Here is a 57,671-nt window from a genome sequence, read left to right on the forward strand (position 1 = left end):
CTCGTCCATCGAAGAGTACTTCGACATCGCCCTGAGACCCACATCATCGTCACCGCGAACACCGCGGAAAGGAGTGCCTGCTCTGCGTCGAGACGGGCGCCGTGACCACGATGTTGCGAGAAGGCCGGTAAGGACGAGGCGTTCCGCTGCCGCTGTTACCCAGCATCCGAAGATCTGTGACGACGAAGGGATGGAACGGTGCCTCTCGAGGGCGAGTACGAGCCGAGCCCGGTGAAGTATGTGCGTGATCAGGTGGAGTTGTATGAGAGTTCAGGCGGGACGGAGGGGACCATCTCGCCCGACGCCGGGTTGCCGGTCATCATCCTGACGACACGGGGCGCGAAAAGTGGGAAAATCCGCAAGACGCCACTGATGCGGGTGGCGCACGAGGGGACGTACGTGGCGGTTGCCTCGCAGGGTGGCGCGCCGAAGCATCCGGTGTGGTATTTCAATGTCGAGGCCGACCCACACGTTGAACTGCAGGACGGCCCGGTCCGGCGGGACATGCGGGCGCGTGAGGTCACCGGAGCGGAGAAGGCCGAGTGGTGGGAGCGCGCGGTCGCCGTGTACCCGTCGTACGCGGAGTATCAGAGCAAGACCGACCGGGAGATCCCCGTGTTCGTGCTGGAGCCGGTTGAGGGCAGCAAACCAGTCTCCGCACGGTGATTTCCGGAACAGTCGTCGTGACGGAGCCTTCCAGAGAAGTCCTCGCTTAGTTTTACGGCCGTCGACCCCGACCCGGCGCTGCGCGAGTTCCTGCAGAGCACTTATGAGGCCGCGGCGGAACTTGGCCACTGGAACCACCAGCGTCTCAACCATGACAAAGCACAAACCAGGCCGGATTGGGCAGCGCGCCAGGTTCGCGAATCCACCCAGCCCACGATCCACGAACTCCACGAACTGGTCGATCTCGAACTTTGCCGAGGTCGCGCATCCGCGGCGACAAGGCCTACTCCTCACGCGCGATCCGCGGTGCACGGCCGCAGCCGCTCGGAGGGTTCACCGTTTGTGGTGCTGCCCCGACCCTGTCCGGTCGCGAGCCCGACGGGCATCACCCCGCGGGGTTGACGTCGGCCGAGGGCCGGACCGCGCGCAGGAATCCCCGGAGCAGGCGTGACCGCTCAGAAGACGGTGCGCCAGTCGTCGCGGATGCTGATGACGGTCCAGCCGTCCCGGTCGGCCTGTTCGAGGGCCTGTTCGGCGCCGGTGGTGTACGCGAACTCGCGGTCGGGGTCGTCGTGGATAACCAGGAGGCGCAGGGTCGGTTTGTCGGGGTGGTGGGTGAAGCGGAGCATCGGGATGTCGCCGTTGGCGTTGCCCGCCGCCAGCAACGGTCGGCGTCCGGTGCGGCTCCAGATGCGGATGGGCTTCTCCGGGCCGTCGTCGAGGTAGTCCAGGACGGGTTGGTGGCGGATGTTGCCGCCGTGCTCGTCGTCCTCGTAGGACAGTGTCGCGGTGCTGCCGATGACCTGCTCGCGCGGCACGCCGTAGACCGCGTGGCTGATGGGCCGCATGAAGTCGCGGCCGCCGCCGGAGGCGATGTAGGTGCTGAAGCCGTTGTCCCGCAGGTGTGCCAGGAGCTCGACCATCGGCGCGTAGGCGCACCGCGCATACGACCTGCCCAACGTGGGGTGCTGGGTGTTGGTCAGGAACTCGTTCGCCTGGACTTCGAAGTCCTCGACGCCAATGTCGGCGTACGCCTCGAGCACTCCGGCGGCCAGAGCGGGGAGCTGAGTGTCGTCACCGGCGTAGTGTGCGGCGACCACTGCGCCGAACCAAGCCAAGTCGTTCTCGTATGCGGCTTTCCAGGGCTGGCGCAAGCGCAGCTCCGGTGTCTCCTTGGCCATGGTCACGAGGCGGCGGAGGATGAAGTCGAGTTGGATCGGGATCGGTTTCTCACACCACAGCGTGCCATCGTTGTCGAATGTCGCCACCCGTTCGTCGGCCGGCACCTCTGCTGCGTGCTCGACGAACTTGGTGATCGCCTTCTTCGCGGCGCCGTCGCGCCAGGTGGTCAGCACGAGACAACCCTCCTTCCGATGGTCAGGGCCGAACCACGCAGCGGAGACCGACGTGGCAGGCGGCGGTGTCGATCGGTTGCGCCATGCGGGCGGCAGGCCGGTAGCGACGGCAGTAGTTCGGCGCGCACAGGTACGAGCCGCCCTTGATCACCCTGCGCGGGACGCGTTCACCGCGTTCGATGCTGCGGTCTCGCGGGCTCGGGCTACAACACGAGCCTGCCGGATCGTCGTGCGCGGAGTACCAGTCCGCGGTCCACTCCCACACGTTGCCGATCATGTCGTAGAGGCCGTATCCGTTCGGCGGGTAGCGCCCGACCGGAGCGGTGCCAAGGTAACCGTCCGCGCCGGTATTCGCGTACGGAAAGGTTCCCTGCCAGGTGTTGGCCATCCACACACCGTCGGGACTGAGCTCGTCGCCCCACGCGTAGGCGGCGCGGTCGATCCCGCCCCGCGCGGCGAGCTCCCACTCCGCCTCCGTGGGGATGTCCTTGCACGCCCAACGCGCGTAGGCCTCGGCGTCCTCCCAAGCCAAGTGCACCACGGGATGATCGGGTCGCTTGCGGACCGAACTGCCCGGGCCGGACGGATGGCGCCAGTCCGCGCCGGGCACGTAACGCCACCAGTTGTAGGCGTTGCGCAGGTCGACCTCGTGCTGCGGTGCGACGAACACCGACGACGCCGGCACGAGGAGATCCGGCAAGGCGTCTGGGTAATCCGCCGGATCGGGTGCCCGCTCGGCGAGCGTGACGTGGCCCGTCGCCCGAACGAAGCGCTCGAAGTCGCGGTTGCGCACCGCGGTGGGGTCGATCCAGAACCCGCCGACCGTCACGTTGTGGACCGGGGCCTCCTCCGGATAGTGGTCGTCGGAGCCCATCGCGAAGGTGCGCCCGGCGATCCAAACCATGTCCACGGTCGGGTCGGGCTTCGCGGCCACGGCCTGCCTAAGTCCCTGACCCGTGTGCGCGGTGGCCATCGGGTGCCCCCTGCCTGCTGTGCGCGACGTCGCCACACGTTCCCAGCGGGCCGGGCCGCGCTTCATCACCCCTGCCGGGTGACCCGTGCAGATTGATCCATCAAGCGCTCTCGCTCGTCGCGGGTGCCGCCCGGTGTGCGGTGTTCACCTGGTGCAGGTGAGGCCGGGCGCCGTCGCGCGATGTCGGATGGTGCGCGCGAGGCCGCCTTCAGCTGCGCGATCTGAGGAGTGACATGAGCAACTCGTTTCAGGGCAAGATCAAGACCGACATCCGCGACTCGGTTCCCGACTGGGAGCCGTTCGAGCCGCCGCGGGCCGCCGACGGCGCGCCGAACGTGGTCTACATGGTTCTCGACGACGTCGGGTACTCCGCGATGAGCTGTTACGGCGGCGTCATCGAGACCCCGAACATCGATCGCATCGCTGCCGACGGCGTGCGGTTCACGCAGTGGCACACCACCGCACTGTGCTCACCGACCCGGTCCTGCCTGCTCACCGGCCGCAACCACACCCGCAACGCGATGGCGTGCATCACGGAGGCGGCGATCGGTTTCCCGAACGCCAACGGCACGATCCCGCCGGAGAACGGCATGATCTCGGAAATCCTGGAGGAGCACGGCTGGAACACCTACATCGTCGGCAAATGGCACCTGTGCCCGACCGACGAGATGAACCTCGCCGCGACGCGGCGCAACTGGCCCACCGGCCGCGGGTTCCAGCGGTTCTACGGGTTCCTCGGCGCCGAGACGAACCAGTGGTATCCCGACCTCGTGTACGACAACCACCCGGTGGACCAGCCGAAGACTCCCGACGAGGGGTACCACTTCACCGACGACATCACCGACAAGGCGATCGAGTTCATCAAGGACGCCAAGGCGATCGCGCCGGACAAGCCGTTCTTTCTCTACTACGCGCCGGGAGCGTGCCACGCGCCGCACCACGCGCCGCGAGAGTGGATCGAACGATTCGAAGGCCGCTTCGACAGGGGATACGACGCACTGCGCGAAACCGTGCTGGCGCGGCAGAAGGAGCTCGGCATCGTGCCGGCTGACACCGAGCTCCCCCCGATCAACCCGATCGGCACCCCCGAGACCCGCCAGGGCCCGGACGGGCAGCCCTTCCCCCCGCTGGACTACACGAAGCCGTGGGACTCGCTGTCCGACCAGGAAAAGCGGCTCTTCGCGCGGATGGCCGAGGTATACGCGGGCTTCCTCGCCCACGCCGACCACCACATCGGCCGGCTTCTCGACCACCTGGAGGAGACCGGGCAACGGGACAACACGCTCGTCATCCTGGTCTCCGACAACGGCGCCAGCGGCGAGGGCGGCCCCAACGGGTCGGTGAACGAGAACAAACTGTTCAACGGCATCCCCGACGACCTCGACGAGAACCTCGCGATGCTCGACGAGCTGGGCGGTCCGAAGACCTACAACCACTACGCGAACGGCTGGGCAATGGCCTTCAACACGCCGTTCAAGATGTGGAAGCGCTACGAGTTCAACGGCGGCACAGCCGACCCGTGCATCATCTCCTGGCCGTCGGTACTCGGGCACGGCGGCGAGATCCGCCACCAGTACCACCACGCGATCGACCTCGTGCCCACGGTGCTCGACTGCGTGGACCTGCGGGTGCCGGAGGCGATCAAGGGACACACGCAGAGCCCGCTCGACGGGGTGAGCATGCGCTACACCTTCGCCGACCCGTCGGCGCCATCGGCCAGATCCACCCAGTTCTACTCGATGCTCGGCTCGCGCGGGATCTGGCACGACGGCTGGAAGGCCGTGACGACGCACCCGACGATCAGCGGCTGGAGCAACTTCGCCGACGACGTGTGGCAGCTCTACCACACCGACGTCGACCGCGCCGAGGTGCACGACCTCGCGGCCGAACACCCCGACAAGCTCAAGGAGTTGATCCGGCTCTGGTTCGCGGAGGCCGACGCCAACGGTGCGTTCCCGCTCGACGACCGCTCGCCCCTGGAAATCCTCAACACGCCGCGGCCGCAGCTGTCCGCGGCCCGCAGCCGCTACGTCTATTACGCGGATGTCGCCGACGTACCCGAACAACAGGCGGTCAACATCCGCAACCGGTCGTACTCGATCGGATCCCTTGTGGACATTCCTGGCAAAGGCGCCGAGGGCGTGCTGTTCGCGCACGGCGCGCGGTTCGGCGGGCACGCGCTCTACGTCAAGGACAACCGCCTGCACTACGTCTACAACTTCGTCGGCATGCTGGAGCAGAAGATCGACGGGACCGAGGACCTGCCGACGGGTGAGAGCCTGATCCTCGCGGCATCGTTCGACAAGGACGGTGAGGAGCCGCCAGGCATCGCCACCGGAATACTGTCGCTCTACCACGGCGACCACAAGGTCGGCGAGGGCCGCATCAAGACACAACCCGGCTCGTTCGAACTCGCCGGCGAGGGCCTGTGCGTCGGCCGCGACAGCGGGGCCGCCGTCACCGACGACTACCGGGGACAACGCCCCCACCGGTTCACCGGCGGCACCATCAAACGGGTCGTGATCGACGTCAGCGGCGACCCGTACGTCGACCAGGAGCGCGAGGCCGAGGCGATGCTCATGCGTGAGTAGCCGGACACCGGTCCGCCGACGGCACCCCATGCGCCGCCGGCGGACCGGCCGGGTCAGGACTTGTGACGGTGGGCCGAGGCGTGGTCGAAGCTCGACGCCCCGCGCGGCCGAGCAAGTGCGCATCCGCTGGCCGACGATCATGGCTTGCTCGGCCGGGGAGTCCGGCTCATCCAGGACAACGAGCCCGACCTGACCATGGTCGCCGAAGCCGGAAACGGCGCGGAAGCAATCGCTGCGGCACGCGCCAAGAAACCGGACCTAGCCAGCCGACGACGACGAGCCTGATCCTCAACCGTTGAACGCGGCTGCCGCCCGGTCGGACGACCGCCTCAACAGGTAGTTCCGCGCACCCGACACCCCTCTTGGGGTCACCTGCGGTCACCGATGAACCCATCTGGTCGCAACGCACGAGGACACGAGGAGGTGCCAGACGGCGATGTTGTCCGAAGCTGTTCCTGCCGCGTTCGGTGCGGCGATCTACCCGCCGGCCGTGCTGTTCATGGCGTTCCTGCTGGTCAACCCACAACCCAGAAAGCGGGCGCTGATTTTCCTGGCCGGCGCTGTGTTCATCACCCTCGGCTTCGGCTTCCTCTCGGTGCTGGTGTTGCAGAGCAGCGGAGCCGAGAGCACCAAGCACCGCACCGTGCCGGCTTGGATCGACCTCGCCATCGGCATTGTGTTGGTGGCCTTCGCCCTGGTGGTCTACTTCCGGCCGCCACGCGGACCCAAGGCCGCCAAAAAGCACCGCGAGCTCGGTGTGATCGGGTTACTGAGCGTCGGTCTGCTGATGTACACGCCGACAGCGCTCTACTTGGCCTCGCTGCACGCCATCGCCAAAGCGCACGCCAGCCTGTTGGTGACGGTGCTGAGCATCATCCTCGTCGCCGTGATCTACATGCTGTTGATCGAGATACCGATCATCGCCCACGCCATCTGGCCGGAGACGACGATCCGCTGGGTCACCGCCGTGAACGCATGGCTGGCAAGACACGGCCGCACCATCATCGTCGTCGTGGCGGCCGGCTTCGGCATCTACCTCACCGGCTCGGGCATCGCCCACCTCGTGTAATCGACAGGCGGTCCCATCTCCGCGGCGCCGTGCGCGATCGGACGATGCCCGCAGCACGCGACGAGCCGGCGGCGACCCCGGACGGACAGCAGGGTGTCACGGCGTTACACGGACCGGTCTTCCTGCTCGGCGGATGTGCTGGTCACACTTCTCATCCTGCCGCCGAAAGACCCGTCCTCGCTCAAGCCCTCCCGACCGTCACCAACGTCATGACCCGAGACAGCTAGGTGTTCTGTCCTGGGAGGTCGGGAACGCGGGTGGCGGGTGGTTGGCCGCCGAGTGCGGTGTGGCCGCGGTGGTGATCGTAGGTGTGGAGCCAGGCGGAACCGTTCGCCGTGATGCATCTCGTTTGTCAGTGAGGCGAAGAACAACTCAGATGCGGCGTTGTCCCAACAAATCACGGTCCACTCGACACTGCTGCGGACGCGATTTTCCCTGCAGAACCGGGAAAGCGTCGCGGAGGTGTGTCGCGGCACGTCGCCCCTGCCCGAGGTATCTTCAACCGGCGTTGGCCGCCAGCTCCGCGGTCGCCCGCACCATCGCCGACAGGAGGCGGCCCGGAAAGTCGTCGCCGTAGCGGGAGGTGTCCGCAGTGACGTGCACGCTGAGGCCTTCGCCCGCCGCCTCGTTGAGGGCTTCCACCCGGATCGGCAGGCTGGTGTGGTCGCGCATGTCCTCTTCCGGGGTGATCAGCCCGGCGGTAAGCAGCTCGTCCCGTGGGTGGAAGTGGACGTAGTTGAACATCACCTCGAACGGGTCGGCGCCCAGCAGCTTGCGCAGGGCCGAATGCGGAAACCGCCGGTGAGCCAGCAGCTCGTTCTCCGCGGCGAGGCACCTCCTCGCCGCCGCCCGCCAATCGCCGTCCGGCACGCCTACGCGGACGGGCAACTGGTTGAGGAACAACCCGAGCGTCACGTCCGCGCCCGCCTGTTCGGGGCGGCCGTTGAGCAGCAGGCCGACCACGGGATCATCGGTCTCCCGGACCGCACCGACCGCTGCGCAGTTCGCCGCGAGCAGCAGGCTCTTCAACGGGAGGCCCCAGCGCGCGGACAGCTCGGCGAGCCGGTCGCTGTCGTGTCGCGGGATCGTCGCACTGACCTTGCGGTGCACGAGCGGCTCGCCGCTCGGAGCCGGGCCCGGCGGCAAGGTGTCCCGGAGCCCTTCGGCGAACCGGACGGACTCGGGGTCGGTGGCCGCTTCTCGCTCCAGCCGGACGAACTCCCGGTACGGGACCGGCGCGGGCAGGTCCGGCGGCTCTCCGCCGACCAGGCCGGCGTAAGTCCGCACGAGCTCGTTGAAGAACACCGCTTCACTCCACCCGTCGAGGATCGCGTGGTGGAACGAGTAGGCCAGGACGAAGGACTCGCCGTCCACGGCCGCCGCATGCGCCCGCAGCAGCGGTGCGCGCTCGACGTCGAACGGGGCGGCGAGTTCGTCCATCACGGCCTCGTGGGCGGCGGCCCGCTCGCTGCTGCCGAGCCCGGTCCAGTCGGCGAAGGCGACCGGGATCGGCGCCGCGGCCTCGACCACCTGCATGGGCTCGCTGAACGTCGCCAGGTCGAACCGCGTGCGCAGCACCGGATGCCGGGCGGACAGCCGGGCCAGCGCGGCGGCGAGCGCCCCGTGGTCCAGTGGCCGGGTCACGGTCCGGGCCACCACGTCCAGGTAGGCCGTGCCCTGGCTGACGAGCCCCTCGAAAATGAGGCCGAGCTGCAGCCGGGCCGCCGGATAGACATCTTCGACGCCGTCGGGGACCCGGGCCTGGTCGAGCGCCGAAAGGAGGTCGGGGCCGGAAGCGACGCCGGGGCCGCGGGTCCCCAGCACCGAGCACGCGCCCCGCGGCGTCGGATTCCGGAACATATCGATCAGGGACAGGCTCAGCCCGGCCCGCTCGGCCTCGCCGATGACCTTGAGCGCGAGGAGGGAATCGCCGCCGAGGGAAAAGAAGTCGTCGTCCGGCCCCACCTTCTCGACCCGCAGGATCTGCTCCCAGATCCCGGCGAGCACCGCCTCCGCTTCGATCCTGTCCACCGTCACCATGCCCCCAGTTCTGCCGCGGCCACGGTGTGCTGTTCCCCCGCGGGGAACTCGAACCGGTACCGCAGCGTGGATTCCACCTTCGCCACAATCGGAGCGAGATCGGCGACGTCCGCCGTCTCCCCCATCACGATGTCCAATTCCACGGTCTGCACCCCGCCCGGGAACTGCGTGCCGGGCCGGGCATACGGCCGGTACAGCGTCACTCCGGCCAGGTCCCGCACGTATTCGGCGCCCTCGATCCCGACCAGCGTGCCCGCCCGGCGGGGAGCGGGGTGGAACACCTGGAAGTACGCCCGGCCGGTGTAGAGATCAGGTACCACGACCCGCTCTCCCAGGGCGATCCGGCCGCCGGCTTCGACGAGGTTGATGCCCCGCGCCCGAACGGCCAGCTCGTTGATCCCGCCGCCGAGGCGGCCGTTCACCTCGATCAGCCGAGGCCCGGCCGGCGTCAGCTTGACCTCGGTGTGGGAGAGGCCGGTGCGCAGACCGACCGCCGAGACCGCCGCCGCAGCCAGCTCACGGACCTCGGCTGTCTCGACGGGGCCGAGCGGCGACGGCCAGAACCGGCCGGTTTCGCGGAACGGCGGCACCATCGGGAACTTGCCGGTCACCGCCAGGTCCGCGATCACGCCGTCCTGGACGACGCTTTCGATCGACACGTAGTCGCCGAACGCCCCGCAGTCACGCCCGGGCAGATATTCCTCGAGGACGAGCGTGCCGCCGTCGACGAGTCCGGGCGCAGGTTCGGCGAGCAGCCGCCGGACCAGCTCCAAACCGGTCTCCGCGTCCTCGACGTAGTACGTGTTCCGGCTGCCCCCGCCGTGCGCGGGTTTGAGGACGGCGGGCAGCCCGGTCTCGGCAACGGCGTCCGGCCAGTCGGCCGCCGTCTCGATCCGGCGGCAGCGCACCACGTCGACCCCGGCCGCCCGCAGCGCCGCCCGCTGGTGCCACTTGTCGGTGAGGCACCGCAGGGTTCGTTCGTCGTGGAAAGGCAGCCCCAGGAGCCCGGCCAGCTCGCCGGCCAGACCGAGCCCTCGCTCGGCGTAGGTCACCAGCCCGTCGGGGCGGTGCCGGCCTACCTCGGCGGCCGCGTCCGACACCGACTCCGCCACGACGACCGGGCCGAACCGCGCGAGCAGCGGCGCCATCGCCAGGGTGTGCCGGTTCGGCGGCACGACGAAGACACAGCCGGCCCAGCCGGCCAGTCCCACGGCGATGTCGCCGGGATGGGCCGCGCCGTCGTCGTACACCACCACCAGCGTCTTGGTCACGGGAGCACCTCCGTGCCGGCAGGAGCGACGGCCGGGGCCAGCCGCTCACGGATCGCCCCGCCGAACGTCTCGAGCCGGCCGCGGTAGTAGAAGTGCCCGCCCGCAACGACGCGGAAAGCGAACGACCCGGTGGTCCAGCCGCCCCAGGCGTCGAGGTGGGCCTGCCGGACCCAGGGGTCGTCGGCGCCGCCCAGCGCCAGGAGGCCGCTGCGGACTGGCCGCCTGCCCGCCGGCACGTAGCGGGCGAGCAGCAGGTAGTCCGCCCGCAGCACCGGGATCATCAGATCGGCGACGTCGGCCAGGCCCGGCCCGGACACGTCGACGTGCCCGCCCGAGGCCACCTCGGTGAGCCAGTCGTCCCGGCTCATCGCGAGCACGGCGTCGGTGTCCAGCCGCTGATCGTCCGGGGGCCGGGCCGCGGACGCGACCAGCAGCTCGACGTCCGCGCCCAGGTCTTCGAGGGCGATCGCGAGCTCGTAGCCGAGCACCCCGCCCAGGCTGTGGCCGACCAGTACCAGGGGACTCGGGCAGTGGGCGCGGACGGCGGCGGCGCAGTCGGCCGCGAGCGTCCGCAGTTCGGTCGCGTTCGGTTCGAGCTGACGCGGCCCGCGGCCGGGGTACTGGATCGCGACCGCGGCTTCTCCCGGGTGCACCAGCTGCCCGGCCCATTCGGCGACCGCGTAGGCGCTGCCGCCCCCGAAGGGAGCCAGCACGAAGGTACGCCGGGCGGTCGCCGGCGCCGTCTCGCCGAGTTGCCAGAGCTGCGGGCACAACCGGTGCCGGTTCATCGCCGGTCCGGCCGGGACTCGGGGCGGATGCCGGCGGGCCGGATGTCGGTCCACTCCCGGTCGATCAGGTCGAGGCAGTCCTGCCTGGTGCCCGTGAAGCCGGCCGGCCGCCATCCCGGTGGCACCGGCACCTGCTCGGGCAACAAGGAATACCGGTCTTCGGGATCGACCACGACGACGTAGTCCATCGGTCCTCCGTTCAGAGTTCGACGACGGTGACGGCGGCCTCGGCCGCGGGCACCGTCGTGCCGTCGAGCGCGGACGCCAGCTCGGCGGCCGTGGCGTGCTGATAGAGCTGGGTGATGACGAGCTCCGGGTAGGTCCGGCGCAGCCGCGCGAAGACAGTCAGCGCCTTGAAGGAGTCACCGCCGATCTCCAGGAACCGGTCGGCTCGGCCGATCCCCGCCCGGCCGAGCACGTCGGACCACACGTCCAGCACGAAGCGTTCGGTCTCGGTCCGCGGCGGCTCGCCGGTCTCCGGCGGCACGGCGGCACGTCCCACCGCGGCCCGCAGCGCGGCGAAATCGGTCTTGCCGTTGAGGTTCACCGGGATGGTGGGGACGAAGTGGAGGCGGCTGGGCACCAGCGCGGACGGCAGGATCTCGCGCAGCGCGCGGACGAGCCCCGCGGGTTCGCCGGTCCCGGTGACGTAGGCGACCAGTTCCTTCGGCCCGCCGGCCTCCGGGCTCTCCCCCGTCACCACGGCCTGACGGATGCCGGGCCGGTCCAGCAGCACGGCCTCAACCTCACCCGGCTCGACGCGGTTGCCGCGCACCTTGAGCTGCCGGTCCGCGCGGCCGAGGTAGTCGAGCGTTCCGCCGGGCGTTTCGACGACGACGTCGTCGGTGCGGTAGAACGTCCCGTCCTCGCCGAACCCGGCGAACTTCGCCGCGGTCAGCTCCGGTTCGCCGAGGTAGCCGTCGGCGAGGCACACGCCGCCGAGGTGGAGCACGCCGGTGCCCCCCGAGGCGACCGGGCGGCCGTCCGGCCCGAGGACCCGCGCCCGCACGCCCGCCAGCGGCGTGCCGATCGGGACCCGGGGCCGGTCGGCGTCCTCCGGTACGACGCGGTGCATGGTGGCCAGGATCGTCGCCTCCGACGGGCCGTACCCGTTGTGCACCTCCAGCTCCGGGCGGGCGGCGAAGATCGCGCGGGCCAGGCGGGGCGGGAACGCCTCCCCCGCGACTACGAGTAGCTTCCGCGGCAGGAGCGCGGCGAGCTTTCCTTCCGCCGCCAGGGCTTCCAGCTGGGATGGCGTGTACGTGAGGCAGGCGGCGGGGTGCGCCCGCAGGTCGGCGGCGAGCGCGACCGGATCGAGCGTCATTTCGCGGCGGTAGACGTCCAGGCGCGCCCCCGAAAGGAGAGCGCCGTAGACCGAGACCTTGCCCAGGTCGGCCGCGAACGTCGTGGCGAGCCCGAAGCTGTCCAGACCCGTGGCCGCGATCCGCTCGAAGAAGGCCGCGGTGTAGTTCAGGAGCGCGCGGTGCGCGACGACGACGGCCTTCGGTGTTCCGGTGGAGCCGGAGGTGCAGACCAGGTAGGCGACATCGCCGGAGGAGAGCCCCGGCTCGATGCGGTACGGGGCGGTCGCGGTCTCGTCGAAGACGGCGACGGGCGGCGCGCCGACGGCAAGCCGCCCGGCGTTGCGCTCGTCGGTGAAGACCGCGCGCGCCTTCGTCGTGGCCAGCAGCGCCGCGACGCGGGCGTCCGGGTCGGTCGCCTCGATGTGCACATAGGCGGCGCCGACGGCCCACGCCGCCAGGACGGCGATCATCGCCCGCGGGGACCGGTCGTGCAGGGTGGCGACGACGTCACCGCGGCCGATGCCCCGGGCCTGCAGCCAGCCGGCGGCGGCCCCGGCTGCACCAGCCAGGTCCGCGTAGCCTAAGACCGCGCCGGCCTGCCGCAGCGCCGGGCGGTTCCCGGCCGCTGCGGCGGCCGTGGCGAACGCGTGGGCCGCGGTCGGGGCTCGGCGTACTGAGTCCGGCAAGCCGGCCATCCTCACTCCTCCGTTCGGGACGCCCGCGCTCATCGGCGGGACTCAGGACGGCGGGCGGCGGCGGTCAGTTCCGCCAGCGCGCCCACGGTTTCGGTGGTCAGGTAGGTCTTGAGGTCGAGCCGGACGCCGAAGGTGTCCTCGACCGCGGTGAACAGGCGCAGCGCGGTGTGGCTGCTCCAACCCGCCAAGTCGGTGAAGGGACGTTCCGGCGTCACGTCGGCGACCGGCGCGTCGGTGACGGCGGCGATCAGCCGGGCCAGCTCGGGTCCGATGTCGACGGAGGTCTCAGGCATGAGCGGTCGTCCGTTCTTCGTGCCGAAGGGTGATCCACGAGGGAACGAGGTCGCGTTCCGGGTTCAGCGGCAGGATCTGCCGGGCCACGCCGGGAGCCCACGCGAAACCGGCGTCGCTGAGGAACTTCTTGGCCGGGCCGTTGCGCCCGCTGGACCGGAATTCGGCTTCGAGCCGGACGGCGCCGGCGTCCGCGGCGAGGCCGGCCACGGTCTGCAGGACCGCGAACTCGATCCCGCGCGCGAAGACCCGGCAGCTCATCACCATGTTCTCGATCAGCCAGCTCTCCTGCTGCCGCGCGATCCACACGGCGCCGACAACCCCTTCGTCGCCGAACCGGTCCTCGACCTCGAAGGCGAGCACGAGGCAGTCCGGCGCCGCGGCCATTTCCCGGGTCCGCTGCTCGGAATGCGGCTCGCCGGTCAGCGTGAACTGGTTGGTCCGGGCGCCGAGCTGGACGACGCGCGGGAGCTGGTACTCGTCGGCCGCGCGCACCCGCACCGTCATCGCCAGCCCGGCCAGGTAGTCCTCTGTGGACGGACGGCTCTCTTGCCATTGCTGCCGTTGTTCCCGTGCCTGGTAGAGCTCGGTCCGCCGTCGGTCGGTGTCTGTGGTCGCCGACAGGTCGAAGTGCCCGCCCGACACCAGGGCCCCGACGTGGTCGGCGGGGTCGCCGTCCACCCGGACGACGGTCACCTGCGGGAGCGCCTCGCGGATCAGCTCGCATTCGAACGGCGAGTCGTCCACGAAGACGAAGCTGTCGAGGCCCAGGTTCAGCTCGGCCGCGATTTCGGCGAGGCTGCCGTCCTTGGCGTCCCAGTTCGCCTTGACGGCCACGAAGTCGCCGCGGCGCAGGAGCAGCCCCGGGTGTTCGGCGAACACTCGCTCCACCAGGTCCGGGTCGTTCTTGGTGGCCACGGCGACCAGGACGCCCTGCCGCCGCAACGACCGCACTGCCCGCTGCATCGCGACGAACGCGTTGCCCGGGTACAGCGAGCCGACCTCGATGTTCTCCGGGCCGTCGTCGCCGAGCACCCCGCCCCACAGGGTGTTGTCGAGGTCCACCACCAGGCATTTGCGAGACGTCCCGGCGACCACGCGGGCGTATCCCGCGGCTTCGCGGGCGTAACGCCACTCGAGCGCCGCGGACCAGGCCATCCCGGCGAACCGGTGCAGGCGTTCGTCCCGTAGCGGGATCGGCGTGCTCGCGAGCAGCGTCTCCAAGTCGAGCACGCCGACGCGGCCGCCCGGCTCGGCGAGGTCCAGCAGGCCGAGGTTCAGTTCCCGCCAGATCCGGCCTAGCCGCGCGCGGTCCTCGTGCGCGATCAGCGTCTTCGGCCGCTCTGCGGACAGCGGAACGGTATGGAGCACGATCCGGCCCTTGCCGTGCCGGGCGAACGCCGCGACGGCGTCGCCGAACGCGGCCAGCCGGTCCCCGCTTTCCGCCCGAGTGCCGTCGAGGTCTTCCGGGCTCACCCGGTCCGGGAGGAAGAACCGGTCGTCGGTCAGGCACAGGGTCAGATCGGGAGCGAACCGCGCCAACTCCGAATCGCCGGTCTGCAGTTGCGAGAGCAGCTGCCCGGGCGGAGTCAGCCGGATCCGGGCGTCGATCCCGGCGGCGAGCAAGGCGACGCGCAGCAGCGAGACGACGTTGTCCGCCGTGAAAGACGCGACGATCGCGACGCGGAGCTCGCGGGCCGCACGTCCGGGCGGCAGCACCAGTGCCGGGTCCACGCCGGCCAGCACCCGCCCCGCCTCGCGGACCGGGGTGACGTCGTCGGTCCGGACCAGCAGGTCCAGCAGCGACGGATCGGGGGCGGCGCCCGGCTCGGCCAGGCGGCGCACTCGGGCGAACAGGTCGTCCACAGCCATCCTTTCGCAGTCAGATCCGCAGCAGCGTGCACGCCCAGTGCATGCCGCTGCTCATGCTCACCAGGGCGACCACGTCACCAGGCACGAGTTCCCCGCCGGAGAGCAGCCGCTCCAGGCTGATCAGCTGGTCCGCGGGGCCGCAGTGGCCGTGCGCCATGGCCTGCTCGACGTTGGTCCGGTCGAGCGGGATACCCAGTTCCTTGGCCAGCGCTTCGAACGCGCCGAGGTTGTCGTGCAGGTAGAGCGTGCGTTCGAGGGCACCGACCGGGACCCCGGCGCGTTCGCAGGCCCGGCCGACCACCTCGCGGGTCCGCGCGGTGAGCTGGTCGGCGAAGGCCAGCGCGGCTCGGCCGTCGCCGTCGAAGAACGTGTCCATGCGGTCGACCAGCGGGGCGATCCGCGGCGGCGCGCCGGAGAACGGCCGGGCCCCGCCGCCGGTCTCCATCCGCATGAACCCGGCGTTGCGACCGTCGCTGATCGTCTCGGTCACCAGCCACCGGCAGTCCGGGTGGTCCCGGCGCAGCACTGCCGCGGCGGCGCCGTCGGAGCCGAGCGAGGTGCCGGTCTCGACGCGGTCCCAGTAAGCCTCGACGATCCGGTTCGCGGCGACGACCAGCGCCGTGCGGTGGCCGGGGTGCGTGGCGAACCGGCCGGCCACGGTGTCGAAGGCGGTGACCCCGCCGCCGCACGCCTGCGCGAGCAGCAGGGCCTCCGCCCGGTCCGCGCCCAGCCGGTGCTGCAGCGCCGCCGCGGGGTCCCAGTACAGGTATTCGGCGATGTCGGTCATCGCCAGCACGACGAGGTCGAGCTCCGCCGCCGTCACCCCGGCCCGCCGGAGCGCGGCTTCGCCCGCCCGCACGGCCAGGTCGGTGAGACCCACGCCGTCGTCGGCACGGTGGAAACGCCGGTAGCCCCACGTCCGCAGTTTCGCCGGGTCGGCGCCGGCGAGCGTGCCGGGTTCGCACGGGGCGCCCAGCGCCTGGCCGAGCGCGACGATCCCCAGTTCCATGTGCGGTCCCTATCCGGTCGGAGGTCCCGGGCCCCGGCAGCGCGCCGGAGCCCGGTGTCCTGACGAGGTTCAGCTCATCGGCCGTTGACGTCGGCCGTGCTCACCGCGAACCGGCCGATCGCCCAGGCCATCGCGCGGCCGTTCTGGTCGAAGATGGTCTTGTTGACGTTGGCCAGGGTGTCGCACTCCTGGTGATAGCAGGGGTCGAGCATCTGACCCTCGGTGCCGCCGAACAGCTTCACCTGCTCCGCGGTCTTGATCGCGTCGGATCCGGCGTTCACGCCGCCGGCTGCGATACCCGCGTTGACGAACGCGCTGTGGTCGGAGCGGCCGTCGAGCACCAGGTCGGTCGTGGGCAGCTTTCGGTCCGCGAAGAACCCGTTGACCAGCTGCGAAATCTGCGCGGAACCGGCGGGCGCGGGCCCCGTCTCGGTCTGTCCGTTGTAGACCTGCCTGAGGTAGTTCGGTGACCCGATCATCTCGAGGTTCAGGTACAGCGCGGTCTGCTCGCGCTGCTCGGCGGTCAGCTGGTCGACGTAGAACTGGGAACCGGCGAGCCCCTTCTCTTCGGCCGCCCACCAGGCGAACCTGACCCGGTTGCGCACCTCACCCGCGTGCGGGGCCAGCCGCAGGGCGGTCTCGAGGAGCATCGCCGCCGCGGCACCGTTGTCGTTGATCCCCGGGGCGGTGTCGACGCTGTCGAGGTGGGCGCCCATCACGATCGTGTTGTCCGCGCGGCCGGTAGGCGTGTCCGCGATGAGGTTGTACGTGGTCGTGGTGATCGCGCCGCCCCGCAGGTCCAGATTCAGTGTCACCGCGCCGGTGGCGAGGTCGGCCTGGAGCTGCTCGGCTTCACCACGGGGCAGCGTCGCGGTCGGGATCCGGGCGTCCTCGGGCGGCACCATGCGATAGCGCAGGTTGAGGTCCGGGTTGGGCGACCCGGCGTTCATCAGCATCGCCGAGGCCCCCACCTCCGCGAGCACGAGCTGCTTCTGCGTGATGAAGCAGTCGCCGACGTTCACCAGGACGACCTTGCCCTTGACCTCGGTGCCGGCGTAGTCGTCGGCTGTGCAGCCGGTGTCCTTCCCGGACGGCACGGCGAGTGGCGCGGTCAGCCCGGTGTCCGGTGTGGACACCGAGAACCTGGCGATCTGCGGGTGCAGGGTCAGGGCCTGCGGCGCGGTTTCCGCCACCGTCTCGGCGTCGATCCGGTAGTCGGGGAAGGTGAACGGCTGGCGCTTCACGACGTAGCCGGCCTGCTGCAGCTTCTTGGTCAGGTAGTTCGCCGCGGCCTCATACCCCGGCGACCCTGAGACCCGGTGCCCGCCGTTGGCCGCGGTGAGGTCGGCCAGCGCGGCCAGGTGCGTCCACGCCTTCGCGCCGGTCACCTCGGCGGCCATGCGGTCGGCGAGTGAACGTCCACCGGCGCCCGCGGAGCCCGCGGCGGCCAGGGATGCCAGCACGGTCGCGGCCGCCAGCACGGCCAGGGTTTTGCGCCGCGCCGTGCTGCGGCTCCTTGTCTTCTTCACGCGTTCTCGACTCCTTCGTCGTTTTCTCCGGCTGTCGGAATGCGGCCGAGGGCCGCACGGAAGGCGTCGGCGAGCCGGCGGACCGAGTCCTCGGCCAGCAGGTCGCCGCTGTGGCGCCAGGTCACGCGGAGCCGGTCACCGGCCACGCTCGCGTAGATCTCCAGCCCGCACGCCCGGGGCATGTCGTATGGGCGGTCGCGGCCGACGAGATCGGTCCGCACATCACCGAGCGGTCCCGCCGGGTCGTCGCGGCCGGTGGTGAGGAACGCCGGCGCGCCCCAGAACGAGAAGAGCACGGCGGGCGCCGGGATCGCGCCCAGCCGGTCGCGGACCGCGGCGTCGGGGTGCAGGCGCCGGGCGGCTTCGAAGTCGAACCCGCCCCGGGGCACCGAACGCAGCTCCGCGGCGACCGCCTTCGTGTGGGCCTCCGCCGTGCGCCGTCCGGGAAGGCTCAGCGCGAAGGGGTGACTCGAGGTGAAGCACCCGACGGTCCGGCCGAGGTCGAGCTCGCCCGAGAGGTCCTCCCGGCCGTGCCCGACCAGCTGGATCGCGACCTCGCCCCCGCGGACGCCCAGCCACTGCTGCAGCGCCGCGCCGAGCACCGCCAGCAGCTGCTCGTACCTCGTGCACCCCGGCGCGGCGCCCGGCAACGGGTACTCGGCCGTCAGCTCGCGGGTGGTGGCTTCGCCGCCGAAATCCCCGGCGGGCAGCAGCCGGTGCTGCGTGCTCCACGACCGGTCCAGCCAGTAACCGGCGTCCAGCCGGTTCGGCTCGGCGCGGACCGCGGCCGCCAGCCGCCGGGTCCAGGTCGCGAAGTCCGGGCCGGGCGGCGGCAGCGCGGTGCCGTCGAGCAGCGCGGCCAGTTCCTCGGTGACGATGTTCCAGGAGTACAGGTCCACGACGGCGTGGTGGACGACCAGCACCAGGTCGTCCGGACCGCCGCCGCGCCGGAACACGCCGGCCCGGCAGACCGGCCCTTCGGCCAGGTTCAGGGTTTCGTGCAGGCCGGTCGCCGCGTCGTGCACCGCCGCCGCCCACCCGGCTTCCGGGACGTCGCGCAGGTCGAACTCCGTCACCGGCGGGGGTTCCTGGGCCACGACCTGCATCCAGGAGCCGCCCGCGGGACGCAACCGCGTGCGTAGCGCGGAATGGCGGCGGGCGAGTTCGTGAAAGGCGCCGTTCAGTGCGGCCGTTGCAACGGGCCGCCGGAGGGTGTAGCGGACGCCGTGATTCCAGTGGTCCGGGCGCGGGACGCCGCGGGTGAGGAACTCGAGCTGGGCAGGCGCGGCGTGGGTATCGGTGTCGGTGTCGGTGTCGTCCACAACGGCCGGATGTCCGGGTGCGCGCGTGGCGGCGGCTTCCTCGATGGCCCGTGCGATGGCTTCGATGGTCCTCAGCTTGAGGATGTGCTTGGGCCGCAGGGCAAGCCCCACCGCCGAGGCGGCGGACGCCAATGTGATCGCGACCATCGAGTCCCCGCCTGCTTCGAGGAAGTCGTCAAGGACGCCGATCCGTCCCGCGCCGAACCGCTGCTCCCACAGCGTGGCTAGCTGTTGTTCGGCAGGGGTGCGGGGCGCGACGTACCGCGGGCGTCCCGCATCCGGCCGGCCAGACCGCTCGGCCGCCCCGGCCGGTGACCGGCCGATGGCCCCGACCGGGAAGCCTGCCTCCTCGGTCACCACCCGCCCGAGCAGCCCGAGGTAGGCGTCGAGCCATTCCCGTGCGGTTCGGGGCAGGAAACAGCCGGTGTCGTACTGCAAACGGCCGCGCAGTTCGGTGCCGTATTCGAGCAGGGCAAGCCCCATGGGGAACGCCTGGCCGCCCTGGCCGAGGTCGAGCAGCTCGACCGCCGGGCCGTCGATGCCCAGCCGCGTCAGCGGTTCCACGCCGGCCGAGAACCCGAAGATCGTGGCGGCCAGGGGGTCGGCCGAGCCGGGGCGGGCGATCCGCCGCAGCCGGTCGGTGGGCAGGCCCTGGTGCTCGACGGCCTTCAGCGACGCCGTCCGGACCGCGTCGACCAAGGCCGCGAACGGCTCGCCGGGCTGCACCCGCACCCGCACGACCAGCGTGGTCGCGTAGTTGCCGACCACCGGTTCGTCCACGGGACGACGGCCGGCAGACGGCACCGCGACGCAGACGTCCTCTTCGCCGGTGAGCCGCCACAGCAGGGCCGCCCAGGCGGCGAGCAGCACCATGTTCGGCGTCCACCGAAGCCTGCCGGACAGCTCGCGCAGTCCGGCGGCCAAGTCCCGGTCGATGGGAAAGGTGAGCTCGTCGTGCCCGTCGCCGGAGGCGGATTCGTCGGCGGGCAGCGGAACGTAGCGGCTGCCGTCGAGGTACTCCGTCCAGAACCGGATGAGCCCCGCCCCGGCCGGTCCATCCACAGTGGACTTCTGATCGGCCACGTGGTCGAAGTAGTGCCGGGCCGGGCCGTCCGCGAGCGGGATCCCGGCGCCGAGGTCGGCGAACAGCAGCCGCCATGACCAGCCGTCGACGAAGAGGTGGTGGAACGTGAGCAGCAGCACGGTCCTGGTCCGGTCCGCGAGCCGGGCCCGCACCAGCTGGTACCGGCCCGCCGCGGCGTAGGGCGACAACGGCGCGGCGACGAGGGCCCGCAGCTCACCCAGCAAGGCTTGTCGGGCTGAGGGCTCGGGCTCGGCGAACGCGGTCAGGTCGAGGTCGACGACCTCCGGGCGGATCGTCTCGGGCGCCGCGACAACCTGCCGGGGAGTGCCGTCCGGGTCGTCCTCGAGGTGGGTCCGCAGCATCGGGTGGCGGGCCGCGAGCGCGGTGAGCAGGAAGCTGAGGACGGGCAGACCGGGATCGCCGTCCAGCAGGAGCGCCGCCGGCAGGTGGTAGGTGGGCGCCTCGGGCTCCAGCCGGCAGCCGGCCCAGATCGCGAGCTGCTCGCCCGACAACGGGCTTCGCTCGGGGGTGGAGGGCCGCGCCGGGGCGGGTGCGACATCCCCCGCCTCTTCGGCGACCGCCTCGGCGACCGAGGCGAGATCACTGTGGTCGAACAGGTCCAGGACCTCGACGTCGGTGCCGAACCGCTCGTTGATCCGGGCGACCAGCTGCGTGCCGTTGAGGGAATTCCCGCCGACGGCGAAGAAGTCGTCGTCGAGGGCCAGACCGGGTTCCTTCAGCACTTCCCGGGCGAACGCGAGCACGACCTCGGCCACAGAACCCGCGGCCTCCGGCCCGGGCCGCTCTTCTGCGGGCAGGGGCGTCACGGACGGCGCGAGCACAGGCCAGCAGTGCTCTTCCGCGAGCGGAGCCATCGGCAGCCGGAACCGCCGGCGCGGACGGCGCCCGCGCAGCGCGCGCCAGTCGAGGTCGTGACCGGCCAGGTACAGCGCGCGCAGCGCCTCGAGAAGCCCGGCGGCCACCGGCGGGACGGGCAGCACCCCGGTCAGCGCACTTCCGGGCGACAGGTCGATCACGCACGGCTCCCCGGGCCCGGCGAGCGCCCGTTCGAGCGCCGCCCGGTCCGGGGGCGCCGGCACGGCCACGTCCGCCGTCAGCGCGTCGGCGAGGTCTAGCTCGCCCCGGCGCACCCGGGCGGCGACCGCGCCGAGCCCGTGCGCCAGCACCACGGCGGGTCGCACGCCCGCGTCGGCCAGCACGCGGTGCGCGCCGAGCAACCAGACCAGCCCGCGCTGGGCCGCGCTCCACTCGGACTGCGGGACGTCGGCCGCGGCTTGGGCGACGACCTCGGCGAACCCGGCGAACGCCGCCGCCGCGTCCCGTACGAGGCCGGGCGGGACGTCCACGGGGCTGCCCGTGGCCAGCACGACCGGCCGCGGTGACTCGGTGTGGTGCACCGGCCAAGGCGCCGCGAGCTGGTCCACGAGGTCCTTGGCGTCCGACGTCACCCAGGCCTGGCGGTACGCGAAGTGTTCCCGCCCGGCGCCGAGGACCTCGGCGGCCGCGGCGGGGTCGAAGCCTGCCACGTCCTGTGCGATCAAGGCCCGGAGGGCGCCCGCCACCTGCCGCAGCCCGTCCGAGGTGCGGGCGGAGAGCACGATCAAGTGCCCGGCGGCGCCCTCGGCCTGCCGGGTCTCCGGCGCGGGCCCCTCCTCGACGATCATGTGCGCGTTCGTGCCGCTGAGACCGAAGCTGCTGATTCCCGCACACCGGGGCGCATCGCCCGCCGGCCACGGTTCGCGCCGCGCGGCGATCCGGATCGGCGGATCGGGCACCGGCAGGAGCGGGTTCGGCGCCTCGAAGTGCGCGGTCGGGAAGATCTCGCCCGCGCGGAACTGGGCGAGGACCCGGACCAGGCCCGCGAAGCCCGCCATGCAGCCGAGGTGCCCGAACGTGCCCTTCACCGAGGACACGACCGGGGAGGTCCCGGCGAACGCGGCAGCGAGGCCCTCGATCTCGATCGGGTCGCCGATTTTGGTCCCGGTCCCGTGCGCCTCGACGTAGCCGATCTCCGACGGCGTCCGTGCCGCGTCGCGCAGCGCGGCGGTGATGACCGCGGCCTGCGCCGCGGGGCTCGGCACCGTCAGCCCGGTGCTGCGGCGCGCGTCCTGGTTCACCGCGCTCCCCCGGAGCACGGCGTGCACCGTGTCGCCGTCGGCGCGGGCCGCGGCGAGCGGTTTCAGGACCACGAACCCGCCGCCCTCGCCGTAGGTCGTCCCGTCGGCTGCGCGGTCGAACGGACGGCAGTGGTCCGTCGCGGACAGGACGCCCAGCCCGTCGGCACCGCCACTGCGGCGCGGCGGGTCACCCAGGACCAGTTCGTAGCCGCCGACGAGCGCGACGTCGCTTTCCCGCCGGGCGAGCTTGCAGCGGGCCTCGTGCAGCGCGACGAGGAACGACGAACACGACGTGTCGACCACCAGCGCCGGACCGCGCAGGTCGAGGTGGTAGGCGATGCGGCCCGCCGCGTAGGCGTGCAGGCTGCCGGTGGCGGCCGCCCCGGCGGCCCCCACCTCTGGCGGAAGCAGGTCCGCGAGGCTGGCATGCGGCCCGCCGTAGCCGCCGACGAGCACGGCGGTGTTCGTGCCGGCGAGCTCGCCCGGCGCGTAGCCGGCATCGCCGAGCGCGGCCACGGCCAGCTGGAGCATCCGCCGCTGACGTGGGTCGATGAGCTCCGCCTCGGCCCGCGAGACGCCGAAGTAGCGATGGTCGAACCCTGTGACGCCGTCGATCCAGCCGCCTTCCCGGTCGGCCTCCGACGTGGTGATGCCGGTGCGCTCGACGCGCTCCGCCGGCATCGGCCCCATCGTGTCGCGGCCTTCGGCGAGCACCGCGGTCAAGGAGTCCCAGCCGGCGCACCGCGGGAACTCGAAGGCGACGCCGATCACCGCCACCGCTGCACTGTCTGTCATTCCGTCCCCCCATCGTTGATCGCTCGGCGATTTCGGCGCGGGCCCGACGCGCTGATGGACCGCACGTCCGGCAGCGCGAGGATCACCAGGTGCACCGCCACGACCAGTACCGCCAGCGTGACGAGCGGCGCGGCGATGCCAGTCAGCTCGGCGACCGGGGCCGCGACGGCGAGCCCGAGCGGCCTCGCCGAGAACGAGAGCAGCGCGTCGTATGAGTCCGCCCTGGCCAGTGCCGTGGGCGGAAAATGCCGTTGCATGGTGGTCTGCCAGACCGTGTTCAACGTGCCGATGCCGAGCATCCCGACGCCGTACGCGACGGCCAGGCCCCACGGCGCGACCGGCACCGCGAACGCGACCAGCGGCAGCGCGAACAGAGCCCCGCACACCGACGTCGCGACCAGGGGCCTGCCGAACCGGAGCCGGGGCGCGGCCAGCGCTCCGGCCACCAGCCCTGCCATCCCCGCCTGGTAGACGACCACCCAAGTGACCTCACCGCCCAGGGAACGCACGGCGATCAGCGGGCCGAGCGTCATCAGCGCACCCGCCGCCAGGTTCGCGACCGCGTGGCCCAGCAGGTTGGTCCAGAACCACGGGCGGGTCCGGACCTCGTACCAACCGTCGGCCAGTTCCCGGAAGAACGACGTCGATGGCGCGGCGGGGTTTCGCGGCGGCGTCCGGACACCGCGGAGCGTGGCCGCGGCCGCCCCGAACAGCATCCCGGTCACCACGAACGACCAGCCCGCGCCGACCGTGACCACCAGGACGCCGGCGATCCCGGGCCCGGCCACCAGCGCGATCCCGCGGGCGACACCGAGGTGGCCGTTCGCGGCCAGCCGAGCGTCACCGGGCACGACCGCGGACACCAGTGGCGACATCGTCGGCGTGCCGAAGGCGATCCCGACACCGGTGATCGCCGAAAGCACGATGAGGTCGGTGATCCGGACGAACCCCAGCAGCAGCTCGGCCCCGATGCCCAGTTGCGCGAGGCCGCGCAGCAGGTCGGCCGCGAAGGCCACACGCTGAGCCGGGAGTCGGTCGGCCAGTACGCCGCCGACAGGCAGCAGAGCCAGCTGCGGCACCAGTTCCGCGGCCAGCACCAGCCCCAGGTCGCCGGCGCTCCCGGTGGCGTTGATGACCGCCAGGGTCAACGCCGTCGGGACGAGCGCGGTCGCCAGGAACGACACACTCCGGCCGGCGAGCAGCCGGCGGAACCCGGGCAGCCGGAAAACCGGCACAGCGAGCTCGGTCATTTCGTCACCGGAGCCGCGAACGGTGCGGCGAGCCGGTCGAGCAGTTGCGGCGGCGCCGAGAGGAAGTCGTAGTGACCGCCCTCGACGACGGTGATGTCGACGTGCCCGGAGTAGTCGTTCCAGCCGCGCAGCTGCTCCTGGGTCACCTCCGGATCCCGCGACCAGTGCAGCACCGTGATCGGGAAGGGCACGGCGACCGGCGCCGGCCGCCGGTAGATCCGGTTCGTCGCGAGGTCTTCGCGCAGGATCGCCAGGCCGAGCTCGACCAGCGGCGGATGCACCTCGCCGCCGCGGCTGAGCGTCAGGAGTTCGATCTCCCGGCGAAGCTCGTCGTCGGTCAGGTCGAGGAAGCGGTCGTGCGGGCAGTGGTGCGGCGCGACCTGCGCCGAGGCGAACAGCGTTGTCGGCACCGGGAGGCCGCGCTCGGCCAGCAGCACCGCCGTCTCGAAGGCGGGCAGGGCACCGGCGCAGTGCCCGAAGAACGCGAACGGCCGGTCGAGGTGCGGCAGCAGAGCCTCCGCGAGTGCCCCGGCCAGGTCCGCGTAGGTGCCGTAATGCCCTTCGCGGATCCGGTTCTCCCGGCCCGGCAGCTGGATGGGGCACACCTCGACGTCGCCGATCGAGCGGGGCCAGCCGTTGAACATCGACGCGCCCACCCCGGAGTAGGGGAAGCAGAACAGGCGCGCGGTGGACGTGGCTGCGGGGACGCGCAGAAGCCAGCGGCCCGGCGATCCGGCCGCGGTGACGGCGTTCGAACTCACGACGGTCGTGTCCTCCGTTGGGGAAAGGGTCCGGCGATTCACCGGGTGCGGACGGGAAGGCTGGTGAGCCCCGCGATGAACACCGAAGCCAGGTGGCGGGGCGGTCCGGTCACCTCGACCGTGGTGCAGCGCCGGAAGAGCTCCTCGAACAGCACCCGCAGCGTGAGCCGCGCCAGCGTGGCGCCGAGGCAGTAGTGCGGGCCGTGGCCGAACGCGATGTGTCGGTTCTCCACGCGGGCGACGTCGAAGCGGTACGGGTCGGGAAACACGGTCTCGTCGCGGTTGGCCGAGCCGATCCAGACCGCGACCGCCTCGCCCGCTTCGACCCGGCCCCCGCTGAGCTCGGTGTCCGCCACGGCATACCGGAGGAAGCTGCTGGCCGCCGAAGTCCAGCGGAGACCCTCCTCGACGAGCCGCGGGAGCAGCTGCGGCTCGTCGAGCACGCGGCGCAGCTGCTCCGGGTGCTCCGCCAGGGCGAGCAGGGTGCCCGAAACGGTGTGCGGCGTGGTGGCGTTGGCCCCGAGCAGAATGCTGTAGCAGTTGAAGACGACCTCCTCGTCGGTGAGCGGGACGGCGCCCGCGGTCATGCTCAGGAGGTGGCCGATCAGGTCCTCCCCCGGCTCGTCCTGGTCACGACGGAACTTGACCTGCGCGCCGAAGTACTCGAACAACTGGTGGTGGGCGATGGCCAGGGTCGCCGCGCCGCTGCGCACCCGGAACTCCGGCTCGTCCGGCGCGGCCGCCATCGCGGTCCAGCGCACGAGCTCGCCCCAGTCGGCTTCCGGGATGCCCAGCAAGGCCCCGGCCACCGTCATCGGCAGGTCGTACGCGCGTTCGGCGACGTCCCATTCCCCGCCGTCGAGCCCGGGGGCCAGGAACCGCAGCACGGCCTGGCGGATGCGATCCTCCCAGGCGGCCAGTGTGCCGGCCGAAAGCCGCGCGTTGAGCGGCCGGCGCAGCTCAACGTGCCGGGGCGGGTCGGTGGAGACGAGCATCCGCCCGGCGGACGTGTCGTCGACCCCGAGCTGCGTCAGCACGCTGCCGCGCTCGGAGGTGAAGGCGCGGTGGCCGCCGAGTACCCGGCAAGCGTCGTGATAGCGGGTCACCGAAAGGAAGGACCGGCCGTCCGGCAGCACCTGGCGGCGCAGCGGGGCGCGCTCGCGCATCGCCGCCCACACCGGGTGCGGATCGCCCGCGGCGAAGTACGCCGGGTCGAACAGGTCCACTTCGGTCAGTTCGGAGTCGGTGACGGACCCGGTTCCGGTGCTGATTCTCATGCCGCGGTGAGCGCTTTCCCGATGGTGCCCGCGAGGCCGGCCGGCGTCGGATCGAGATAGAAGTCCACGGGCGAGATCTCCACGCCGAAGCGGCCGGCCAGCTCGCCGATGATCCGCACGCCGGCCAGCGAGTGCCCGCCGAGCTCGAAGAAGTCGTCGTCGGCGCCGATACCGGCGACGCCGAGGTGATCGGTCCACAATGTCGCGACCGCCTGCTCCAGCTCGCTGCCGGGCGCGCGGTACGGGACACTGAGCTCGGGGCGGTCCGGCGACGCCTCATTCGCCAGTGCGACGCGGTCGACCTTGCCGTTCGCCGTCAGCGGCAGCTCGTTGGCGAGCCGGACGCGGGCGGGCCGGGCGTATTCGGGCAGGACGTCCGCGAGCCGGCGCCGAAGGTCCAATGTGGACAGCCGCGCACCCGGCGCGGGGACGACCCAGGCCACGAGGCGCTTCCCGGCGGGGGCGGTCCCGGCGACGACTACCGCGCCGGCGACCCCCGGTAGGTCCGCGACGGCGGCTTCGACCTCGCCCGGTTCGATCCGGAAGCCGCGGATCTTCACCTGCTGGTCGGCCCGGCCGTGGTACTCGAAGACGCCGTCCGGGCGCCGCAGCGCCAAGTCGCCAGTGCGGTACATCCGCCGGCCCGGAATGCCGGTCACGGTGTCAGGCAGGAACCGTTCGGCGGTCAGCGCGGGCTTTCCCCAGTACCCGTGCGCGAGCCCCGCGCCCGTGGCGTACAGCTCGCCAATCGTCCCATCCGGCACCGGCTCGAGGTCTTCGCCCAGCACGTGCGCGCCGGAGCCACGGATCGGGGTGCCGACCGGCACCGGGCCGTCCACCGGCCCGCTCACGCGGTGGCAGCAGGTGAAGGTGGTGTTTTCGGTGGGACCGTATCCGTTGACGACGGTCGTTCCCGGCAACGCGGCCGCCGCCCGCCGCACGTGGGCGGGCGACAGGACGTCGCCGCCCGCGACGAGGTACCGCAACCCGCGCAGGTCGTCCAGGCCGTCGTCGACGGCCTGGTGGAACAGGCCCGCGGTCAGCCACAGCACCGTGACCCCGTGCCGCCGGGCGAACTTCGTCAGCTCCTTTGCCGAAAGGTCGCCCGGCGGGGCGAGCACGAGCCGGGCCCCGTTGAGCAGCGGGCCCCAGATCTCCAGCGTCGAGGCGTCGAACGCGACCGGCGCGTACTGCAGGAAGCTGTCGCCTGCGCCGATCGTCAGGAAGTCGGAGTCCACGACCAGGCGACAGACGGCCCGGTGAGGTACACACACCCCTTTGGGTTCTCCGGTCGAGCCCGACGTGTAGGCGACGTAGGCAATGTCTTCGGCGCGCAGACCGGCCGCGGTGAAACCGTTGCCGGGGTAGTCGAGGTCCGAGCGCACCGGCCGCATTCTGTCCGGGAGGACCACGGCGCGGTCGTCCGGGACGAGAACGATGTCCACACCCGCGTCGCGGAGCAGAATCTCCCGGTGGTGCAACGGATAGCGGTAGTCCAGCGCGAGATATCCGGCGCCCGCCTTGAGAATGGCGAGCAAGCCGACGACCGTCGCGATCCCGCGGCTCGCTTCGACGGCCACCACGTCACCCGGCCGCACCCCCGCGTCGCGCAGCACCCCGGCCAGCCGATCGGAGCGGCCGTCGAGCCCGGCATAGGTGAGCTCACCCCCGTCGCCGCAGATCGCCACCCGGCCGGGCGAGCGCCCGACGATCTCGGCGAATCTGCCGACTACGGTGGTAAAACGGTCAGGAAAAGACACTCTCCACCCCCAGCACCCCGCAGGGCACGACCGCGAACCGAGAATACACACCCATGAGTTCAGCCAGCCGAGGAAGTATTTCCCCAGACGCCAGGAAAGCCCCGGCGCGCACAGCCCCAGCAAATTCCGCGCCGTATTAAATCCCCGGGCAACTTCGTGGGCCACACTACCGGAAAAAACCTCACCAAGACTGCTCCGACCGTGTGACAGCCGCGCCGCGCGAGCGACAGCGGCCTCGGTTCAGGGCCTACGCATCGACCAAAAAGGTGTACCGCCAAGGCCGGATCTGTCACTTCCCGCCGATAGATGGGCGCGCGCCTCATGACCGCCACCTCGCGCGTGGCACCGAAAACACCGATAACGGTGCACATTTTTACCGAATCCTCAGCAAGCGCTTTCTTATCGGGGACGATTCCGCCTTACACAAAGATCACCTCCGAGGAGGGTGCCGGTGTTTGGTGGGCGGAAGCGGCAGGAAGAGCTCGACTGCAGACGCAGCTTGCAACCCTGCGGGCCGAGGTGGTCCAGACCGATGATGCCTGGCCGATGCAGGAGGTGGGGGTCTACCAGTACCGGCACGTGCTCTCCGACGCCGAGGCCTACAAGGCCGAGCTCGAACGGCTGAAGGCCGCCATGAAAGACATGACCCTGGCGAAGTCCGCCGTCGACGCATCGAGCAGCTTCCACTACAACAACTCGCTGACCCAGGGCCGCAAACCGACTACTTCCGACCCGGCCGCACCGTCGACGACCTGTTCAGCGAGTGCCTGGAGGTGGTCATCGAGGGCGCCAAGGCGAAGGTTGGCCCTCCGTCCTGACCGATGTCCTCCATGTGGAGCGTGGCTTCTTCGGTGTGGCGCACGAGGAAGTGGGACATCCGGAGTTCTGCGGAGCGCTGTTTGAACCACCGCCAAGGGCCGGTCGGCAACACCATCACGGTGTGGCCCACCGGCCCTTTTTCGTTTTCCCGGAATCGCTACGCCCCAGGCGATCACGCACCATGACAACCAGGACGAACCCGCGACAGTTGAATACGCGATCTCACCAGTCGGCGACCCCTTCACCCAGGAGCCGACCCGCCCGGAGTTGAAGCGGTTCTTCTTACTCGACGGCGAGGACCGGCGGCGGCTGATCGGCAAGCGCCGTGGTGATCACACGCGGCTGGGGTTCGCTCTCCAGGTCTGCACTGTCCGCTACGTCGGCCTGTCGGGGTCTTCGCCGGTGGTGTTCTGGTCGAGCTTGGTGACCTGGTAGAAGGTGATGGTCCAGCCGGTTCCGGTCTGTTTCAGCAGGGTGCTGAGGTAGACGTTGATTGTGGGGCGGTCGGTGAAGGAGAAGTCGACGTTGAGGTATCCGAGGACGAGGTCGTCGGAGAGGCGCCTGGTCTCCAGGACCTGGTAGCCGGCGGTCAGGCCGGGGGGTTGGGATTCGTAGTAGGCGGCGATGCCGGGACGTCCGACGCTGTAGGGGTGCAGGCCTTGGAAGATGGCGTCGTCGGTGAAGTGGGCGGCGACCTGGTCGGGCTGGTGCTTGTCGACGGCGGCCTTCCAGCCGTCGAGGACGCCGCGCAAGATCGTCTCGCTGTCCGCGGTGTTCTGGTTCAAGGTGGTGCTCCGTGGAAGGAGTGGGTGAGCGTGGTCAGTGACCGGCACTCATGCCGCCGTCCACGTGGAGGATCTCGCCGGTGACGAACGGCGCGTTCTCCAGGTAGACGACCGCCTCGACGACGTCGCGAGTCTCGACCATGCGGCCGACGGGCTGCAGGCCGGCGAGGAACTGGTGAGTCTGCGGGTCGTGCATCGGGGTGCGGGTGGTGCCCGGAGAGACGGCGTTGGCCCGGATGCCGCGAGTGGCGTACTCGATGGCGAGGGACTTGGTGGCGGACTGCAGGCCGCCCTTGGTCAGTGCGGCGAGGACGGACGGGACTCGGGAATCGGGGTTGTCGACGATACTGGCCGTCATGTTGACGATGTGCCCGCCGCCCTGGGCGAGCATCTGGCCGACGGCGAGCTGGGTGAGACGGAAGAACCCGGCCAGGTTGATCCCGGTGACGGTGGCGTAATCCTCGGCGGTGTAGTCGGTGAACGGCTTGGCGACGTAGACGCCCGCATTGTTGACCAGGGTGTCGACGCGGCCGAACCGCTCGAGGGCAGCGGAGATCACCCGTTCGGCGGTGGCCGGGTCGGCGATGTCGCCCTGAACCGCGAGGACGCCCGCGTCCTCGGCCGGGGTGATGGTGCGCGAGGTGGCGATGACCGCGTGGCCGAGCTTGCGGTAGGCCTCGACCAGGCCGGCGCCGATACCCTGCGAGGCCCCGGTGATGACGGCAACCTTCTGATTCTGCATGCTCATGACATACCTCCGGATGTTCGACCGAGCGCGCGCATCGGCTCGGTGACGGGATGGGATGGGATTCCTCGACCTCGGCTGCCGCCGCCGGTCGATTCCTCGGCGGTAGGCCGCACGCGGCGGCGGCGCACCCACCGCGACGGGGCTAGTCGCGGCCCGGCGGTGGCTTGAGCCCGTACCGGGCGATGAGGTCCGGCAGCCAATCGGGGGTGGCGAACTCCAGTCCGTACTCGGCCGCGAGGCGTGCCATCTCCCCTTCGGCGGGCGGGCTGCCTGCAATCAGGTCGGACAGGTCATGGAAGAACCCTTCGAAGCCGCCCGGGGCGATCACCTCGATCATCCGCGCGGGCGTCTTGCTCGCGTTCCACATCGTGTGGAGTTCTCCGCGTGGCTTGGTGATGTATCCACCTGCGCCGAGTACGGCCTCGCGGTCGCCTGATCGGAAACCGATCTCCCCCTCGGTCACGATCGAGTACTCGTCCTCACGGGTGTGCAGGTGCGGAGCGACCAGTGCACCGACGGGGAAGGAGTGTTCCACGATCGACACAGCACCTCCTGTCTCGTGGCTCCAGAGCTTGAAGGCCACTCCGATATCTCCGAGATCCCCCTCCTTTCCCTCTCCCGGTTGCACAATCGTCAGTGGCGGAGGCGTTATGTCGCCCATGGTGACTCCCCCGTTGTTATTGATGTGACTTGCTGGCAATTTGTGCCGCCCCCCGTGGGCCGGCTGGGGTCGTAGCTCGACAGACGGCAGACCGCGTGTTGTGTTGGAAGAACGTCACCTTGCGATAAGCACGGTCTGTCGCGCCGACACAGAGGTGCACTCGTGAGGTCAGCACGGGGCCTAGTGCCGCACGATCAACTTTCGGAGTTACGTTCCTCCTCCTCCGCCTTCTCCTCGACCACAACAGCGTCATGGAAGCTGCGTAGTTCCGCCTCGTAGAGTTCACGCTCTGGCACGTCGTCGCCGTCGGGGTCGGCACTATTTGCGACCTCGGCAAGTTCGAGATCGACCACTTGGTGGAGTTCGTGGATTGCGGGGCTGGGCTTCTCGTTCATCGTTGCTCCTTAACGTCATCGAGGTGGCCCCGAGCCCCCGGCTACTCGGGGCCACGGGTTAGGTGAATCCGCGAACCTGTCGAAGGTCTCCTCTCCAACAGGAACCACCGGGGAGGTCAGGCCGCGTGGACTGACGTAGAGGGTGACCTGCCACCGCCGGTTGACCAGTGGCGCATGCACGAGCCTCCCCGGCCTCACGGCCCCGAAGCTCTCGCTCATGACAGTTGATCTCATCGACTTCCCATTCGTTCTTGCCGAGCTCGGTCCTGCCAACTGGGGTCAAGCGAGACAAAACTGGACCATACAGTCCACTTGATGATACACAGTCCCGTGAGTCGACCCTAAGCCTGATAGATTTGGACCTAAACGTCCACTACGGAGATTCCGCAACGACATCCTCGCTGAGCTGCTGATCGACCGTGGCACCTAGCGCCTCCGGGCACCCCCGGATCATCCTCGGGATCGATGCCTGAGCAGTCCGGGCGGCGATTGACTCTCCACACCACACCACAGCACGAAGGGAACTTTCCGTGGACACGGCTACGAAACCCATGACGACGGTCCGGCAGCGGATCGAGTCGATCGACATCATCCGCGCGATCGCGGTGATGGCGATCCTGCTCGTGAACGTCGGGGCGTACTACGCCACAGCCAGCCCGGGTCACCGACCCGCGCCCGAAACGTCGGCCGTGGACACGGTGGCGAGCGGGCTCGTCGACTTGCTGGTGCTCGACAAGTTCCACTTCATCTTCGCGTTCCTCTTCGGCGTCAGCGCGGCCATCCAGTACGAGAACATGACGCGGCGAGGGAACTTCTGGGCACCTTACCTGCGCCGGATGGGCATCCTGCTTGCGTTCGGCCTGGTGAACCTGACCCTGCTGCACGCACCGGACGTGCTGACCGTGTACGCGCTCAACGGCGCCGTGCTCGCGTTGTTCTTCCGCGCGCCGCAACGAGTTCTGCTCGTCGTCGGCCTCGTCGTGGGACTCGGCGCCGACGTCGCCAGCACCGGCGTCGCGCTCGCGGACCACTACACGGGCGCCGGAATCGGCCAGGTTTCGTGGCTGGCGACAGGCGTCGTGGTCCAGTCGTTCGGCCACACCATGCTCGGGTGCTGGGCGCTGCGCGCCGGTCTGCTGACAGCCGAGCGGCACGTGCCGGCGATCCGGAAGCTCTTCGCGGTAACCGGGATCGCGACGATCGCCTTGTGGGCGTGGACGTTGTCTTTGTCGGACACGAATCTCATGCACGCGCTGGAGGAAAACCTCGCCATCGTGCCGGCCGTCGCGTACCTCAGCGGGCTCGTTCTTCTGCTGCGCTCGGCCCGGCTGCGCGCAGCGTTGCTGCCGCTGCAGCGCTACGGGCGCATGGCGCTCACGAGCTACCTCACCCACGCGATCCTCGGCCTCGCGGTGGTGGGCACTCTCGCTTCGTTCTGGACGATCCCCACTGCGCTGCTTTTGCTGCTGTGCGTGCCGATCTGGGCGGTGCAGCTGGTGTTCAGCCACCTCTGGCTCGCGCACTTCGCCTACGGTCCGTTCGAATGGCTGTGGCGCGCCGGGACGTACTGGACGCGGCCGGCCTGGCGAGTGCGCTGACCGGGTGTGCTGATGCCGCAAGGCCCCGGTCCGCGACGCACCTCGAGTGATTCAGCTCGGCGCGCTCAGCCTGCCGACGTTCCCGCTCGGCTTGGATCTCGGCAGACACCCCCCGAGGGTGCTCCGCGCCGGCTGCCTCGGCGGCCGGGCGGACCGCCGGCGCCGCAGGATGTCGGTGGCGGCGTCGCGCTGGCGGTGCCCGAACCAGCGCACCTCGATCGGCCGCAGCTGGCCGGCACCGGACGGGAGCGCGGCCAGCGCGGACCATCCGCTCTTTCACGACGTCGAACCCATCCGAAGAGAGCTTCCTGGTGTTCATCCGCCGGTCTGCTACCGCAACGTGGTGGGTCCTTACCGCTCGTCAAACCATCGGACGGTCGGCATCGCCAGGCCGATAGTTCAGCCGAGGCAAGTCTGATGAGGACGCCTTCATGTCACCTCATCCACCGGCACCAAGTAAGACAGTCACGCAAGGCGCCGCAAAGTGGAATCCAGCATGTCAAGACCCTCAGCGCAGCCGAACGAAGCACAGGTGATGATCGTGACCAATCCCATCTCGTCGGGACTGCGGGCGCCGGGACTGCCCAGCCTGCCGACGCCGCCATCGGGGTGGCCGATCGGCTCATACGACACCTATGAAGAAGCACAGCGCGCGGTCGAGTATCTGGTCGACAACGAGTTCACAGTCCAGGACCTGACGATTGTCGGCGTCGACCTCATGCTCGTCGAGCGTGTCATCGGCAGGCTCACCTGGGGCAAAGTGCTGGGCACCGGCGTGCTGTCCGGCGCCTGGTTCGGGCTGTTCGTCGGCCTGCTGCTGGGCCTGTTCAACAGCACCAAGGGCATGGCCGCTGCGCCGATGATCGTCGGCCTCGCCGCAGGAGCCCTGTTCGGCGGCGTATTCGCGGCGCTCAGCTACGCCACTGCCCGCGGACGCCGCGACTTCTCCTCTGCCAGCCAGCTCGTTGCCGGCCGCTACGACGTCCTGTGCCAGCCACGCAATGCGGAGAAGGGTCGAGAGCTGCTGGCCAAGCTCGCTCCAGGGGCTCATCGCAGTTGAACGTGGGGGCGAGGCTCGTAACCGCGGTCTTCGAGCAATGATCGCGCGATGGAGTTCGTGCCGTGGCAGAAGCCGAACAGTGAGCCGCGTAGTGCTCCAGACCACTGCAGAGCCGACGCTGAGAGGCGTGTCGCTCGCGACTCTCGGCACGATCGAGACCGACCGCGACGCGGTCGTGCAGCGCCGGTGATCGTGGCTGTCACGAGCGGGCCTTGTGGGGCGATGGGAGTCAGGTGAAGTAGCGCAGCCAGACGTATCCCCAAGCCACGGTCATCCGGGGCATCGCGATGTCGAGGATGGCCAGGTCCGGATTCTTAGCCCGTGCCGCAGCGATCGCTTCCGCGCCGTTTCCGGCTTCGGCGCGAGGAAGAGATCCTCAAACTCGTCGCCGAAGGCCACTCGTCGAAGGCAATCGCCGATCTGCTGTTCATCAGCGCGAAGACCGTCGAGCGGCACCGAGCCAATATCCTCCAGAAACTCGGCCTCAAGGACCGCTTGGAACTCACCCGCTACGCAATACGGGGCGGACTCATCGAAGCCTGAACCTCAACACCTGCCCGGTCAGCGGCGGCCCCGACGAAAGTGGAGGACTGCCGTGGATCTACGCCGGCAAACTCGCCGCCGCACGGCAGTTCCTCACCTACGAAATTGCAGCGCCGAGCACCGCGCTTCAGCGGTGTTGTCCTTGGTGAGACACGCAAGCCCATGCCTGCGCCGCGGGTAGCTCCCGGAGCGGTAAAGCCGTCGAGTCGACGGAGCCACCACGGCGAAGGCTAGGACTCCACGGTGCGCAGACGTGCGCCGGGAACGAGGTGGATCCCGGCTGTCTCAAGTGCAACCCACACAGAGCCAGGTCGCAGGTCAGGTTTCTTGTCCACCACGGTGCCACGACCGCCCGCGTCTACGCCAAAGGCTTCCGCACCATCTCCGACGACGGCCGCTTCGGCAACGACCTCTACCACCTCATCCTCTGGCCCGGCCCCATCGCCGAACCCCACGTCCTCAGGCGCTACCCCGGCCCCCTCCCCGGCGGCTGAGCGTGCCCGACACCCCCAGTCCCGCAACCGGCCAGATCGCCTACCCCGAACTCGACGTCTTCGCCGACTACGGCAGCTTCCTCGTCCAAGACGACACCGCCCGCCCGACACCCAACCGCGCATTCCTGCCACCTTGTTGCGGTGAGCCCAGGTGTGGCGCCACAGGTGCGGGAACATCCGGGCAATCCCGACCTCCTCGGCACGGCGATCGAGCATCGCCCTGATTCCCCACTCGTTCAACGGGCCGAAGCGGCCGAGCCACGCCGCGTTGATGAGCTTGGCGTGTGGGTGGCGCGCGCGTGCGCGGAAGTAACGACGCCAATGCCTCCCCCGTGGCGGGGTTGAGCGGGACGGGACGTGCACGACGCCCCTTGCCCAAGACCCCCATCGAACACACCTCGAAGTCGAAACTTCCCGGATCCCGCTCAGCCGGGTTCGCCGCTCGCAGCGCGCACAGTTCTCCGAGCCGTACTCCGCAGTCGATCAACACCAGCATGATCGCGCGGTCACGAAGCTGCACGAACGACTTGCCCACCGTCGTCGCCAGAAGTGCCTTCAGTTCGTGGTCACGCAAGATCGCCGGCGGGTTGTCCGGGACGGCGGGCACTTCCATTTTGCAGAAGGGCGAGATCTCGATGATGTCTTCGAAGCATGGCGACGCTCTCGAGTACGCATCGATCGTGGAGTCAGCGCGGTTCTTCGCCCTCAGATGCGTTCTCCAGTCCCCGACGAGCGCTCTGACGTCCTCGGGGTCCAGCACCTCCCCAGGTGCCTCGGCGACGGCGATGAGATCAGTCGTACCCGGATAATCCCTTGGGTACCCAGCGCTGTGCTACTTGTTGGCGCCCCGCCAAGAGGCTCACCGAGATCAACTAGTCGCCACGTTTACGCAGGTCAGGGACACAATGTAGACGTGAAGAGTGGGCCGGGTCGGGCTCGAACCGACGGCCAAGGGATTATGAGTCCCCTGCTCTAACCAACTGAGCTACCGGCCCCTCGCTGACACCCAGTTTGCATTAGCACATGAGCCCCAGTTCGCCCCAAAATATCACAGGGCCCCGGGTGAGCCGGCGGAGTAGGCCGAACAGGTTGGTGGTTGTGCCGTGGAGTGGGACGCGTCGTCTAGGTTGCAGGGACGTCGCCGCCACGACCTCGCCCTGGAGGGTTGAGCAATGGGTGCCGCACGCCGTCCGCCCAGGCCGTGGATGGTTCGGCTGGCGCTGGTGGACGCGTTGGCCATCGGGATCGCCGTCGGGTTTCTGGGGCGGCACTACCGGGACGCTCTGGTCGAGCACGCTGGGGTGATCAGTTTCGGCGTGCTGGTCGTCGTCGCCGCGGGGGTTCTGGTGCGGCTGGTGGTGCGGAACCTGAGGAGGGCTTCGGGGCGACAGGACGCGATTCTCGTGGACGAGCTGCCGAGGAGGCCGTCGCCTGCGCCGCGCTGAGTGCACAGCCGAGCTGAAGCAGACAGGTCAGCTGCCGCCACCCGCGCTGGTGACCGTGCAAACCTCGTTACCGTCCGTGACGCATTGGGCTTCGCCGGCTTGCCCGAGCGGGCCGGCGACGGGCCCACCGCGATTTCCTGCCTGACCCGGCGAATTTCCCTCGTGAGGAGCGAAACCGGTGCGTCGCCGCTCCGCCACGGGCTGTCAGCCGGGCCCACGAAGCTCACCCGAACGCCGCCTCGCGTGAAAAAGCCGTGGGCCCAGGAAAATCACGGGACTTGGTGCATGGAAACCACGTCGAGGCCCAGGACGCGGAACAGGCTCAGCAAGCGGTGCAGGCGTTCCTCGTCGGTGACGTGGCAGTAGATGATCGTTTCCGGTGGAGCGGCGGCGACTTCCAGCTCGCCGAAGTCGACGACGGCGTGGGCGGCGCGGTCGGACAGGCGGCCGGAGACGCGGAACACGTAGCTGGACTGCGACACCTGAGCCTCCCGTCTGGCCCTTCGAGCGCCCCTCGTCGCCACGGTCGCGCGTGAGCGGGTGGGCGTCCTCGCCCGTGCCGGATGAGCTCGTGTTCGGGCGGTGGGCGTGCGACAGTGGGTGACTGCGGGGTCGGAGGGAGAAGAGGGTGTCCCACAAGGAAAAGCCGCGCGTGCCGCGGCGCAAGAGGAGTGTGCCCGAACTGCCGCACGGGTTCGTGTCCCGGCCGCGACTGCTGAAAGCGCTCGATCGCGCGGCGCCGGAAGCCGCCACGATGGTGTGCGCGCCCGCGGGGTCGGGCAAGACTTTGGTCCTCGCGGAATGGCTGCGCGGCGGCGGACTCGGTTCCGCGGCCTGGCTTTCGCTCGACGCCGCCGACAACGACGAGCACCGGTTCCGCTCCGGTCTCCTCGACGCGCTCACCCCGGCGGCGCCCGGACTGCACGATTTCGACGCGGGCAGCCCGAGTTTCCTGGCCGACCTCGTCGACGCCCTCGACACCCTGCCCGCGCCGCTGCGCCTCGTCCTCGACGACGTGCACGAGCTCGTGGCGACGGAACCGTTGCGCGACGTGGAACAGCTGCTTCGCCTGCGCCCACGCGGGTTGCGGCTCGTGCTGTCGACGCGCTGGGACCCACCGCTCCCCCTCGCGCGCCTGCGGTTGTCCGGCCGGCTCGTCGACCTGCGCTCCGACCACCTGCAATTCCGCCCGGACGAGGCCGCGGCACTGCTGACTTCCGAAGGCGTCGCCATCAGTCCGGAACAGGTCGACCGGCTCGTCACGCGCACGGAAGGCTGGGCGAGCGGGCTGCGCCTGGCGGCCGAATCCCTCAAGGGTGGCGCGGAGTTCACCGGCACCGACCCGACGGTGAGCGCCTACCTCGTCGACGAGGTTCTCGCGCCACTGTCCGAAGAGGAGCGTCAGTTCCTGCGCGAGATCAGCGTCTGTGAAAGAGTTTCCGCCTCGCTCGCCACCGCGCTCTCCGGTCGCGCCGACGCCGGCGAGCTGCTGGCCCGGCTGGAACACCGCACGGCGATGCTGTTCCGCGCCGGCGCCGGCCGCCGGATCTACCGCCTGCACACGCTGTTGCGCGCCCATTTGCTCACCGACCTCATGCTGCGCACGCCCCGCCAGGTGCCCGCGCTGCACCGCCGCGCCGCCGAGTGGCTGCGCGCGCGCCACCAGGCCGGCGACGCCGTCTCGCACGCGCTGGAGGCCGGCGACGCGGCACTCGTCGCGGACCTCCTGCGCCGCCACGCGCTCGATCTGCTGCTCGCCGGCGAACACGACGTGCTGCGCCGGGCTCGCGCCGCACTCAGCGACGACGTGGTCGGCGACGACCCGTGGCTCGCCCTCACCGGCGCCCTCGAGCATCTCGACGCCGCTCGCCCCGGCGCCGCTCGCGCCCAGGTCACGCTCGCCGAACGCGCGTGGCCCCGCGAGCCTTCACCCGAACTTCGCGCGTTGCGGGGACTCGTCGACTCCCGCTTCGCCCACGCCGCGGGCTCGCTCGAAGGCGATATCGACGCCCTCGCCGAGCAGGGTTCCGCGCTGAGCGCCATGACGGTGCTGGAGTTGGGCCAGGCGCTGCTCGCCGCGGGCCGGGCCGTCGAGGCCCGCCGTCCCGTGGAGTCGGCGCTGGCCTTCGCCCGCGCACACGGCCACGGGCACCTGGAGCAGCAGTGCCTCACCGTGCTGGCCGGCGTCGCCGCGGCCACGGGTGACTTCCGCGCCATGGCCGCCCTCGCCCGCGCCGCCGACGAGCTCGCCGAAACCCACGGCTGGCGTGACACCGTGGCCGGCGCGAAAACCTCGCTGATCCTGGCCTGCGGAGCACTGCTTCGTGCCGACGCCTCCGCCTGCTTGGCCCAGGTCGACCGCGTCTCGGGCGTGCTCGCCACCACCGAAAGCCTCGGCCACGGCGGCCTCACGCTGCTGACCGCGACGCTCGAAGGAACCGCACGCTTCGACGGCGGGCAGCGCTCGGCCGGGCTGCGCCGCATGACCGACGCCCGCGTCGCCGAGGGCTCCGCCCCCCTGCCCGACGGCATCGTCGCCCTCGCCGCAGTGTGCGAGCACGACGCCGCCACGCGCCTCGGCCGCGGCGAAACCGCCCGTGACGTGCTGGCCTGGGCGCGCGAACGGATCCCCTCGGCCGCCGAGATCCTCCTGGTCCGCGCGAGCACGCAGGTCGTGCTCGGCCGCGACGGCCACGCCCGCAACCTGCTGCGCCCGCTGCTCGACGGCGCGATCGACCCCGTGCTGGCGTGGACGCCGGTCACGGCCTGGCTGCTCGAAGCGGAAATCGCCCTGCGCTGCGGCGAGGACGCCCGCGCGCGGCGCGCCGTCGCGAGGGCGCTCGGCCCGGCCGAACAGCTCGGCGTGCTGCGCCCGCTCGTCACCGCCGCTCCGGAGGTACTCGACCTGGCTCTGCTCGACGTGCCCGGCGGCCGCCGCTTCACCACCGACCTGCGCCAGGCGCGGGCCGTCCGCGGAAGGCAGCCCGACGCCGTCGCGCTCACCGAGCGTGAGCGGACCGTGCTGCGCCTCCTGCCGACAGTCCGCTCACTCGACGAAATCGCCGGAGACCTCATGGTGTCGCCCAACACCGTCAAAACACACGTGCGAGCTCTGTACCGGAAGCTCGGCGTCGGCTCGCGACGGGAGGCCGTGCGTTCGGCCGTCCGGCGCGGTCTCGTGGACAGTTAGTTGGGACGTTCGGCCCTTACCGGGGCACCGCGACGACCTACGGTCGAAGGCGTGGGTGGAGCCGGCCGGTCGGGGACCAACCGGTGGCGGGTACCGGGCGCGAAGGTGACAATGCCCTTGCTGCCACCGGATTTCGTGACGCGCCCACGACTGCTCGACGCCCTCGACGCGGCCGCCGGCAGCCCCGTCACAGCCGTCTGCGCGCCCGCCGGCTTCGGCAAGACCGCGCTGCTGGCCGAATGGGCCACGACCCGCCCCGTCGCGTGGGTCTCGCTCGACACGGAGGACAACGACCCGCGCCGCTTCTGGTCCGCGATCCTCTGCGCGCTCGACAAAGCCGTGCCCGCCGACAGCCGGGTGCACAGCGTCGCGGCGCCGGAAGGCGAGAGCCGCGCCGATTTCCTCGCCGAGCTCGTCGACGCCCTCGACGCGTTGCCCGCGCCGGTGCGCTTGGTGCTCGATGACTTCCAGGAGATCGTGGACGCCGGCCCGCTGCACGACATGACCACGCTCATCCGCACCCCGCCCGCCGGGCTGCGCCTCACGCTCTCGGCGCGCGCCGATCCCCGGCTGCAGCTCGCGCGCCTGAAGGTGCAGGGCGACCTCGCCCGCATCGGCGCGGACGACCTCCGCTTCACCACCGCGGAGACCGCGCAGCTGCTGCGGGTCACAGGCGTGCGCTGCGGAGAGGACGACGTGCGCCGCCTGGTCGAACGCACGGCGGGCTGGACCGCCGCCGTGCACTGGGCCGCGGTGTCGCTGCGGACCGGAGCCGACGTCGACGCCTTCCTCACCCAGCTCGACGGCGACGACCGCTCCGTGGCCGGGTTCCTGGCCGACGAGGTGCTCGCCCGCCTTCCGGAAGGCGCGCCCGAGCTGCTGCGCCGCATCAGCGTGTGCGACTCCGTGCCGGCCGCGCTGGCCCGCGAGCTGGCGGCGCGCGAAGACGCGGGCGCGGTGCTCGCCGAGCTGGAGCGGCACACGTTCCTGGTCGCGCGCATCGACGACCCCAGTGCCTCCTACCGCGTGCAGCCGCTGCTGCGCTCCTACCTGCGCGCCGACCTCGATCTGCGCTACCCCGGCCTCGCGAGCGAGCTGCACGCCACGGCCGCGCGCTGGTTCGCGAACGAGGACCACATCAGCGAAGCCCTCGAACACGCCGTCGCCGGCCTCGACCGCGACGGCATCGTTGAGCTCCTCCGCGCCCACGCCGTCCCGTGCCTGCTGGCCGGCGACGACGACGCCGTCCGCGAAACCCTGGCGCACCTGGGCGACGACGTCGATCCCGGCCTGCGCGCGGCCCGCACGCTCGCCGCCATCCAGAGCGGCGACCCGGCCGAACCGTCCGACGACCCCCTGCTCGCACGCCACCACGCGCTGGCCGAGGGCCGCCGCCCGGACGGGCCCGCGCCGACCGAGCCGGGCACCTGGGCGGACCTCGACCGCGCGTGGTCCTCGCTCTACCGCGGCGCGTGGCACGACGCCTCCACGCGCGTCCGCGACGCCCTCGACACCGCGCGTGGCGACGGCCAGGACTACCTCGTGCTCCACGGCCTGGCCTCGCTCGCCGTGGCCGGCGCCTTCGGCGGCAACCAGGACGCGGCCCGCGCGGCCTGCCAGGAAGCCGTCGAACTCGCCGCCCGGCACGGCTGGCCGCGGTCGCCGTGGCTGGCCGTCTGCCGGCTCGTGCTCGCATGCGACCACCTGCTGCGGCTCGACCCGGCGGCCGCCGCGCGCGAAGCGCGCGACGCGGCCACGCCGCTAGGGGCGTTCCTCGACGGCGCGGCGCAGTTCGACGGCGAGGACCGCCGCGACGGCCTCGAGACCATGCGCCGCGCCCGCCACGACCTCGGCGAGCTCGCCGCCGGCCCGGCCGCGCTCGTCGCCGTGCTGGAGCACCACGCGGCCGTGTTCCTCGGGGAACCCTTGCACGCCAACGAAGTGCTGCTGTGGGCCCGCGACCACCTCCCACACACGCGCGAGCTGGACCTCATGCAGGCGTGGACCCACCTCGCCGCCGGCCGGCTCGACGAGGCCGCGGCCGCGGTGCGCACCCGCCGCGCGGCACTGCTGCCGACCACCCCGGTCGACGCCGAGCTCACCGAAGCCGCGCTCGCGCTGCGCGCCGGGCGCCGCACCGAGGCGCTGCGGACGCTGGAACGCGCGCTGGGCCTGGCGGTGGGCGGTGATTTCGCACGGCCGTTCGCGCTGGCCGACCCGGCCGTGCAGCACCTGCTCGTGGACCACTCGGGCGGCTTTGGCCGGCTCGACGGCTTCGCGGCGTCGGTCCGCAACCGTCTGCGCCGCTTCGACCCCGCGCCCGTGGACGACCGCCTCACCGGGCGCGAGCAGGTCGTGCTGCAGCGGCTGCCGTCGCAACGGTCACTCGACGAGATCGCGGCGGACCTGACCGTGTCCGTGAACACCGTCAAGACCCACGTGCGGGCGATCTACGTGAAGCTCGGCGTGACCAACCGCCGCGACGCCGTCCTCGTCGCCCGCGAGCACGGTCTCGCGTGAGGCTTCATCCGCGACAGATGAGGCCGTGCCCGCGCCGGAGTCCGACGCTTTCCGCAAGCCCGGCACGGGCACGGATCCCGCGGACACGAGAGGACTCTCACCATGACCGACACGGGAGCACGAGCGCCGCACACCGAGGCCGGTGGAACCACCGGCCGTCCCCCGGACTCCCAGTCGATACCGAGCGGCTGGACCGGGTGGGTCGCCTTCGCCGCGACCATGATGATGCTGCTGGGCGCGTTCCAGGTGATCGAAGGGCTTGTCGCACTGCTCAACACCCGGTATTTCGTGGTCGACGAGACGGGCCTCGTCGTCTCGGTCAACTACACCACGTGGGGCTGGGTGCACCTCGCGCTCGGCGCGCTGCTGATCGTCGTCGGCATCGGCGTGTTCACCGGCAACCGCGTCGCGCAGATCGCCGGCATCGTCCTCGCGGGCCTGAGCGCGATCGTCAACCTCGCGTTCCTGCCGGCGTACCCGCTGTGGTCGATGGTCATCATCGCCGTCGACGTGCTCGTGATCTACGCGCTCGCGGTGCACGGCAAGGAGATGAGGAAGCTCTGACCGGGGCGGTCAGGCCGGTGCGGGCCCTGGTTCCCCGGGGTCCGCGCCGGTCTCCGCTCGGGTTTTCCCAGGTGCTTCGGTCTCTTCGGCCGTCTCTTCGCCAGCCTCCGGACGGTCGGGGCCCCTGGCGACCATGCGGATGAGCGCGTCGGCCGAGCCCGCCGTGGGGTCGATGTCCACGAACAGCGCCTTGATCAGCAGTGTGGCCGGCACGGCGAGGATCGCGCCCAGCGGGCCGAGCAGCCACGTCCAGAACACCAGGGAGAGCACGGTCACGAGCGTCGACAGCCCGACCGAACCGGCCACGAAGCGCGGCTGGATGAGCGACTGCACCACGAAGTTCAGCGCGCAGTAGACCGCGACGACGACGACCATCTTCTCCCAGCCACCGTCGAGCAGGCCCAGCAGCGCCGGCGGGATCACGCCGAGCACGAACCCGACGTTGGGGATGTAGTTGGTGACAAAGGCCAGCAGCGCCCACAGGATCGGCACGGGGATGCCGATGATCGCCAGCGCGGCCCCGTCGAGTACCGCCACGATGAAGCCGAACACGGTGGTCACGAGAATGTAGCTGCGGGTCCCCGCGGCGAAGCGGTGGAACGCGGCGGTGAGCCACGGCCGGTCGGTGTCGATCGCGTCCAGCCGCTTGTCGGCCCAGGTGGCCTCGGTGCTGAGGAACAGCAGCAACGCCAGCAGGAACACGAGGTTGGTGAGCACGCCGCCGATGCCGGAGAGCAGAGAACCGACGACGTTCGCGAGTTTGCCGAGATCCAGTGAAGACGCCATCTCCCGCAGCTGCTGCGGTCCCACGCCGAACTGGGCGAGCTTGTCGGTGGCGGACTGCAGCAGCTCGCTGGCCTTCGACGCGTAGGTCGGCAGCAACGTCGCGAGCTGCGCCAGCGACACGATCACCACGAACACCAGGCTCACGATCACCAGGTAGACCACCGTGACGAGCACGACCGTCGTGAGCCAGCGCGGCCAGCCCTTGCGCCGCAGCCAGGACTGCACGGGGCTCGCCGTGACCACGATGACCATCGCCAGGAACACGGGCCCGACGATGAACGCGATCGCCCGCAGGCCGCCCAGCGTGATGACCACCGACGCGGCGCCGACCATGATCACGAGCACCCGCGGCAGCGTGCTCCCGGGCGGGAAAGTCGGCGCGACGGGCGCAGGGCCGGAACGCTTGCGCTTCGTGGTACCGGTTCGTCCGCGCAGCCTCACGAGACCACCTCACCCTCATCCGGGTTGGGGTGCTGCGGCGGTGCCCCGCGTCGACGGGCGACTCCCCGATGTCACTCCGGTGTGGCCGGACCTGCGCGGCGGCTCCGGCCGGTGGGTCCCGGGGATACGGTCACCGTCCGCACACGGCTCGCGCTTCACCCGTGCCGGATGAGACCTGGGCCGGCGCGGTGGGAGCGTCGGCGACGGCCTTCCGCGGGCCGGTTCGCGGGCCGCGACGCGCGGGGTGGGCCGTGGCCGCGACGTCACCCCCGGCGGGTGAATCCGTCCACAGGGGACAGTCGCGGGCCTCAGCCGGCCAGCTCGCCGGATCCGCCGCCGTAGGTGGTCTGGTCACCCGTCCGCCCGGGCCGGGGGCACCGGCCGAGGCACGGGATCTGCGCCCACACCGTCTTGCGCCCGAACTCGGTCTCGGGCAGCACGCCCCACGTCACCGACAGGCGGTCGACGAGCAGGAGCCCGCGGCCGCGCGGGCCGGGCAGGCGGGACAAGCCCATGGTCGGCTGCACGAGGTTGCGGTCGGCGACCTCGACCCGCACGGTGCACGGGCGCAGGCTGTGCCACAGCTGCAGGTGGCGCGGTCCGTCGCCGTGGTCGTGGGCGTTGGCCAGCAGTTCGGTGGCGACGAGGAGCACGTCGTCGCGGTGCTCGTCACCCAGCGTGCTCAGGTGCTCCGACACCCATCTGCGCATCGTCCGCACCGTCGCCGACGTGGTGCCGTGCAGCGGCAGCACCCACGTGCCCGGACGGCCGGCACTGCGGGCTCCGGTCAACGCCACCACCTCCCCGATTCGCGGTAAGCGCACTTCCTGTCGACTTACCCGATCGGGTCACGAATGAATCACCGGAAGTGGCCCGGTCACGGTCCGACCCCAGCCCACAGTGGACTCGAAGTTCAGCTCGCCGGCACGTTTTCCCTGGCCAGGAGCTCGTCGACCGCCTCCGCGGTACCCGTTCCAGGGCGGGGAACGAACGTGAAAAGGTTCTGTCCGCCGGCGCCTTGGGAGGCCAGGTGCTCGACGTAGAAGTTCAGCTCGCCCGCGACCGGGTGGAACATCCGCTTCGTCGAACGCGGGGTCGCCTCCACGCGGTGGTCGGCCCACACGCGGCGGAACAGCGGGCTGGTCGCCGACAGTTCGGCCACCAGGCGCCGGGCACGCAGGTCCTCGGGGTCGCGGCCGACCGCGAGGCGCAGCATCCCGATCATCTCCTCGACGATGCCCTCCCAGTCGTCGTGGAGGGCACGGGCGGACTCGTCGCACAGCAGCCACCGCACGACCACTCGATCGCGCGCGGGCATGCCGGGGAAGTCCGCGAACACCAGCCGCGCGATCCGGTTCGCGGCGAGCACCTCGGTGTAGCGGCCGAGCAGGATCGCGGGCACGCGGCCCAGCTCGTCGAGCAGGCCGCGCATGCCGGGCCCGACGCCGCGCGCGACCTCGTCCGGCGGACCGCTGCGGCGCGCGGACAGGCGGCGCAGGTGGGAGCGTTCGGCCTCGTCGAGGCTGAACACGCGCGCCAGGGCGTCGAGGACCTCGTGCGACGCCGTGAGCTGGCGGCCCTGCTCCAGGCGCGCGTAGTAGTCGGCGCTGAGCCCGGCCAGGGCCGCGACCTCCTCGCGGCGCAGCCCGGGCACGCGGCGGCGGGCCGTCGGCGGCAGGCCGACCTGGGCGACGTCGACGCGGGCGCGCCTCGTCCTCAGGAACTCGCCGAGTTCGGAGCTCCTCATCGCCGCCCGTCCTTTCGCCTGGCCACAGCCTACGTCGGCCGCGGCGCGGGGCCGTCCGTCGTGGACCGGCCGTACCCGCGGAGCTGCCCCGGCCGGTCGCTCGTGTGACGCCGATCCTAGGAACGGCAAGTCCTGGCTGAGCCCTCTTTCACCCGCCTGGGTCTGGCTTCATGGGCCGTGGGCACCCGGAGGTGTCCGTCGAGGAGGGACACCCAAGAGATGAAGTACGACTACGTGGTCGTGGGCGGGGGCACGGCCGGTTCGGTCCTCGCCGCGCGGCTGAGCGAAGACGCGGCGACGACCGTCCTGCTGCTGGAGGCCGGTCCCGCGACCGGGCCGGACGTGATGGGGGTGCCGCCCGCGTGGCCGGCGCTGCTGGGCAGCTCGGTCGACTGGAACTTCCACACCACCCCGCAGCCGGGCCTGCACGGTGTGGAGCTGCCGTACCCGCGCGGGCGCACGCTCGGCGGGTCGAGCTCGATCAACGCCATGGCGCACCTTCGCGGCCACCGCGCCGGCTACGACGCCTGGGGCGTCGACGGCTGGCGCTACGACGACCTGCTGCCCTACTTCCGCCGCAGCGAGACCGCGCGGCCCGGCAGCGACCCGAAGTACCGCGGCACCGACGGCCCCATGCGGGTCGGGCCGCCGCCCGTCCGGCACCCGCTGGCCCACGCCGCGCTGTCCGCCGTGCGGGAGCGCGGGTTCCCCGAGTCGCCCGACCTCAACGGCGCCGAGCCGGAGGGCGCGACCTGGCTGGAGATGAACATCGTCGACGGCGCGCGCCAGTCGGCCGCCGACGCCTACCTGCGCCCGGTGCTGAACCGGCCGAACCTGACCGTGGTGACCGGCGCGCTCGTGACCCGGCTCGTGCTCGCGGGCAGCCACTGCACCGGCGTCGAGTACCGCGTCGGCGGCTCCCCGGCCTCCGCCGAGGCCGAGCAGTCCGTGGTACTGGCCGCCGGTGCGATCGGCTCGCCGCACCTGCTGATGCTCTCGGGCATCGGCGACCCGGCCGCGCTGGAGCAGGCCGGGGTCACGCCGCGGGTCGCACTGCCGGGCGTCGGCCGGAACCTGCAGGACCACCCGCTGACCGGCATCGTGTACTCGAACGCCCGCCCCCTGCCGGACGGCGCCAACAACCACAGCGACCTCGTCGCCGCCGTGCGCAGCAGCGCCGACCTCGAAGCGCCCGACGTGCAGCTGCTGTTCCTGGACATCCCGTACTTCCGGCCGCCCCTGTCCGGCCCGGCGACCGGGTTCACCATCGGCTTCAGCTACCTGTACCCGCATTCCCGCGGCTCGGTCACGCTGGCGTCGGCCGACCCGACCGTCGCGCCCGTCGTGGACCCCGCGCTGCTGGACGACCCGCGCGACCTCGCCGGCATGCTGGCCGGCCTGCGCCTCGCCCGGCACGTCGGCACCGCCCCGGCGTTGGATCCGTGGCGCGACAAGGAAGTCCTGCCCGGCCCGGCCGCCATGAACCCCGCCGCGGAAGAGGACTTCCTGCGCCAGAGCACGGGCAGCTACTTCCACGCCTGCGGTACCTGCGCACTGGGCACCGTGGTGGACCCCGCGCTGAACGTCCACGGCGTCACCGGCCTCCGCATCGCCGACGCGTCCGTCCTCCCCACCCTGATCGGCGCGAACACCAACGCGACGGTGCTGGCGGTGGCCGAACGGGCGGCGGATGTGCTGCTGGGCCGGGAGCCTGCGCGGTAACGCCCGGCCCTTCGCTCGGTGACTGCCGGCGGCGGTGATCACCGAGCGAGGGGGGCCGGAAGGGGGCAAGCTCGCGGACCGGCCGCGCTGCCGGCCATGTCCACGAGCCGCCGTTACCGGTTCCGGGCCGCCACCAGCTCCCTGAGCCGGTAGTGCTGGATCTTCCCGCTCGGGGTTTTCGGCAGCTCCGTCACGAAGTCGATCGCGCGCGGGTACTTGTATGGTGCGATCGCCTGTTTGACGAAAGCCTGCAGAGCGGCGGCGTCCTCGGTCGCGCCGGGTTGCAAGTGGACGAAGGCGTGCACGACGGTGCCGCGGGCAGGGTCCGGGGCGGCGACCACGGCGGCCTCCAGCACGTCCGGGTGGGACAGCAGGGCCTGTTCCACCTCGGGGCCCGCGATGTTGTAGCCGGAGGAGACGATCATGTCGTCGTTGCGGGCCTGGTACCAGAAGTAGCCGTCGGTGTCGCGGAGGTACGTGTCGCCGGTGAGGTTCCAGCCGTTGTCGACATAGTTCTTCTGGCGGCTGTCGGCGAGGTAGCGGCAGCCGGTGGGCCCCTTCACGGCGAGGCGGCCAGGCGTGCCGTCGGGGACGGGCCGGCCGGCGTCGTCCAGGACGGTGGCTTCGAAGCCGGGGACGGCGCGGCCGGTGGAGCCCGGGCGGATGTCGTCGTCAGCCGCCGATACGAAGATGTGGAGCATCTCCGTGCCGCCGATGCCGTTGATGATCTTGATTCCGGTGGCGGCGTGAAAATCTTCCCACGTGGACACGGGCAGGTGTTCGCCCGCGGACACGCAGCGTCGGAGTTTCGACAGCGCCGCCGCGTTGCCCGAGGACAGCAGGGCCTTGTACGCGGTGGGGGCGGTGAAGAGCACCGTGACGTGGTGGCGTTCGACCGCGTCGGCGAGTTCTTCCGGGGACGCTTTTTCCAGCAGCAGCGTCGACGCGCCGAAGCGAAGCGGGAACAGGACCAGGCCGCCGAGGCCGAAGGTGAAGCCGATCGGCGGGGTGCCGGTGAAAACGTCGTCCGGGACGGGCTTGAGGACGTGCCGGGCGAAGGTGTCCGTGGCGGCCAGGACGTCGCGGTGGAAGTGCATGGTGGCTTTGGGTTTGCCGGTGGTGCCGGACGTCGGGGCGAGCAGGGCGACGTCGTCGGCAGCGGTGTCCACGGCGGCGAACGCTTCCCGCACGCCGCTCGCCCGAGCCAGCAGATCGCCAGGACCGTCGGCACCGTAAGTGAGTACCGGCAGGGAGACGTCCGCGAGATCGGCGGCGAAGCGATGGTCGGTGACGATCAGGCGAGGCCGCGTGAGCTCCACGAGGTCGTCGATCTCACGGGCCCGCAGCAGCGGCATCGTCGTGACGGGCACCGCGCCCGCCTTCAGCACCGCGAACCACGCCGCCACCAGCCACGGGTTGTTCGGCCCGCGCAGCAGCACGCGATTGCCGGGCACCACCCCGAAGTCCCGCACGAGCACGTGGGCGACCTGGTCGCTGCGCCGGTCGAGGTCGGCGTAGCTCCAGGTCTCCGTGTCCGTGCGCAGGCACGGGCGGTCCGGGCCGAAGCGGTCGATGCTCCCGCGCAGGAGCTCGACGGCGCAGTTCAGCCTCGGCGGGTAGGCGAGCTCCGGCAGCGTGAACCGGAACTCGGGCTGGTCCGCCGGAGCGGGGAGGTTGTCGCGGCAGAACGAGTCGACGTGGGCCGATGGGGTGAGCTCCATCTGCGGCCTTCCTGGGAATCCGTCAGCCGACGGCGGGCGGGACGGGATACGGGGATTCGGCGTAGCGGCCGGACAGCAACGCGCCGGCGCCGGGCGCGACGGCGGGCAGGCCGAGCGCGCGCATCATCTGGTGGGCGGTGGCGATCGACGCCGAGAGCACGGGTTTGCCGAGCTCGTTCTCGACGATGTCGATCGACGCGAGTGAGGGCATCTGCACGCACGCGGACAGCACCACGGCGTCGGCGCCTTCGTGCTCGAGGTCGCGCGCCAGCGGCACGAGCTTGCGCGGGTCGTGGGCGGCGACCTCGAGGTTGTCGGGGATCTCCAGCGCGGTGTAGTCGGTCACCTCGACGCCCTCGTAGCGGATGTAATCCACGACGGTCTCGGTCAACGGCTTGAGGTACGGGCAGATCACGGCGATCGACTTCGCGCCCAGCACGTCGAGCGCGTTCACCAGAGCCCCCGCGCTCGTGACGACCGGGGCCGGCGCGTCGTTCTCCTCGGTGATCCGCGCGAGCGTCGACTCCGACGTGCGGTGGTAACCGTGGCCCAGGCTCATGATGGCGACGAGACACGCGTACCCGAGCACATCGACGTGCGCGTCCGAAAGCTCGGCCGCGCACCGGCCGGAGTCGGCGTCCATCGCCGCGAGCTCTTCCTTGCGCACGTGTTTCATCCGCATGCGGCTGGAGTGGAACGTGAACCGCTCCGGCGCGACGGTTTCGCGCGCGCGGAAGATCGCCGGGATCTCGGTCTCCATCGTGACATTGGAGCTCGGCACGATCTGGCCGATGCGATACGTCCGTGCGGTCATCGGGCGTCCACCACGGGGTTGCGCAGCGTGCCGATGTCCTGAATGGACGCTTCCACGACGTCGCCGGGCTTGAGGAACTGCTGCGGGGTGAAGCTGGCGCCCACCCCCGCCGGGGAACCGGTCGCGATCACGTCGCCCGGCTCCAGCGTCATGCCGGAACTGATGTCGGCGATCAGCTCGGCGATGCGGAACAGCATGTACTTCGTGCTCGACTTCTGTTTCACGTCCCCGTTCACACGCAGCGACAGCTCCAACGCATACGGGTCGGCCACGTCGTCCGCAGTCCGGATCGCCGGGCCGAACGGCGCGTAGGTGTCCTGACCCTTGGAGAAGAACCACTGCCCCGAACGCCGCTGGTCGCGCGCGCTGATGTCGTTGACGATGCTGTAGCCGAAGACGTGGTCCATGGCATCCTCTTTCGACACGCGCTTCGCCGTTTTCCCGATCACGACGGCGAGCTCGCACTCCCAGTCCAGCTGCGCGGTGAGGTCACCGTTGTGCTGGATGGGCTCCCCCGGACCGACGACGGCGGTGGCCGGCTTGCTGAACAGCACCGGGCGCTGTGGCAGCTCCTTGTCGGTGTCGAGTGTCCGCGCGGACTCCGCGACGTGCTCGGTGTAATTGAGGCCGACACCCACGATCTTGCCCGGCCGCAGGGGCGCGCGCAGGGTCACCGTCTCCAGTGGACTCCGCACGGGGGAATCCACGAGGGACTCCAGCGCCGCCGTGCCGGCGTGGATCACGTCGAGCATCGACGCGGGGGCGGTGGTTCCGCGGTCGGTCGCCGCGGCCCGGACGTCGACGACGTCGGTGCCGTCCTGGATCCCGAGCCGGTCCTGGCCGTCGGGACCGGCGAACGTGACGAGCAGCATGGAAGAACTCCGTTCGAAGTGGACAGTGAGCTCAGGCGAGCGGCTGGTGACCGTCGTTGTCCGAATAGGCTTCTTCGCGGAAGAAGCCCAGCGAACGCATCACCGGGAAGTCGTTGAACGAGAACAGGCACGCGTCGTCGGAGCGGCTGGCGTTGGCGTGCTCGTGCCACGCCCACGACGGGACGCAGAAGATGTCGCCTTCGGACCAGTCGATCCGCTTGCCCGCGACGATCGAGGTGCCGCTGCCCTTGGCCGCGGTGTAGATCTTCGACCCGACCTGGCGGTGGGCGAGTGTGGACTCACCGGCGCGCAGCAGCTGCATGTGCGCGCTCATGGTCGGCATCACCGAACCGCCGGTGAGCGGGTTGCTGTACTCCATGATGATGCCGTCGTACGGCGAGCCGTCGCTCGCCTTCGCCGCGTTGAGCAGCGCTTCGTACGTCTGTTCCCACGGGTAGGCCAGCAGCGGTGAGTGGTTCTTGTGCCACGTGTCACCGAAGGGACGCAGCTGCCCGGCACCGTAGGTCAGCAGTGAGGAGTTCACGACCCCGTCCTGCTTCTGGTAGACGTCCGGGTGCACCTCGTAGAACGGCGCGTCGAGCGCGTTGACCAGCGGGATGTCGAGGCCGTCCTGCCAGATGACCGGGCCGTCGACGCCTTCGAGGCCCTCGTTGCCGTGCTCGTGCCAGGTCCAGTTCGGCGTGATGGCGAAGTCGCGCGGGCCGACCTTGAGCTTCTGCCCGTCGACGATCGTCCACGCGCCGGTGCCCTCCAGCACGAAGCGCAGCGCGGCGGCCTGGTGCCGGTGCGCCGTCATCGACTCGCCGGGACCCATCACCTGCAGGCCGGTGTAGAGGAGTCCCACCGTGGCCGCGATGTCGCGCCGCAGCGGGTTGTAGAGCGCCACCACGCGGCGGCCGGCGTCGTCACCACTGACCAGGTTGAGCGCTTCCAGCACCAGCGGGCGCAGCTGCTCGTAGCTCCACTTGATCGGTACGGACTGCGGCTGCGGGTACCACGGCTCGATCTTGTTCGCGATCGTCCACAGTGCACCGGCGTCGAGCTGCTCCAGCTTCTCGTAGTACGCCCGCAGATCTTCGTTGTCCGTCACCCGTGCGCGGCCCAGCTGGTCATCGCTGTGTGTGGTCATCGCGCCTTCCCGTCCGTATGTCGTTTTCTTGACGACAGTCATAGTTCAGCTATACCGTTCGTGATGTCAAGGGCGCCAGGAGGAAAACTCATGCCGACATCCCCTTCCGCGGGTTCTCCCCCGCTCGCCGGTCTCGAGACCACGATCGAGCGGCGGGTCGAATGGCACGACACCGATGCGTCGGGCCACCAGCACAACTCCGTGGTCCTGCGCTGGGCCGAAGAGGCCGAAGCAGACCTGTTGCGGGGCAAGGACCTCGCGTGGCTGTTCGGCCGCACCCCGCGTGTACGCCACGAGGTGAACTACCGGGGCCGGCTGTGGTTCGGCGACCCGGTGCGCATCACGTTCCGCGTTGCGCAACTCGGGCGTACGTCACTCACGTTCGCCTTCGAGGTCCACGGCCCGAACGGGATCGCCGCCGACGGTTCCGTCGTCGTGGTCCACGCCGAACCCGACAAGCCGGCTGCCACGCCGTGGCCCGACGCCGTGCGGACCGCGCTCAAGAAGGAGGTGCCGGCGTGATGAGGATCGCCATCGTGGGCGGCGGGCCCGGCGGGCTCTACTTCGCCGCGCTCGCCAAGCAGCTCGACCCGAGCCGCGAGGTCACCGTCTGGGAACGCAACGCCGCCGACGACACGTTCGGCTTCGGCGTCGTCTTCTCCGACGAGACGCTCGAAGGCATCACCAACGCCGACCCCACCGTGTTCTCCTCGATGGAGCGGGAGTTCGCCCGGTGGAGTGACATCGACGTGCACTACCGCGGCACGACGCAGACTTCGAGCGGTCACGGCTTCGCCGCCATCGCGCGCAAACGCTTGCTGGAGATCCTGCAGCGGCGCTGCCACGACCTCGGCGTCGACGTCCGGTTCCGCACCGAGGCACCCGACGTCGAGCAGCTCACCGCCGACTACGACCTCGTGATCGCGGCCGACGGCGTGAACTCCGCCATCCGCAAACGCTTCGAGCAGGTCTTCCGCCCCTCGCTCGACGTGCGCCAGTGCCACTACATGTGGCTGGCCACCGACCGCGTGCTGGAGGCGTTCACGTTCCTGGTCGAGGAGACCGAGTTCGGCCCGGTGCAGGTGCACGCCTACCCCTTCAGCGCCGACCGCAGCACGTTCATCGTCGAGCTGAACGACCAGACCTGGCGCGCCGCCGGGTTCACCGACGGCGCCTTCGGTCCCGGCGTCAGCGACACAGCGAGCGTCGAGCGCTGCCGTGAACTGCTGCGCGGTTTCCTCGGCGACGCGGAACTGCTCACCAACAACTCGAAGTGGCTGCGCTTCACCACCGTGCGCAACAAAACGTGGCGCCACGGCAACGTCGTGCTGCTCGGCGACGCCGCCCACACCGCGCACTTCTCCATCGGCTCGGGCACCAAGCTGGCCATGGAGGACGCGCTGGCCCTCGCCGCCGCGCTGGAGGCCACGCCCGGCGACCTCGCCGCGGCGCTGGAGCACTACGAGACCGAACGGCGGCCCGTCGTCGAGTCCACGCAGCGCGCGGCGCAGGCAAGCCTCGAGTGGTTCGAGACGATCGACCACGTCGTGGGCCAGGCGCCGCCGCAGTTCGCGTTCAACCTCCTCACGCGCAGCCGCCGCGTCACCTACGACAACCTGCGCCTGCGCGACCCCGCCTACATCCGCTCCGTCGACCGCTGGTTCAGCACTCATAGCCCCGGCGGCCGCGACGACGGCACGCCCCCGCTGTTCCAGCCGCTCGTCCTGGCGGGCCGGCACCTGCGCAACCGCATCGTCGCCGCGCCGATCGCGACGTACAGCGCGGTCGACGGGATCCCCGGCGAAGCGGAGCTACTGCATCTTTCGGGCAAAGCCCTCGGCGGCGCCGGGCTGGTGCTCACCGGGATGACCGCCGTGACCGCGCACGGCCGCGTCACCCCCGCGTGCCCCGGCCTGTACACCGACGAGCAGGCCACGGCATGGCGCCGCATCACCAACGCCGTGCACGCGCACACCGGCGCCCTGATCGGCGTGCAGCTCAGCCATTCCGGGCGCAAGGGCTCCACGACCGTGCCCGACGCGGCACCGCTGGGCCCGGCGCTGGCCGCCAACGGCTGGCGGACCGTCGCCCCCTCGGCCCTCGCGTACGGCGACCTGCCTGTGCCGCACGAGCTCACGGAAACCGAGCTGCAGGCGTTGATCGAGGACTTCGCCGCGGCCGCGCGCCGGGCCGACGAGGCGGGCTTCGACGTCCTCGAACTGCAGGCCGGACACGGATTCCTGCTCTCGACGTTCCTGTCGCCGCTCACGAACCACCGCACCGACGGCTATGGCGGGACCCTGGAGAACCGCCTGCGCTTCCCGCTCGCCGTCGTGGCCGCGGTGCACGCCGTCTGGCCGCACTACAAGCCGCTGCTCGTGCGGCTCTCGGCCGTCGACTGGGCCGAGGGCGGCACGACGATCGAGGACAGCGTGCGGATCGCCGCCGCGCTGGCCGAACGCGGGGTGGACGCGATCGACGTGTCCAGCGGCGAGGTCGTCGCGCACGAACAGCCGGCGTACGGCCGCAGCTACCAGACGCCGTTCGCCGAACGGATCCGCGCCGACGTCGGCGTCCCGGCGATCGCCGTCGGCGGCATCTCCACCTGCGACGACGCGAACTCGATCGTGCTCGCCGGCCGCGCGGACCTCGTCGGCATCGGCCGGGCGCAGCTGCATGACCCGTCGTGGGCGCTGCACGCGGCGGCCGAGCTCGGTTACTCCGGGCCCGGCGCGTACTGGCCGCCCATCCAGGCCGGCGGCGAGGCCAAACCGCCAAGCGGCGGCCGCGCCCGGCCGTTGCTCACCCTCCGCGCGGACGAACCCTCGCCGGCCCGTTCGCGCTGGACCCCGGTACCCGCCGGAACCCCGAACAGGAGCCTCTGAGCCGTGGAAGACTTCCCCCGCTTCACCGCCGCCGCAGTGCAGGCCGCGCCCGTGTACCTCGACACCGCCGCGACGGTCGCCAAGGCCGTCTCGCTCATCACCGAAGCCGCTTCGCACGGCGCCTCCCTCATCGCGTTCCCCGAGGTCTTCGTGCCCGGCTACCCGTACTGGAACTGGACGATGAACCCGGTGCAGGGCTCGCCGTGGTACGAGCGCCTCTACCGCACCGCCATCGACATCCCCGGCCCGCACCTCGACGCCCTGCGCGCGGCCGCCGCGTCGACGAAGACCACGGTGGTCATCGGCGTCAACGAACGCAGCCGCCACAGCCTCGGGCTGATCTACAACAGCGTCGTCACGATCGGCCCCGACGGTTCGGTCCTCAACGTCCACCGCAAGCTCGTGCCCACGTGGGCCGAGAAACTCACCTGGGGCGGCGGCGACGGCAGCACCGTGCGCGTGCTCGACTCCGCCGTCGGCCCGCTCGGCGCGCTGGCGTGCGGCGAGAACACGAACACGCTCGCGCGGTTCTCCCTGCTGGCGCAAGGAGAACTGGTCCACGTCGCCAGCTACATCTCCCTGCCCGTCGCCCCCGCGGACTACGACATGGCCCAGGCGATCGCCGTCCGCAGCGCCGCGCACGCCTTCGAAGGCAAGCTGTTCTCCGTGGTCGCCTGCTCCACCATCACCGACGAGATGATCGAGATCGCCGCCGGCGACGACGCGGGCATCGCCGAGCTCATGCGCCGCCCGAACAGCGCGCTGTCCGGCATCTTCGGTCCCGACGGCAACCCCGTCGTCGAACCACTCATCGACGAAGAGGGCATCGTCTACGCGGAAATCGACCTGGCTCGCTGCATCCAGCCCAAGCAGATGCACGACATCGTCGGTTCCTACAACCGCTTCGACGTCTTTCAGCTGCACCACGACACCACGCCGCGCCGGCCGGTCGTGTTCGGCGACCGGCCGGGCGGCGAGGGGTTCGCCTCAGCGGGACCCGTCCTCGGCCCCTGGGACCCGGACGAGAGCGCGGCGCGCAGCGCGTGAGCCGGCCGGCCGGTCCGGCGCGAACCACACCGCGACGAAGGAGATCCCGCAGACGGCGATCGCGTACAGCGCGATGGAGCCCGACCAGTTCGTGCCGGCCAGCAGAGCGGTCGCGATGATCGGGGCGAACGCACCGCCGAGCACGGAGCCGATCTGGTAGCCGAGTGAGATGCCGGTGTAGCGGACGCGTTCGCCGAACAGCTCGGCGAACAGGGCGGGCGCCGGGCCGTAGGTCATCGCGAAGAACACCTGGCCGACCACGAGTCCGAGCCCGACGAGCACGGGTGCGCCCGTCTCGACGAGCCGGATGAGCGGGAACGCCCACAGCGCGAAGAGAACCGCGCCGGCCAGGAAGATCCGCCGCCGGCCGACCACGTCGGACCACGCGGCGAACGCCGGCATCGCGACCACGCACACGACGGCCGAGACCAGTACTGCGATGAGGACGGTGCCGCGCGGCTGGTGCAGGTGGTCGGTGGCGTAGGAGACGAGGTACACCGCCAGCAGGTAGTAGCTGGTGCCACCGACCATCGTCGCGCCGGCCGCGAGCACGATCTGGCGCGGGTAGCGGCGCAGGAGCTCGACCAGTGGCGCGCGGCCGCCGCCGCGGGGTGCGGCGGGCGCGTGTTCCGCGACCCGGCTCTGCGCGTACAACGCGACCCCGACGAGGAGAACGCTGAGCAAGAAGGGAATCCGCCAGCCCCAGGTGAGGAAGGCGTCCTCGGGCAACGCCGTGGAGGCCACGAGGAACACGACGTTCGCGAGGATCAACGCGATCGGCACACCGAGCTGCGCGAAACTGCCGTAGAACCCGCGCCGGCCCGGCGGCGCGTTCTCGGTCACGAGCAGCACGGCGCCGCCCCACTGACCGCCGAGCGCGAGGCCCTGCACCAGCCGGAGCACCACGAGAAGAACCGGTGCGGCCGCGCCGATCGACGCGTACGGCGGCACGAGCCCGACCGCGGTGGTGGCGAGCCCCATGATGAGCATCGCCGTGACGAGAGCGGGTTTGCGGCCGACGCGGTCGCCGAAGTGGCCGAACAGCGCGGCGCCCACGGGCCGGACGACGAAGCCGACCGCGAAGGTGCTGAACGCGAGGAGGGTGCCGGCGAGCGGATCACTCGCCGGGAAGAAAAGCTTGCCGAACACGAGCGCGGTCGCCGAGGCGTAGACGAAGAAGTCGTACCACTCGATGGCGGAGCCGGCGAGGCTGACGAGGACGGATCTGCGCAGCGTGGAAGCCGCGGCGGTGCGGGACATGGACACTCCGGTGGGTCGCATGGGCGCAAAGGGGACGGGGGAAACGAGGGGCACCCGGCCGAGGCCGGGTGCCCGGTCGCGAATCAGCTTTCGAGCTCCTTGACCGGGTCGGTGCCGGCGACGTAGGGCGGGTCGTAGATCACGACGAACTCGAGGTCCACGTCGCCGGTGTTGGAAAACCCGTGCGGCAGCCCGGCGGGGATCTTCACGACGCTGCCCGGCTCCACGTCCCAGCTGTCCTTGCCGATGCGGACCGAACCGGTGCCGGCGGTGACGTAGAAGGCGTGGTTGTACGGGTCGCGGTGCAGCTTCGACTTCCCGCCCGGCCCGATCTTCGAGAGCTGGACACTGTAGACGGACGTGTAGTCGTCGTCGACCACGCTTTCGCTGAACTGGAACCCGATGCCGGGGAACCCGGGCTTCTCGAGGCGGTGCCAGGCGATGTCGCTCGGGTTGAGGACGTAGTTCACGGCGGCTCCTTTCACTGGGTCTTCGCGGACAGGTGCTGGAGTTCTTCACAGAGCTCGGCGAATGGCTTCCCGGCCGCCAGGGCGCGCCGGCAGC

Annotated in this window: 47 protein-coding genes, 1 tRNA gene and 1 pseudogene (1 of these 49 running past the window's edge); 16 read left to right on the forward strand and 33 right to left on the reverse strand. The window is 70.8% G+C overall.

Annotated features, from left to right (window positions below):
* Positions 1 to 198 precede the first annotated feature (198 nt).
* Positions 199 to 666 (forward strand): nitroreductase family deazaflavin-dependent oxidoreductase, encoded by a 468-nt coding sequence (locus K1T34_RS01395; protein ID WP_220242498.1) that lies wholly within the window; start codon positions 199 to 201, stop codon positions 664 to 666.
* A 69-nt stretch (positions 667 to 735) separates the two neighbouring features.
* Positions 736 to 1,068: pseudogene (locus K1T34_RS01400) on the forward strand (hypothetical protein); the annotation flags it as partial.
* Between the two features lie 53 nt (positions 1,069 to 1,121).
* Here K1T34_RS01400 and K1T34_RS01405 read toward each other — a convergent pair.
* Together K1T34_RS01405 and K1T34_RS01410 are read right to left on the reverse strand one after the other, a co-directional pair.
* Positions 1,122 to 2,021 (reverse strand): HAD family phosphatase, encoded by a 900-nt coding sequence (locus tag K1T34_RS01405; RefSeq protein WP_220242499.1) that lies wholly within the window; start codon positions 2,019 to 2,021, stop codon positions 1,122 to 1,124.
* A gap of 22 nt (positions 2,022 to 2,043) precedes the next feature.
* The gene (locus K1T34_RS01410) at positions 2,044 to 2,955 is read right to left on the reverse strand and encodes a formylglycine-generating enzyme family protein (RefSeq protein WP_255638229.1); all 912 of its coding nucleotides are present in this window, start codon (positions 2,953 to 2,955) and stop codon (positions 2,044 to 2,046) included.
* A 272-nt stretch (positions 2,956 to 3,227) separates the two neighbouring features.
* Here K1T34_RS01410 and K1T34_RS01415 point away from each other — a divergent pair, with 272 nt between their 5' ends.
* Positions 3,228 to 5,585, forward strand: coding sequence for an arylsulfatase (locus K1T34_RS01415; protein ID WP_255638230.1), 2,358 nt, complete (start codon positions 3,228 to 3,230; stop codon positions 5,583 to 5,585).
* 436 nt (positions 5,586 to 6,021) lie between these two features.
* Positions 6,022 to 6,654: a GAP family protein gene (locus K1T34_RS01420; RefSeq protein ID WP_220242500.1), complete on the forward strand. Its 633-nt coding sequence runs from the start codon at positions 6,022 to 6,024 to the stop codon at positions 6,652 to 6,654.
* Positions 6,655 to 7,152: 498 nt separating this feature from the next.
* Here the strand turns inward: K1T34_RS01420 and K1T34_RS01425 are convergent, their stop codons facing one another.
* The 14 genes from K1T34_RS01425 to K1T34_RS01490 form a co-directional block, all read right to left on the reverse strand.
* Positions 7,153 to 8,685, reverse strand: coding sequence for a condensation domain-containing protein (locus tag K1T34_RS01425; protein WP_220242501.1), 1,533 nt, complete (start codon positions 8,683 to 8,685; stop codon positions 7,153 to 7,155).
* 2 nt (positions 8,686 to 8,687) lie between these two features.
* Positions 8,688 to 9,965: an acetyl-CoA carboxylase biotin carboxylase subunit family protein gene (locus K1T34_RS01430; protein ID WP_220242502.1), complete on the reverse strand. Its 1,278-nt coding sequence runs from the start codon at positions 9,963 to 9,965 to the stop codon at positions 8,688 to 8,690.
* Positions 9,962 to 10,753 (reverse strand): thioesterase II family protein, encoded by a 792-nt coding sequence (locus K1T34_RS01435; protein WP_220242503.1) that lies wholly within the window; start codon positions 10,751 to 10,753, stop codon positions 9,962 to 9,964. Before K1T34_RS01435 ends, K1T34_RS01430 begins: the two co-directional genes overlap by 4 nt.
* Positions 10,750 to 10,941: an MbtH family NRPS accessory protein gene (locus K1T34_RS01440; protein WP_220242504.1), complete on the reverse strand. Its 192-nt coding sequence runs from the start codon at positions 10,939 to 10,941 to the stop codon at positions 10,750 to 10,752. Before K1T34_RS01440 ends, K1T34_RS01435 begins: the two co-directional genes overlap by 4 nt.
* Positions 10,942 to 10,952: 11 nt before the next feature.
* Complete coding sequence (locus tag K1T34_RS01445; protein WP_220242505.1) at positions 10,953 to 12,752, reverse strand: non-ribosomal peptide synthetase; 1,800 nt, start codon at positions 12,750 to 12,752, stop codon at positions 10,953 to 10,955.
* A gap of 29 nt (positions 12,753 to 12,781) precedes the next feature.
* Positions 12,782 to 13,045: an acyl carrier protein gene (locus tag K1T34_RS01450; protein WP_220242506.1), complete on the reverse strand. Its 264-nt coding sequence runs from the start codon at positions 13,043 to 13,045 to the stop codon at positions 12,782 to 12,784.
* Positions 13,038 to 14,909 (reverse strand): HAD family hydrolase, encoded by a 1,872-nt coding sequence (locus tag K1T34_RS01455; protein ID WP_220242507.1) that lies wholly within the window; start codon positions 14,907 to 14,909, stop codon positions 13,038 to 13,040. Before K1T34_RS01455 ends, K1T34_RS01450 begins: the two co-directional genes overlap by 8 nt.
* Before the next feature lie 16 nt (positions 14,910 to 14,925).
* Entirely contained in the window at positions 14,926 to 15,924 is a 999-nt protein-coding gene (locus K1T34_RS01460; RefSeq protein WP_220242508.1) for a 3-oxoacyl-ACP synthase III family protein, read from the reverse strand.
* Between the two features lie 74 nt (positions 15,925 to 15,998).
* Positions 15,999 to 17,453: a M28 family peptidase gene (locus K1T34_RS01465; protein WP_220242509.1), complete on the reverse strand. Its 1,455-nt coding sequence runs from the start codon at positions 17,451 to 17,453 to the stop codon at positions 15,999 to 16,001.
* Positions 17,450 to 22,792, reverse strand: a complete 5,343-nt coding sequence (locus K1T34_RS01470) for a condensation domain-containing protein (protein ID WP_220242510.1) — start codon at positions 22,790 to 22,792, stop codon at positions 17,450 to 17,452. The genes K1T34_RS01465 and K1T34_RS01470 overlap by 4 nt, the downstream gene beginning before the upstream one ends.
* On the reverse strand, positions 22,789 to 24,042 hold the full coding sequence (locus K1T34_RS01475) for an MFS transporter (protein ID WP_220242511.1): 1,254 nt from the start codon (positions 24,040 to 24,042) through the stop codon (positions 22,789 to 22,791). The genes K1T34_RS01470 and K1T34_RS01475 overlap by 4 nt, the downstream gene beginning before the upstream one ends.
* Positions 24,039 to 24,803: a thioesterase II family protein gene (locus K1T34_RS01480; RefSeq protein ID WP_255638231.1), complete on the reverse strand. Its 765-nt coding sequence runs from the start codon at positions 24,801 to 24,803 to the stop codon at positions 24,039 to 24,041. Before K1T34_RS01480 ends, K1T34_RS01475 begins: the two co-directional genes overlap by 4 nt.
* 38 nt (positions 24,804 to 24,841) lie before the next feature.
* Entirely contained in the window at positions 24,842 to 26,080 is a 1,239-nt protein-coding gene (locus K1T34_RS01485; protein ID WP_220242512.1) for a cytochrome P450, read from the reverse strand.
* The gene (locus K1T34_RS01490) at positions 26,077 to 27,840 is read right to left on the reverse strand and encodes a non-ribosomal peptide synthetase (protein WP_220242513.1); all 1,764 of its coding nucleotides are present in this window, start codon (positions 27,838 to 27,840) and stop codon (positions 26,077 to 26,079) included. The genes K1T34_RS01485 and K1T34_RS01490 overlap by 4 nt, the downstream gene beginning before the upstream one ends.
* A 1,086-nt stretch (positions 27,841 to 28,926) precedes the next feature.
* On the opposite strand from K1T34_RS01490, the gene K1T34_RS01495 reads away from it, so the two are divergent.
* Positions 28,927 to 29,094 (forward strand): DUF4158 domain-containing protein, encoded by a 168-nt coding sequence (locus K1T34_RS01495; protein ID WP_255638232.1) that lies wholly within the window; start codon positions 28,927 to 28,929, stop codon positions 29,092 to 29,094.
* Here the strand turns inward: K1T34_RS01495 and K1T34_RS01500 are convergent.
* From K1T34_RS01500 to K1T34_RS01520, 5 genes are all read right to left on the reverse strand, one after another.
* Positions 29,034 to 29,444, reverse strand: coding sequence for a nuclear transport factor 2 family protein (locus K1T34_RS01500; RefSeq protein ID WP_255638233.1), 411 nt, complete (start codon positions 29,442 to 29,444; stop codon positions 29,034 to 29,036). The two genes, K1T34_RS01495 and K1T34_RS01500, sit on opposite strands and share 61 nt — an antisense overlap.
* Before the next feature lie 34 nt (positions 29,445 to 29,478).
* Positions 29,479 to 30,192: an SDR family NAD(P)-dependent oxidoreductase gene (locus K1T34_RS01505; protein ID WP_255638234.1), complete on the reverse strand. Its 714-nt coding sequence runs from the start codon at positions 30,190 to 30,192 to the stop codon at positions 29,479 to 29,481.
* A gap of 142 nt (positions 30,193 to 30,334) precedes the next feature.
* Positions 30,335 to 30,853, reverse strand: a complete 519-nt coding sequence (locus tag K1T34_RS01510) for a cupin domain-containing protein (RefSeq protein WP_220242514.1) — start codon at positions 30,851 to 30,853, stop codon at positions 30,335 to 30,337.
* A 194-nt stretch (positions 30,854 to 31,047) separates the two neighbouring features.
* The gene (locus K1T34_RS01515) at positions 31,048 to 31,248 is read right to left on the reverse strand and encodes a hypothetical protein (protein WP_220242515.1); all 201 of its coding nucleotides are present in this window, start codon (positions 31,246 to 31,248) and stop codon (positions 31,048 to 31,050) included.
* A gap of 15 nt (positions 31,249 to 31,263) precedes the next feature.
* Entirely contained in the window at positions 31,264 to 31,482 is a 219-nt protein-coding gene (locus K1T34_RS01520; protein ID WP_220242516.1) for a DUF5996 family protein, read from the reverse strand.
* A gap of 296 nt (positions 31,483 to 31,778) precedes the next feature.
* On the opposite strand from K1T34_RS01520, the gene K1T34_RS01525 reads away from it, so the two are divergent.
* The 3 genes from K1T34_RS01525 to K1T34_RS01535 all read left to right on the forward strand — a co-directional run bounded on the left by K1T34_RS01525 (position 31,779) and on the right by K1T34_RS01535 (position 34,449).
* Entirely contained in the window at positions 31,779 to 32,846 is a 1,068-nt protein-coding gene (locus tag K1T34_RS01525) for a DUF418 domain-containing protein (protein WP_220242517.1), read from the forward strand.
* A gap of 535 nt (positions 32,847 to 33,381) precedes the next feature.
* A complete protein-coding gene (locus K1T34_RS01530; RefSeq protein WP_220246937.1) occupies positions 33,382 to 33,906 on the forward strand; it encodes a general stress protein in 525 nt (174 codons plus the stop codon).
* A gap of 321 nt (positions 33,907 to 34,227) precedes the next feature.
* On the forward strand, positions 34,228 to 34,449 hold the full coding sequence (locus K1T34_RS01535; RefSeq protein WP_255638236.1) for a response regulator transcription factor: 222 nt from the start codon (positions 34,228 to 34,230) through the stop codon (positions 34,447 to 34,449).
* Between the two features lie 1,415 nt (positions 34,450 to 35,864).
* On the opposite strand, the gene K1T34_RS01540 is transcribed toward K1T34_RS01535, so the two are convergent.
* Positions 35,865 to 35,938: transfer RNA gene (locus K1T34_RS01540), tRNA-Ile, on the reverse strand.
* A gap of 177 nt (positions 35,939 to 36,115) precedes the next feature.
* Here K1T34_RS01540 and K1T34_RS01545 point away from each other — a divergent pair.
* Complete coding sequence (locus K1T34_RS01545) at positions 36,116 to 36,388, forward strand: hypothetical protein (RefSeq protein ID WP_220242518.1); 273 nt, start codon at positions 36,116 to 36,118, stop codon at positions 36,386 to 36,388.
* A 269-nt stretch (positions 36,389 to 36,657) separates the two neighbouring features.
* On the opposite strand, the gene K1T34_RS01550 is transcribed toward K1T34_RS01545, so the two are convergent.
* Positions 36,658 to 36,870 (reverse strand): hypothetical protein, encoded by a 213-nt coding sequence (locus K1T34_RS01550; RefSeq protein ID WP_220242519.1) that lies wholly within the window; start codon positions 36,868 to 36,870, stop codon positions 36,658 to 36,660.
* Positions 36,871 to 37,016: 146 nt separating this feature from the next.
* On the opposite strand from K1T34_RS01550, the gene K1T34_RS01555 reads away from it, so the two are divergent.
* The 3 genes from K1T34_RS01555 (at position 37,017) to K1T34_RS01565 (ending at position 42,662) form a co-directional block, all read left to right on the forward strand.
* Complete coding sequence (locus K1T34_RS01555; protein ID WP_220242520.1) at positions 37,017 to 39,578, forward strand: LuxR C-terminal-related transcriptional regulator; 2,562 nt, start codon at positions 37,017 to 37,019, stop codon at positions 39,576 to 39,578.
* 111 nt (positions 39,579 to 39,689) lie between these two features.
* The gene (locus K1T34_RS01560; RefSeq protein WP_220242521.1) at positions 39,690 to 42,098 is read left to right on the forward strand and encodes a LuxR C-terminal-related transcriptional regulator; all 2,409 of its coding nucleotides are present in this window, start codon (positions 39,690 to 39,692) and stop codon (positions 42,096 to 42,098) included.
* Positions 42,099 to 42,200: 102 nt separating this feature from the next.
* Positions 42,201 to 42,662, forward strand: a complete 462-nt coding sequence (locus K1T34_RS01565) for a hypothetical protein (protein WP_220242522.1) — start codon at positions 42,201 to 42,203, stop codon at positions 42,660 to 42,662.
* 9 nt (positions 42,663 to 42,671) lie between these two features.
* Here the strand turns inward: K1T34_RS01565 and K1T34_RS01570 are convergent, their stop codons facing one another.
* The 3 genes from K1T34_RS01570 to K1T34_RS01580 all read right to left on the reverse strand — a co-directional run bounded on the left by K1T34_RS01570 (position 42,672) and on the right by K1T34_RS01580 (position 45,636).
* On the reverse strand, positions 42,672 to 43,883 hold the full coding sequence (locus K1T34_RS01570) for an AI-2E family transporter (protein WP_370643865.1): 1,212 nt from the start codon (positions 43,881 to 43,883) through the stop codon (positions 42,672 to 42,674).
* 314 nt (positions 43,884 to 44,197) lie between these two features.
* On the reverse strand, positions 44,198 to 44,680 hold the full coding sequence (locus K1T34_RS01575) for an ATP-binding protein (protein WP_255638238.1): 483 nt from the start codon (positions 44,678 to 44,680) through the stop codon (positions 44,198 to 44,200).
* A 122-nt stretch (positions 44,681 to 44,802) separates the two neighbouring features.
* Complete coding sequence (locus K1T34_RS01580; protein WP_220242523.1) at positions 44,803 to 45,636, reverse strand: helix-turn-helix transcriptional regulator; 834 nt, start codon at positions 45,634 to 45,636, stop codon at positions 44,803 to 44,805.
* Positions 45,637 to 45,855: 219 nt separating this feature from the next.
* Here K1T34_RS01580 and K1T34_RS01585 point away from each other — a divergent pair, with 219 nt between their 5' ends.
* Entirely contained in the window at positions 45,856 to 47,358 is a 1,503-nt protein-coding gene (locus tag K1T34_RS01585) for a GMC family oxidoreductase (RefSeq protein ID WP_220242524.1), read from the forward strand.
* A 113-nt stretch (positions 47,359 to 47,471) separates the two neighbouring features.
* Here the strand turns inward: K1T34_RS01585 and K1T34_RS01590 are convergent, their stop codons facing one another.
* From K1T34_RS01590 to K1T34_RS01605, 4 genes are read right to left on the reverse strand one after another with little or no spacing between them, the layout of a single operon-like run.
* Positions 47,472 to 49,079 (reverse strand): AMP-binding protein, encoded by a 1,608-nt coding sequence (locus tag K1T34_RS01590; protein WP_220242525.1) that lies wholly within the window; start codon positions 49,077 to 49,079, stop codon positions 47,472 to 47,474.
* A gap of 22 nt (positions 49,080 to 49,101) precedes the next feature.
* A complete protein-coding gene (locus tag K1T34_RS01595) occupies positions 49,102 to 49,893 on the reverse strand; it encodes an Asp/Glu racemase (RefSeq protein WP_304504302.1) in 792 nt (263 codons plus the stop codon).
* Positions 49,890 to 50,765, reverse strand: coding sequence for a fumarylacetoacetate hydrolase family protein (locus K1T34_RS01600; RefSeq protein WP_220242526.1), 876 nt, complete (start codon positions 50,763 to 50,765; stop codon positions 49,890 to 49,892). The genes K1T34_RS01595 and K1T34_RS01600 overlap by 4 nt, the downstream gene beginning before the upstream one ends.
* Positions 50,766 to 50,796: 31 nt before the next feature.
* Positions 50,797 to 51,915 carry a cupin domain-containing protein gene (locus tag K1T34_RS01605; RefSeq protein WP_220242527.1) on the reverse strand — a complete coding sequence of 373 codons (1,119 nt, stop codon included), beginning with the start codon at positions 51,913 to 51,915 and terminating at the stop codon, positions 50,797 to 50,799.
* A 90-nt stretch (positions 51,916 to 52,005) separates the two neighbouring features.
* Between K1T34_RS01605 and K1T34_RS01610 the strand changes: the two genes are divergently transcribed.
* The 3 genes from K1T34_RS01610 to K1T34_RS01620 are packed head-to-tail and all read left to right on the forward strand — an operon-like array spanning position 52,006 to position 55,847.
* Positions 52,006 to 52,437 (forward strand): thioesterase family protein, encoded by a 432-nt coding sequence (locus K1T34_RS01610; RefSeq protein ID WP_220242528.1) that lies wholly within the window; start codon positions 52,006 to 52,008, stop codon positions 52,435 to 52,437.
* A complete protein-coding gene (locus K1T34_RS01615) occupies positions 52,437 to 54,800 on the forward strand; it encodes an FAD-dependent monooxygenase (RefSeq protein WP_220242529.1) in 2,364 nt (787 codons plus the stop codon). Before K1T34_RS01610 ends, K1T34_RS01615 begins: the two co-directional genes overlap by 1 nt.
* Positions 54,801 to 54,803: 3 nt before the next feature.
* The gene (locus tag K1T34_RS01620; RefSeq protein ID WP_220242530.1) at positions 54,804 to 55,847 is read left to right on the forward strand and encodes a carbon-nitrogen hydrolase family protein; all 1,044 of its coding nucleotides are present in this window, start codon (positions 54,804 to 54,806) and stop codon (positions 55,845 to 55,847) included.
* Here the strand turns inward: K1T34_RS01620 and K1T34_RS01625 are convergent.
* The 3 genes from K1T34_RS01625 to K1T34_RS01635 form a co-directional block, all read right to left on the reverse strand.
* A complete protein-coding gene (locus K1T34_RS01625; protein ID WP_220242531.1) occupies positions 55,788 to 57,107 on the reverse strand; it encodes an MFS transporter in 1,320 nt (439 codons plus the stop codon). The two genes, K1T34_RS01620 and K1T34_RS01625, sit on opposite strands and share 60 nt — an antisense overlap.
* 83 nt (positions 57,108 to 57,190) lie before the next feature.
* Positions 57,191 to 57,577 carry a cupin domain-containing protein gene (locus tag K1T34_RS01630; RefSeq protein WP_220242532.1) on the reverse strand — a complete coding sequence of 129 codons (387 nt, stop codon included), beginning with the start codon at positions 57,575 to 57,577 and terminating at the stop codon, positions 57,191 to 57,193.
* Positions 57,578 to 57,588: 11 nt separating this feature from the next.
* A protein-coding gene (locus K1T34_RS01635; protein WP_220242533.1) for an NAD(P)/FAD-dependent oxidoreductase crosses the window boundary here: on the reverse strand, positions 57,589 to 57,671 show its final stretch. Its footprint extends 1,126 nt past the window's final position; only the last 83 of its 1,209 coding nucleotides appear in the window; its start codon lies beyond the right edge, outside the window — the gene reads right to left on this strand; it ends in the stop codon at positions 57,589 to 57,591.

This window comes from Amycolatopsis sp. DSM 110486, from assembly GCF_019468465.1.
GTDB lineage: Bacteria > Actinomycetota > Actinomycetes > Mycobacteriales > Pseudonocardiaceae > Amycolatopsis.

What these genes read in the sequence shown, in the direction of transcription:
- K1T34_RS01605 (WP_220242527.1), bottom strand. Translation starts at nt 51,915, where the DNA reads ATGACCACACACAGCGATGACCAGCTGGGCCGCGCACGGGTGACGGAC.
- K1T34_RS01435 (WP_220242503.1), bottom strand. Translation starts at nt 10,753, where the DNA reads ATGAACCGGCACCGGTTGTGCCCGCAGCTCTGGCAACTCGGCGAGACG.
- K1T34_RS01460 (WP_220242508.1), bottom strand. Translation starts at nt 15,924, where the DNA reads ATGGAACTGGGGATCGTCGCGCTCGGCCAGGCGCTGGGCGCCCCGTGC.
- K1T34_RS01450 (WP_220242506.1), bottom strand. Translation starts at nt 13,045, where the DNA reads ATGCCTGAGACCTCCGTCGACATCGGACCCGAGCTGGCCCGGCTGATC.
- K1T34_RS01415 (WP_255638230.1), top strand. Translation starts at nt 3,228, where the DNA reads ATGAGCAACTCGTTTCAGGGCAAGATCAAGACCGACATCCGCGACTCG.
- K1T34_RS01530 (WP_220246937.1), top strand. Translation starts at nt 33,382, where the DNA reads ATGATCGTGACCAATCCCATCTCGTCGGGACTGCGGGCGCCGGGACTG.
- K1T34_RS01600 (WP_220242526.1), bottom strand. Translation starts at nt 50,765, where the DNA reads ATGCTGCTCGTCACGTTCGCCGGTCCCGACGGCCAGGACCGGCTCGGG.
- K1T34_RS01615 (WP_220242529.1), top strand. Translation starts at nt 52,437, where the DNA reads ATGAGGATCGCCATCGTGGGCGGCGGGCCCGGCGGGCTCTACTTCGCC.
- K1T34_RS01545 (WP_220242518.1), top strand. Translation starts at nt 36,116, where the DNA reads ATGGGTGCCGCACGCCGTCCGCCCAGGCCGTGGATGGTTCGGCTGGCG.
- K1T34_RS01625 (WP_220242531.1), bottom strand. Translation starts at nt 57,107, where the DNA reads ATGTCCCGCACCGCCGCGGCTTCCACGCTGCGCAGATCCGTCCTCGTC.
- K1T34_RS01595 (WP_304504302.1), bottom strand. Translation starts at nt 49,893, where the DNA reads ATGACCGCACGGACGTATCGCATCGGCCAGATCGTGCCGAGCTCCAAT.
- K1T34_RS01445 (WP_220242505.1), bottom strand. Translation starts at nt 12,752, where the DNA reads ATGGCCGGCTTGCCGGACTCAGTACGCCGAGCCCCGACCGCGGCCCAC.
- K1T34_RS01610 (WP_220242528.1), top strand. Translation starts at nt 52,006, where the DNA reads ATGCCGACATCCCCTTCCGCGGGTTCTCCCCCGCTCGCCGGTCTCGAG.
- K1T34_RS01560 (WP_220242521.1), top strand. Translation starts at nt 39,690, where the DNA reads ATGCCCTTGCTGCCACCGGATTTCGTGACGCGCCCACGACTGCTCGAC.
- K1T34_RS01520 (WP_220242516.1), bottom strand. Translation starts at nt 31,482, where the DNA reads ATGAGATCAACTGTCATGAGCGAGAGCTTCGGGGCCGTGAGGCCGGGG.
- K1T34_RS01505 (WP_255638234.1), bottom strand. Translation starts at nt 30,192, where the DNA reads ATGAGCATGCAGAATCAGAAGGTTGCCGTCATCACCGGGGCCTCGCAG.
- K1T34_RS01585 (WP_220242524.1), top strand. Translation starts at nt 45,856, where the DNA reads ATGAAGTACGACTACGTGGTCGTGGGCGGGGGCACGGCCGGTTCGGTC.
- K1T34_RS01565 (WP_220242522.1), top strand. Translation starts at nt 42,201, where the DNA reads ATGACCGACACGGGAGCACGAGCGCCGCACACCGAGGCCGGTGGAACC.
- K1T34_RS01440 (WP_220242504.1), bottom strand. Translation starts at nt 10,941, where the DNA reads ATGGACTACGTCGTCGTGGTCGATCCCGAAGACCGGTATTCCTTGTTG.
- K1T34_RS01475 (WP_220242511.1), bottom strand. Translation starts at nt 24,042, where the DNA reads ATGACCGAGCTCGCTGTGCCGGTTTTCCGGCTGCCCGGGTTCCGCCGG.
- K1T34_RS01590 (WP_220242525.1), bottom strand. Translation starts at nt 49,079, where the DNA reads ATGGAGCTCACCCCATCGGCCCACGTCGACTCGTTCTGCCGCGACAAC.
- K1T34_RS01420 (WP_220242500.1), top strand. Translation starts at nt 6,022, where the DNA reads ATGTTGTCCGAAGCTGTTCCTGCCGCGTTCGGTGCGGCGATCTACCCG.
- K1T34_RS01515 (WP_220242515.1), bottom strand. Translation starts at nt 31,248, where the DNA reads ATGAACGAGAAGCCCAGCCCCGCAATCCACGAACTCCACCAAGTGGTC.
- K1T34_RS01470 (WP_220242510.1), bottom strand. Translation starts at nt 22,792, where the DNA reads ATGACAGACAGTGCAGCGGTGGCGGTGATCGGCGTCGCCTTCGAGTTC.
- K1T34_RS01510 (WP_220242514.1), bottom strand. Translation starts at nt 30,853, where the DNA reads ATGGGCGACATAACGCCTCCGCCACTGACGATTGTGCAACCGGGAGAG.
- K1T34_RS01485 (WP_220242512.1), bottom strand. Translation starts at nt 26,080, where the DNA reads ATGAGAATCAGCACCGGAACCGGGTCCGTCACCGACTCCGAACTGACC.
- K1T34_RS01580 (WP_220242523.1), bottom strand. Translation starts at nt 45,636, where the DNA reads ATGAGGAGCTCCGAACTCGGCGAGTTCCTGAGGACGAGGCGCGCCCGC.